Here is a 57,370-nt window from a genome sequence, read left to right on the forward strand (position 1 = left end):
CGCCATCGAAACCGAGCAGGCGCTCGGGCCTGTCGATCTCCTTGTCAACAATGCCGGCATTGCCGGGCCGGCCGCGACCGTGGTGGACTATGACCCCGCCGCCTGGCGGCAGATCATCGAAATCGACCTCAACGGCGTCTTTTACTGCTGCCGACGTCTGGTGCCCGGCATGATCGCGCGCAACTACGGCCGCATCGTCAATGTCGCTTCCGTGGCCGGCAAGGAAGGCAATCCCAACGCCGCCGCCTATTCGGCCGCCAAAGCCGGCGTGCTTGCGCTGACCAAGTCGCTCGGCAAGGAACTCGCCGGTCTCGACATCGCCGTCAACGCGTTGACCCCCTCGCCCGCCCGCACCCGTATCCTCGAACAGCTCACCGAGGCCCAGGTGACCTATATGCTCAGCAAGGTGCCTCGCGGTCGATTCGTCGAGGTGGAGGAGGCTGCGGCCATGGTCGCCTTCATGCTGTCGGACGAGAATTCCTTCACCACTGGCGCCACCTTCGATCTGTCCGGCGGGCGCGCGACCTACTGAGCGAGGATCGCGACAGCGCGCCCACGCCGCCATTCCACATGACCCGAGGTGGCGGCCAACCCCGCGACGCGCATCAAAAGGGATTGTACGCCGATACTGTCGGATTGGTTCCAGCGCGAGATCTGCTCGCGTCCGCGGAAGGAACGGCCCCAATCGGTGAGCAAGGCATCGGCGGTGAGGGTTCGAGAAAGGCCCCGGGTCGCCGGCATTGGTGGCTTCGACAAGCGACGGATCGGGTCGGGCGCGGTCATCAGTCGATCCTGTGCATCAGGTCGTCATCGAGCCAGCGGCCAAAGAAATAGACGAGTTGCTTGTGCCACCACGGCCAGTCGTGGCTGACGTCGCCGCCCCAATAGTCGACCCAGGCCCCAATGGATTTCTCGCGCAGCACCTGCTCCAGTTCGCGCGTTTCGACGAGCATTCGTTCTTCCCAGGCGCCCTGCCCGCAGCAGAAGATCAGCCTCAGCGCCCTCAGCCGCCCGAGCAGCTTCTGGTCGACGATGCCCGGCAGATAGTCGAGCGGCGAATTGTAGAAGATGCTGCCCTCGAGCGCCCGACCGAAAAAGTCGCGGGTCGAATAGACGCCGGATAGCGAGATCACGCCGCTCGCCAGCTCCGGAAAGCGGAACACGAAATTCGACGAGTGGTAGCCGCCCATCGAGCAGCCGCAGAACAGCGGCTTGAGGGCGCGTCCGCCATTGGCCTTGGCGGCAACCGCCTGCAGCTCCGGCAGCGCCTCCTCGCGCACATAGCGGAAATAGGCTTCGTGGCGGGCGATGCGACTGATGGGATCGCCATGCTTGTCGAAGAAGGATTCCGAATCGATGCCGTCGAGCGTGAACAGCTGGATGCGGCCGGTGTCGACGAATTCGGCGAGTGCTGCGACGCCTCCCGAATCCTCGAACTGGTAAAAACGCCCCTGCGAGGTGGGAAACACCACCACCGGCCGCCCGGCATGGCCGTAGCGCTTGTATTCCATGTCGCGGCCGAGATTGCGGGCATGGGCCTTGTGATAGGAGACGTCCATCGGCTCACGCCTTTTCCGCGTGGATATAGTCGACCGCCTGACGCAGCGCCTTCTGGTCCTTCGAGCGCATCTGGTAGGCGTAGTTCCCCATGGCGCGGCTGAAAACCTCTTCGATGGCCTGATGGTGGACGATCTTGTCGCCGTGGGCGGCTAGCACGTCCTCATGGCTGTGCAAATAGTCGAGGTGTCGCTTGCGGCTGGCATAGGCCGTGAAATACTTGCCCTTGTAGGGCCCGCCGGCCGCGTCCTTCACCACCATGTTGGCCCATTCGGCATAGACGTCGATGTCGAAAGTGTAGTTGATCGCATCCGTCATCCAGGCGCCTGGCGGCCGCATGTTGACCTCCAGCGCAATGATGCGCTTGTTCCTGGTCTCGAACAGTTCGATGTGGAAGAAGCGCTCGCGTACGTCGAACGCCTTCAGGATCTTGCGGCCTGCCTCCTCGACCGCGGGCGTAATCTCGGGGAAGCAGGTGTAGCTCATATGGCGGTCGCGGTTGACCACCTCCATGACGCTCTGGTCGTAGCGGTGGCTCGCCGCCAGCACCACCTCGCCGTCGCGGTTGACCAGCCCGTCGAAGGTCACCACCAGCCCCTCGATGAACTGCTCCATGACGAAGGTCACGCCTTCGGGCTTGTCCTTGAAGAACTGATCGAGCTCCTTCGCGTTGGAGATCTTGAACGTGTTCGAGGCGCCGGAGCCCGAATCCGGTTTCACCACCACCGGATAACCGACCCGGCGGATGAAGGTCATGGCGCCGGCCCGATCGGAGCATTTGCGTTGCGGGATTGTCTCGACGCCGCTCTTGCGGAAGAAGGCCCGCATGCGGCTCTTGCGCTTCAAATTCTTCACGAAGTCGAGCTTGGTGCCGAAGATGTTGAAGTCGGTGCGGATATTGGCCTCGAGCTCCAGCCAGTGCTCGTTCAACGACTCGAAGCGGTCGATGCGGCCCCATTTGTGGATGAAATGGCCCATCGCCCGGAATACGGCATCGTAGTTCTCCATGTCCGCGACCCGATAATATTCCGAAAGCGCCGCCTTGAGCTTGCTGCTCAGCGTCTCATAGGGCGCGTCGCCGATGCCGAGCACGGTAGCGCCGGCCTTCTTCAGCCGGTCGCAGAAATCGGCGCCGTTGCCCGGAAAATGCGGCGAGAAGAACACGAAATTCATGCACGACCTCCCCCTCGGATCAGGTCCTCCGGAGGCGAGTGTGGCGCATTTGGCTGATGCGGGGAAGAGCCGCGCCAAAGCATGTCGACCAAAACTGTGCAGCGGTTTTGGGAAGACGATATGCATGAAACCAAAGACTTAAAGCCGGGCCGGCACTTGCCTCCGGATGGCCGCTCCTGTAAGAGAGCCGGCATGACCACGCGCACCCGCTCCGTCGCTTCTTCTCGCCCCGGCTTTGCCCGCGAGACCGTGCGCGCGCTTGCTTCGACCCTGCTCCTTCTCGGCCTTATCGGCGATCGCCGGGTTCGCTGAAGGAGCGCCCGGCGGTCGAAAACCGCCGCTTTGGGCGCCTGCTCCTTGGCTAGATTGGCAAGTCACATCAAGCGAACGAAATTCTTTGGTAAAGGCGCCGCTCGGCACCGATCCGCCTGAAGGCGGTCCCACGAGCCGCCGGGAGAAAGACGATGAATAGAAGAGAAGCAATCCGCGCCGGCGAGGCCGAAACGGGCGCGCAAGCGCCCGGCCACATGGCCGATGCCGCCCGCAAATATCAGCCCTACCCGACCGTCAACCTCGCCGATCGCACCTGGCCGTCCAAGGTGATCGACAAGGCGCCGATCTGGTGCTCGGTCGACCTGCGCGACGGCAACCAGGCGCTGATCGACCCGATGGGCCATGAGCGCAAGGCGCGCATGTTCGCGCTGCTGCTCGACATGGGCTTCAAGGAGATCGAGATCGGCTTCCCGTCGGCCTCGCAGACCGACTTCGACTTCGCCCGCTGGTGCGTCGAGGAGGGCGGCGTGCCCAAGGACGTGTCGCTGCAGGTTCTGGTGCAGTGCCGGCCCGAGCTGATCACGCGGACCTTCGAGGCGCTCGAGGGCGCCCACCGCCCGATCGTGCATTTCTACAACTCGACCAGCGAGCTGCAGCGCCGCGTCGTCTTCGAAAAGGACGTCGCCGGCATCAAGCGCATCGCCACGGATGCCGCCAAGATGATCACCGACATGGCCGCCAAGGCCGGCGGCGGCTTCCGTTTCGAATATTCGCCGGAGAGCTTCACCGGTACCGAGCTCGAGGTCGCGCTGGAGATCTGCAACGCCGTCACCGAGATCGTGAAGCCGACGGCCGACAACAAGCTGATCGTCAACCTGCCATCGACGGTCGAGATGTCGACGCCCAACATCTATGCCGACCGCATCGAGTGGATGTGCCGCAATCTCGACAACCGCGACAAGCTGATCATCTCGCTGCATCCGCACAACGACCGCGGCACCGGCATCGCCACCACCGAGCTCGGCCTGATGGCCGGCGCCGACCGCGTCGAGGGCACGCTGTTCGGCAATGGCGAGCGGACCGGCAATGTCGACATCGTGACGCTGGCGCTCAACATGTACACGCAAGGCGTCGATCCCGAGCTGGACTGCTCCGACATCAACCGGATGAAGGACGTCTATGAATATTCGAACCAGCTGAAGATCCCGGAACGCCACCCCTATGTCGGCGAGCTCGTCTACACCGCTTTCTCCGGCTCGCACCAGGATGCCATCAACAAGGGCATGAAGGCGCTGCGCAAAGCCAACACGCCGGTTTGGGAAGTGCCCTACCTGCCGATCGACCCCGCTGATGTCGGCCGCACCTATGAGGCGATCATCCGCATCAACTCGCAGTCGGGCAAGGGCGGCATCGCCTACGTGCTGCAGGCCGACTACGGCCTCAATCTGCCGCGCAACCTGCAGATCGAGTTCAGCCAGGACATCCAGGCGATCACCGACGCCGAAGGCAAGGAAGTGCCGGCCAAGCGCATCCACGAGCGCTTCCTCGAAGCCTATGTCGACCAGCCCGGCGCCAGGCTGAAATTCCTCGACCATCGCACCTATCCGGACACTGCGGTAAAGGGCCGTCGCGTGGTCGAGGCGGAGATCCTCGACAACGGCAAGGAAGTCACCATCACCGGCACCGGTACCGGCCCGATCGACGGCTTCGTCGATGCGCTTTCGCGCCATATCCGCGTCGACATGTCGGTGCTCGACTATTCCGAACATTCCTTGCAGCGCGGCTCGAACGCCTCGGCCATTTCCTATGTCGAGATGGAATATCCCGGCGGCAAGCTGTTCGGCGCAGGCATAAACACCAACATCGTCGCCGCCTCGCTGGAGGCCGTGGTCTCGGCCGCCAACCGCATCCTGGGCCGCAAGCCCGCCTGATTGTTCGATTGATAAAGCGTGGCCCGTTCATCGGACGTGCCACGCTTCATGGCAGGCGCGAGCCGCGTTCAAATTCGTTAACCGGCCGGTAAATTTACCGTGGCTTACGCGATCACATAACAGAAGGTTCCTTGTGCGCTGGAGCGCGCGCTATATTATCGCGCCCTAACCTGTGCCGACTCTGAAAGGTCCGACACTTGGAGCCTGCCACGCCTGCCGCCCCCGCAGTGCGCGAGACATTGGAGCGACTGCTTGCCAGCGAAACGTTCGGACGATCCGAGCGGGCCCGCAGGCTGTTACGCTATCTGGTCGAACGCGAGCAGGCAGGCGAAGCCGACCGGCTGAAGGGTGTGTCCATTGCCATGGATGTCTTCGGCAAGGACGGCGATTTCGACGGATCGACCGACGCGGTCGTCAGGGTCCAGGCGGGGCGGCTGCGCGAGCTTTTGGATCAATATTTCGCCAGCGAAGGCATTGGCGAGCCGGTACGCATCGCCATTCCGCGCGGCGGCTATGTGCCTTCTTACGAGTTGAACGCCATACGGCTCCCAGCCGACGCCAAACCCGCGGATGACCCGATCGCCCGGCCTTCCAAGCATTTCGAGAAGCCCGAGGCCGCCGCCGCACCGGTCGACGCCGTGCCGCTGACGACGACCCCGGCACCGACCGAATCCGCGTCATCGCTGACGCGCCAGTTGCGGTTCTTCTGGGCCGCCATGGTGCTGGTCATCGCCATGCTGGGTATCCTTGTCGTCCGCCAGGGTAACGCCTTTCTTCATGGTGACGACGCGGCCGCGCCGGTCGAAGTCGAAACGGCAGGCGCGACCAGCAGCGTCGCCTCCCAAACGTTCGACGGGCTGCCTTTGATCTACTTGGCCATCAAAGCCGACGGACCCGAGGCGGCCCGTGTTGCTTCCTCGCTGCGCGCCGGTCTGGCCGGCTTCGATACGATAGACTTCATCGGACGCGACGCCGACGCTACGCGCAATCGTTCCGCCGATCCGATCAGCTTCGTTTTCGATCTTATTCCCGGGACTAACGCCGGCGACGTCATGATCGAGCTGCAGAGCGTCGCGACGGGACGGGTTCTCCTGTCACGCAACCTGACATCGGCCGAAAGCGCGCCTGGTGCTGTCGAGAGCAACATCGCCAATCTCCTGAGCTCTACCGTCCCCGCTTCGGGCGCGATCTACAGCTATATCGACCAGAGCGATATCCGGACCAGCCAGATAGGATGTCTGGTGCTCGACGACCTCTACTATCTCGACCAGAGCGCCAAGGCGCACGAAGCTGCGTATCGCTGTCTGGAGAAGCTGGTCAGAGAAAGCACCAAATCATCGCTCATCTACTCGGAACTGGCTTCCCTGCATCTGGAAGCCGTCAACAACCGCTACGCCTATCCGCCCGGCGCAACGGTCGAGCAGGCCATGTCGTTTGCCCACCGCGCCATTCAGATGGCACCGATGAGCCCGCACGCGCATCGCGCCTACGGCTACCTCAACTCGCGCCTCGGCAACACCGACGAAGCGATCCGCTGGATGCGCAAGGCTTATGAGCTCAACCCCTACGATCTCGGCATGGCCGCCGCTTATGGCTACGGCCTGATCTTCGCTGGCAGATACCAGGAAGGGACGCCGATCCTGGGCCATGCCGTCGAGGCCTTCAGCGGTCATCCGACCTGGTGGGACTATGGCCTGTTTGTCGGAGCCTTCATGCAAGGCGACACCCAGAGGGCAGCGATTGCCAGCGAGTCGCTGCGGACCACCGCGTCCAAATCGCATTACCTGGCGGCGCGCCTGATCGGCGCCAAGATCTCAGGCCGCGACAAGCTCGCAAACGAATTGGCGAACGAGCTCACGGCCGAATTCCCGAAATTCGCCGCCAATCCGCGCGCCACTTTTGTTGACAGGAAGTACCCCGCCGATCTCATCGACCGGCTGGTGCAATCCTTGCGCTCTGCGGGGATTGGCAATCCGAGCTGAGCGAACGTGGAGCATTCGCTGACGTGCGGACTGATTGGAATATTAAATTCGCACGCCGGATCTGCTCGGCACAGCGGGCGTCGACACTCAACGAGTCTTAGGCCTGCTTACGCGTTCGATTGGGGCGCGCACGGCGAATTCGCGAAGATTTTACTGGCTATCGACCTGCTCAGGGAGCAATTCAGCCACAATCTTGAATTGCCCCTCATACTGCTTCACAGCCAACAATCTCGATGTTTAACTCTCTTCACGTCGCCGAAAGCGGTGCTGGCTCGAAGACGATCGTCTTCCTGCACGGCTTCGGCGCTTGCCATTCGATCTGGCGCGACGTGATTGCGGGATTGACGCCCGATGTGAGGACACTTGCCTACGACCTGCCGGGCCACGGAAACTCCCTGGAGTGCCAGGCGGCAGGAGTCAAGCAGGCCGCTGGGGTTATCCTGGCCGATCTGGGCAAGCGCCGCCTGGGCAAAGTTCACGTCGTCGGCCATTCCATGGGCGGCGCGATCGCGACATTGATGGCATCTGCCGATCCCGAAAGGGTGGCCTCGCTGACCTTGCTGGCGCCCGGCGGCTTCGGCCCCGAGATCAACGGTCCGTTGCTGCGGCGCTATGCGGCCGCGGCCGATCGAGATGAGATCCGCGCCTGTCTTGCCGCCATGTCGGGGCCGCAAAGTTCTCCTCCTCAACACGTGGTGGAGGCGCTGTGCGGCATGCGCAAACGGCCGGGCCAGTTGCGGACCCTCGTCGGTGCTGCAGCCGTGATCACCAGGGAAGACCGGCAAGGTGTCATCCCGAGCGAACGGCTGGAAACCCTGAGCATGCCGGTGATGGTGCTTTGGGGAACGGACGATCCCGTCCTGCCCGTCGCCCAGGCCGAGGACTTGCCGCCGCATTTCCACCTGCACCACGTGCTGGAGGCGGGCCACATGCTGGTCGAGGAGGCGCCTGACCTGATTGCAGAGGCCGTGCGCCGCAACACGCGTCGCCGCGGCAGAATCCAGAGACCGGTGTTCAGCGCAGCCGCAAGCTGAGCCCATCTCGCAGTGCATTTTGCCGGCGACTGTGTTAACTCGCTGTTTACCAACAGCGAGGCAGCGCCATGAAGGATGCAGGCGACAAAATCACCCCGATCGAGCCATCGCGAAAGCTCGCGGACGCGATCCGCGACGTCAAGAACGCCTTCGCCGACCGCGATGATGTGGTGGTCGACATGCGCGAGGCGCACCGCATGCGGCTCGAGTTGCTGGCCGCGGAGCTCGCCCCCGTTTTCGCCGACGTGCCGACGGATATCGACAATTTCGACTTCGCCGTCTCCTCCGGCCTGCAGCCGCGGCTGTGGGTCGATGCCGTCAGCCATGTCGCCATGGGGCGGGATCGCCGCACCTTCCGCTTCCTTAAGGACACGCGCATCGGCCGCGTGGTGCTGGCCGAATCGACCGACATGAAGCCCGTCGCCGATGCCGTTACGCGATACGTGGCCGAGCGTGTCGTCGAGCGGCAGCGGATGATGGAAGGCGCGGTCGAGAGCGCGGTGACTGGCCTGCATCGAGCCGAGGTCCGGGAAGCCGAGCCGCCCTTGCAGGCTGCAACGCGCCGCAACGGCTGGACGACCTTCTTCGCCGGCCTCGGCTTGATCGCCGCCGGCGCCCTGGTCGGCCTGGCGGTATCGCTGGTGCTGTTCTGGGACCGCATCGCCCAGATGAAGATCAGCTTCTGACGACGGGCTCGCGCACCACCGGCATATCGGCACCGAGCTCGATCACCTGAATGTCCGACGGCGGCAGTGCCGGACCGGTCAGGCCGCGCCGTGTCAGGCGGATGGTCCAACCACCTTTTTTTCCGCCGATCTCGAACAGATTGTACTGAGCGGCGGGATGATCGCCGCCCGGCGCCTGGCCGGCGGCGGCCACGCCGACCACCGGCACCTTGACGCCGCGCGGACCGATGGTGAACAGCGAAGGCAAGTGCGAGTGGCCGTGCAGCACAAGCTCGGCGCCATACCGGCGAATGACTTTGTGGAAGCGCGCGATACCGAACAGCCGCTTATGCTGCGAGACCGCGCCACGCACCGGCGGATGATGGATCATGATGGCGCGAAACAGCCCCTGTCTGGCCGTCGCGTCGAGGATGTTGCCGAGCCGCTCCGCCTGGCCCTCCATGAAGAAGCCGTTGGCCATGAAGGGCGCCGTGGCCCGCGCCGTCGTGACGCCGATCAGAGCGACATCACCGCGAACCCGCAAATAGGGAAAGGAATTGCGGTCGATCGGGCTGTTGATGCCGTCGCCCGTCATCCACGGCGCCCATGACCGGCAAACCTTGTCGAAGGCGCCCGGCACATAGGCATCGTGATTGCCCGGCACCACGGATACGTCATTCGCAGAGCCCAGCGTCTCCAGCCAATGTTTCGCCATCTCGATCTCGCCATCGAGCGCCAGGTTGACGAGATCGCCGGTGACCGCGAGGTGGTCGGGGGCGTTGGCTTTGATATCGCCGACAATCGTGTCGATCACCGCATCGTGCATATGACGGCGGCGGTTGCGCTGCCAGTTGACGTAACCCAGCACGCGCTTGGACGCGAGATCGCGATAGGTTACATCGGGCAGCGGCCCCAGATGGACATCGGAAATATGTGCAAGCCTGAGCATAGCCCCTTCTTAAGCGACCCGGTCCGGGCTTTCTACTCAACGTTTCCTGTCCGCTCGCGGTTTCGTGGATGACTGGCGCCGATCCGGAACAGGCGTTCCGCCAGACCGGCTGGGCGGGACTGCGGGCAAGGCTGTTCCATCTCTATTTCCTGCTGCGGCGCCCGATGACGCTTGGCGTGCGCGGCTTGATCTACGACCGCGCATCCAACTCCATCTTCCTCATCCGCCACACCTATGTTCCGGGCTGGCAGTTGCCTGGCGGCGGCGTCGAGGTCGGCGAGACGCTTGTCGAGGCGCTGGCGCGCGAGCTCGCCGAGGAGGGCAACATCGCGTTGACGGCTCCGCCGGTGCTGAGATCGATGCACTTCAACCGTCGCGCCAGCACACGCGACCACGTCGGCCTCTATCTGGTCGAAGCCTTCAACCAGACGGCGCCGAAATCGGCGGACCATGAGATCGCCGAGGCGGCGTTCTTTCCGCTCGACCGTTTGCCGGCAGATGCGACGCCGGCGACGCGACGTCGGATTGCCGAAATTTTCGGCGGCGTGCAGGTCTCGGCCTACTGGTAACTCATGCCGCCTTCCTGAACCGGCCGCGATCATGTGGTGCGGCATAGTCGAGTTCAGGTCCCGCCGGGATTATCCCCGTCGGATTGATCGATTTGTGGCTGCCGTAGTAGTGCGACTTGATGTGATGCAGGCTGACCGTGCCTGACACGCCGGGCACCTGGTAGAGGTCGCGCAGATAGTTCGACAGGTTCGGATAGTCGGCGATCCGGCGCAGATTGCATCTGAAGTGGCCGACATAGACCGGATCGAAGCGCACCAGCGTGGTGAATAGACGCCAGTCAGCTTCGGTGATCCGGTCGCCGACAAGATAGCGCTGCTTTGACAGCCGCTCTTCCAACGTGTCGAGTGCTGCGAAGAGCTCGCCGAACGCTTCCTCATAGGCTTCTTGCGAGGTGGCGAAGCCGGCGCGATAGACGCCGTTGTTGATCGCCGGATAGACCAGCGCATTGATCCTGTCGATCTCGGAACGCAACGCCGGCGGATAGAAGTCCAGGCTCGCATCACCCCATTCGTCGAAGCCGGAATTGAGCATGCGGATGATTTCTGACGACTCGTTGCTGACGATGGTTTCCTGTCTTTTGTCCCACAGCACCGGTACGGACGCGCGGCCCGAATAGCCGCGATCGGCCTTGGCATAGATCTGGTGCAGGAAGTCGAGGCCGTAGAGCGTGTCGCCGGTTGCGCCGTCCTCGGCTGTGAAGGTCCAGCCGTTCTCGCCCATGAAATGGTGCACCACGGAGACGGAGATGATGTCTTCCAGCTTCTTCAAGACACGGAAGATCAAGGTCCGGTGCGCCCAGGGGCAGGCGAGCGAGACGTAAAGGTGATAGCGCCCGGGCTCCGCCTTGAAACCGCGTTTGCGCCCTTGCGCCGGCGCACCGTCGCGCGCCACCCAGTCGCGCCATTGCGCTTCGGCACGCACGAACCTGCCGCTGCTGTCGGCAACGGTCGAGCGGTCCTGCCATTTGCCTTCAACCAGCAATCCCATGCGAAATCTCCCTGCGGTTCCAACAGACATCTAGGCGCTTACCCGAAATGTCGAAGCCCCCAGGCGCTGAACAGTTCGTCAAACGGCGAAAAGAAAGGTGAAAAGCGCCGATTGCAGCCGGGAACAATTGATGCTAGCGGAAGCGCCCATGTTTGACTTTGCCACGATCCGGTTCGACCGACGACGAAAGGACGCCCGCGCTTGATGAAGCGCTGACTGGCGAACGCTGCCGCTTGCAGCAAACCTTTCCTCGCATACCGGAACGCAAAGACCATGAGCCTTGCCGACGTGAAATATCTGCCGGAGACCCCGGCGCACGATCCTGAAATCGAAGCCATCAACGACGAGGCCTTCGGGCCGGGCCGTTTCGTGCTGGCCGCCTATAAGATCCGCGAGGCCGGCGGGCACGACCGCTCGATGTCCTTTGTCGCCGTCGAGGACGAGACGGTGATCGCCTCGGTGCGCATGACGCGCGTGGCGGCAGGCGCCGGACGCGCCATGATGCTCGGCCCGCTTGCCGTGCGGCCCGCCTTCAAGAATCTCGGCATAGGCCGCAGGCTGGTCGCGATCGCGCTCGAAGCCGCCGCGAAGGCCGGCGCGCCGGCCGTCATGCTGGTCGGTGATGAGCCCTACTACGGGCCGCTCGGCTTCAAGCGCTTCCCGCGCGGGCAGATCACCATGCCGCGTCCGGTCGATCTCGACCGGCTGCTCCATCACGAAATCAGGCCTGGCGCGGTGGCCCGGTTCGTCGGTGAGGTCTGTCATGCTGATACGGCGCGGGTTGCCGACCTGGCCCAGGTCGCGGTCCGCGCCTCGGCCAATCCGCAGTCCTCGATCGATCCGGTCATTCAGGTTGCGCCGCAGCAGCGCGCTTCGTAGCATGATCCGAAATTCTGGGAGGACGCCACCATGACCCCGAACGGCCAGATCGCGATCGTCACTGGCGGTGGCTCCGGCCTTGGCGAAGCGACGGCGCGCGCCCTTGCCACCAAGGGCGCCAAGATAGCGATACTCGATATCGGTATCGATCGCGCGGCCAAGGTTGCCGCCGATATCGGCGGCATCGCGGTTCAATGCGATGTCAGCAGCGCAGACAGTGGCAGCGCGGCGATCGCCGAAGTGGCGGCAAAGCTCGGCGAACCGCGCATCCTGGTCAATTGCGCCGGCATTGCCATTGGAGTGAAGACGGTCGGCAAGGATGGCCCGCACCCGCTGGATCAATACCGCAAGGTGATCGAGATCAACCTGATCGGCACCTTCAACATGATCCGCCTGGTCGCCGACCGGGCGGCGAAACTCGACCCGCTCGCCGGCGGCGAACGCGGCGTCATCGTCAACACGGCGTCGGTCGCCGCCTATGACGGCCAGATCGGCCAGGCTGCCTATTCGGCGTCCAAGGGCGGCGTCGTCGGCATGACATTGCCGGTGGCGCGCGACCTGGCGCGCTCAGGCATTCGCGTGTGCACCATCGCCCCAGGGATCTTCAAGACCCCGATGATGGCCGGCATGCCGCAAGAGGTGCAGGATTCGCTCGGCGCTTCGGTGCCCTTCCCGCCTCGCCTCGGCGAGCCCTCGGAATATGCAGCACTCGCGCTCCACATCATCGAGAACCAGATGCTGAACGGCGAGACCATCCGCCTCGACGGCGCGATCCGCATGGCGCCCAAATAAAAGCGAAATGAGCACGCCGCCGACAGCCGCCGACAAGACAGGGCCGTTGGCTGGCCTCAGGCTGATCGAGATGGCGGGCCTCGGCCCGGTGCCGCTCGCCGCCTTGATGCTATCGGAGATGGGCGCAGACGTCCTGCGCATCGAGCGGGCGGACGCCAAAGAGCCGCTTCTATCCTTGCCCGAGGCCCACGACCTCGACCGCCACGGCCGCTCCATCCTCAGGCTCGACCTGAAGCGGCCGGACGGCGCGGAGCTTCTGCTGCGCCTTGCGGAAAAGGCCGACGTTCTCATCGAAGGTTTTCGCCCAGGCGTCATGGAGCGGCTGGGCCTCGGGCCTGATGTCGTGCTGGAAGGCAATCCTGCGCTGATCTACGGCCGCCTCACGGGTTTCGGCCAGGACGGGCCGCTATCGCGCCGCGCCGGTCATGACATCACCTACCTCGCCTATGCCGGCCTGCTGCATGCCGTCGGCCGGCAGGGAGCGCCGCCCGTGCCGCCGCTCAACCTTGTCGCCGACCAGGGCGGCGGCGCCATGATGCTGATCGCCGGCGTGCTGGCGGCCCTGTTCCAGCGCTCGCGCACCGGCAAAGGTCAGGTGATCGATGCCGCCATGGTCGAGGGTGCATCGATGCTCGCGGCTCCGATCCATGCCTTCATGGCGGCCGGCCTCTGGAGCGAGCGACGCGGTGAGAACCTGCTCGATTCCGGGGCCCCCTTCTACGACGTTTACGAGGCGGCGGACGGACGGCATGTCGCCATCGGCTGCCTCGAACCGCAATTCTTTGCCGAGTTCGCCCGATTGTTGCCGCTCGACCGGCGTTTTGTCGGCAGCCAATATGACAGGACATCGTGGCCTGACATGCGCGCTGCCATTGCCGCGAGGATCAGAGAGAAGACACGCGACGAGTGGGCCGAGGTGTTTGGACCGACCGACGCCTGCGTCGCTCCGGTCCTGTCGCTGACCGAAGCCAGGGATCATCCGCAGAGCCGTGCCCGGCAAAATTTTGCAAGATCGCGCGAGCTCGAACGTCCGACGCCGGCGCCGCGCTTCTCCAGCGCCGCCTCGACGCTTGCCGCGGCGCCGACCGTCGCCGACCGCCGGCCTTCGGCTGTGCTGGCACGCTTCGGCATCGACGAGACTGAAATTGAAGTCCTTGTCAGGTCCGGCCTGTTTGGCAGATAGCCGGAGAGTAGAAATCAACTTATCGCGGTGGGCGCTGTGACCGAGACCAGGAAGGATGTCATCCGCGAGACCGACACCGAGGCCGTCAGGCTGGCGAAGACTCTGGTCCGCTCGGCCCGCTTCGGCGCGCTTGCGGCAATCGAGCCCGGCACCGGGGCGCCGCTGGCAAGCCGGGTCGGCGTGGCGACCGACATCGACGGCGCGCCGCTGATCCTGGTCTCGATGCTGTCGGCGCATACCGGCGCGCTTCTCGCCGACCCGCGCTGCTCGCTGCTCGTCGGCGAACCCGGCAAGGGCGATCCGCTCGCGCATCCCCGCATCTCGCTTGTATGCCAGGCGCTGCGGTTGGAGCGCGGATCGGCGGGTCACGCCCGCGCCGAACGGCGCTATCTCAACCGCAATCCGAAGGCGAAACTCTATGCCGGGCTCGGCGACTTCTCGATATTCCGGCTTGAGCCTGAACGCGCCAGTCTCAATGGCGGCTTCGGCAAAGCCTATCTTCTGGATCGCGCCGACCTGATCGCCGGCGGCACGATCGTCGAGGAGCTGGGGGCCAGCGAACAGTCGGCGCTGGACCACATGAATGCCGACCATCGCGATGCGCTTTGCATTTATGCGCGCCATTTCGGCCGGGCCGAAGGCGATGGCTGGATCGCTACGGGTTTCGATGCGGACGGCATGGATCTGGCTTCTCCGGATGCCACCTGCAGGGTCTTCTTCCCTCGGCCTCTCGGCACTGCCAGCGAGTTGCGGTCCGTGCTGGTCGAGATGGCCAAGGCCGGGCGCGCCGCAGGGCGGGCACAGTAGCGAAAGTTAATCGTCCCGGATCGAAAGCAACTCTTGAGATTTAGGTAAAATGATCTACCTTTTGTTGCAGCGCCGATTCAGCGGCGCTCCCTGACCTGAATATCGTGGAAATCAGCCGCCATTGCCCCCATGGCAGCTGGATGAGCCAGAAAACATGGGGGATCCATGATCTCAAGCAAGCTAGTCGCCAACGCCGAATCGGCTGCCGCGTTTCTGACGCTCATGGGCAATGAAAAGCGGCTGCTGATCGTCAGCTATCTGATCGAGGGCGAAATGTCCGTCGGCGCCATCGCCGAGAAAGTCCAGTTGAGCCAGTCCGCTCTGTCGCAGCATTTGGCCAAGCTGAGAGCGCTTGATATCGTCGAGACGCGTCGCGATCGCCAGATGATCTATTATTCCTGCAACTCCGACGCGGTGCGCGAGCTGCTTCGCACGCTGGAAGGCATTTTCGGCGACGGCGACCTGTCTCAGATGGCCTACAGGATGCGTCGCGCCGGGACTTGACCCGGGCTCTGCAAAGCCCCTTACCTTGCTGACGACCGTTCGCCGGCGAGATTTCTATGAACCTCATCCCTGTCTACGACCCGCGGGATCCGCGTGTCGCCGCCTATCTCGATATCCGCGAGCGCGATCTCGTCGGACGACATGGGCGCTTCGTCGCCGAAGGCAAGGTCGTGCTGGATCTTCTGCTGTCGGCCGGACGCTTCGCGGCGGAATCGGCCCTCATTCTGGAGAACAGGCGGGCAGGCCTTGAAGGTGTCTTGCGCAAGGCGCCAGCCGACTTCCCGATCTATGTCGTCAACGGCGACGTCATGGACCGGATCGCCGGCTTCCACATGCATCGCGGCGTATTGGCGATTGGCGTTCGGGGCTCTCCTCGACCGGCCGAGGTGCTGCTCGAAACCTTGCCGGCAAGCGCGTTGGTCGTGGTTCTGGTCGGCATATCCAATCACGACAATATGGGCTCGATCTTCCGCAACGCCGCAGCCTTCGGCGCGGACGCCGTGCTTCTCGATCCCACCTGCTGTGATCCGCTTTACCGCAAGGCGATCCGCGTTTCGGTCGGCGCGGCGCTGAAGGTGCCCTTCGGCTCCTTCGACGATGCGATGAGCGTGACCGCAACGCTTGACCGGATGGGCTTCGCCCAGTTCGCGCTCTCGCCGCGCGGCGAAACGGACATCCGCGCTGCGGAAAGAACGTCTCGGTTGGCCCTCTTTCTCGGCACGGAAGGCGAAGGCCTGCCCGAGACCCTGCTCAGTCGCCTGCGGACCGTACGGATCGGCATGGCGGAGGGATTCGACAGCCTGAACGTTGCAGCCGCATCGGCCATCGCCCTGCATCACTTCTCGAAACGATAGCGGAGCAGCGACCAGACGCTCCGCTCGCCACGTCATTCGGATCAGTTGCTTGCGTTAGCCTTCTGCAAGGCCCTGACACGGTCCGCGAGGCTGATGCCGCGCTCGCCAATATCTTGCCGCTCGTCGCGAGGGGTCGCCAAGGCCTTGGCGATCGGAGAATCCGGCCCTTCCAGCCTCATCGTCAGGTTGACGACCTCGGCGGCCAGTTCGTTCATTTGTTCGCGAAGCGCCGCACCGGCGCGCGGTGCCTCGCCTGCCTGTTCGGGCTGTGCCGTTTCGAGCGCGGCAAGATCGGTCTTGAGCCGCTTGTTCTCCCGCGCAAGCGCCGTCAGCCGCGCCTCTAGCCGCTCGCGATCGCCTTCGAGCTTGGCGATGGCATTGTCGATCCCTTGGACTTCGTCGGCCTTATGCGTTCCGCCATTTACCGCATGATCTTTGCTTGGGCGTTCGCGCATCCGCGCCAGCTCCTTTTCGCGCCTGTCCAGCTTTTCCTCGCGGTCGGCAAGGGTTGCAAGCAGCCGTTCGACCTTCTTGTCCAGCTCGGCCGTCCGCTTCTTCTCCGCCTTGAGCGCGTCCCTGGCGGCTTTGCTTTCCGCTGCCAGTTCCTGATTGCGCCGGTCCGCTTCCTTGCGCTGGCTGCGCAGCACCGCAATGTCATTGGCAAGCTTGTCCAGTTCCGATTCGCGGGCGACGAGCTCGATCTGGCGGTTTGAGGAAGAAAAGCTGGCTTCGTCATACATCTGCTCGAGCTTTTGCAGCTCCAGCGCGCGCTTCTCCAGCGAGCGCTCCGCCTGCGCCAGCTTTTCCGTAATCTTGTGCAACTCTTCCTCGCGCAGCCTGAGCTCCGCGTTCTTGGCCTGCAGATCGGAAAGCGCCTGAGTCTTGTCCTTCTTCTCGACCGCCAGTCCCTTCAGGGCCTCCTGGGCGCGGCCGATCTCGACCAGTTGCTCGGCCACCTTTTCCTTCAGATTTTTGATGTTCATCTCGAGTCGGCGCGTGTTCATGGCGAACTCGGCGCGGATACGGTCCTTCTCGGCCAGCATCTCGGCAGGCGTCAGCGGCATCGAGGCCTCAAGGCGCCGGCGTGTCAACACGACGGCCCGCCGCCAGACGGCCGGCGCGATCAGCGACACCAGAAAGGCCGCGCAGAGGAAGCCGAGTGCGAAGAACAGGATCGACTGGACCAAGGTGGACTATCCGTATGCGAGGCGGCAACCCGCCATGCCGACTGTGCCACCTTGGCATGGCGGAAATCCAGCGCCGCGGCAAGAGCACGCCGCGGCACGATCAGTCTTATCCGAGCGGCTGTGGCAATCCTGTCCGGTCAGAACGGATTCCACGTCGCCCGCTCGGTCAGCTTCAGATAGCCGAGATTGACGCCGAGCCGGGCACCGACCCCGGTGCGGATCGGAACGAGCAGCACTCTGTTGCTTTGCAGCACGTTGAAGCCGACGCCCGCCACGACATAAGCCGATCCGGCGACGCCGCCGAAGCGGTTGTAGAGGCTGCTGATATCGTCGAGATTGTAGACCAGCATCATCACGCGCGAGCCTTCGCCGCCGAAATCCCAGCCGAGCGATGGGCCTTGCCAGAACACCTTATGGTCGCCGGCGTTCTTGGTGTACAGCGTGCCCTCGCCATAGGTCAGGCCGCCGATCAGCGCGCCGGATCCCTCCTCGCCGAGCAGATAACCGTTTGGCAGGCCGTAGGACGCGAACACCTTTTCGACCACGGTGGCGAGGCCTCCCGACGTCGCGCCGAAGAACTTGTGGCCGGAATCGACAATCTCTTGCGCGGTGTATTCCTGGGCCCGCGACGCCGAGGTTGAGAGGATGAGAGCACCCGAGAGGGCGATCGTCATGGTGAGGACGCGGACGAACATCCGGTCAAAGAATCGGGAAAACATGCTTCCAATCTCCGTCAGGGAGCACTTTCGCCGACGCCTCGTATCCCTACGGCTCTTGGCGGCCGTTTCGAGATGACTGTTACGGGCAAACTATGCCGTAATCCTTTTTCAACCATTAAGCTGGCGCAGGAAGATGGCGGTTCGAGGGCTGAAGAGCCTGACACGATCTCTATCAGCCTCAATTTCGCGGCATCACGCACCATTTTCGCTGTCCGCAGCTGTGGATTTGTTGATGCATGGACGGACGCTGTGTATTCAGAAGGCCTTGGAAAAGAGCGTGATTCGCGTAGCGGGCGCGACAACGTTCGGCCATGACATGTGAACCAGCAGGGATTTCTCCGATGGCCGAGCTCTTCACCCTCTCCGCCCCCGATCTGGCTGCGCTTTTGTGCAGCCGCGTATGCCACGACATCATTTCCCCGGTCGGCGCCATAAACAACGGCCTCGAACTGCTCGATGAAGGCGGCGCCGACGAAGACGCCATGAAGCTGATTCGCCAGAGCGCCAGGAACGCCTCGGCGCGGCTGCAGTTTGCCCGCATCGCCTTCGGCGCCGCGGGCTCCGCCGGCATGATGATCGATACCGGCGACGCCGAGGCCGTGGCCATTGCCTTCCTGAAGAACGAGAAGCCGGAACTTGTCTGGAACGGCGCCCGCGCGCTGCTGCCCAAGAACAAGGTCAAGCTTCTGCTCAATCTCATTCTTGTCGCCAATGCCGCCATACCGCGTGGCGGCAGGCTGGTTGTCACGTTGGAGAACCTCGAGACCGAACCGCGTTTCTCGCTGTCGGCGAGCGGCCCCATGCTGCGGGTGCCGCCGAAATTCCTCGAGCTGCATTCGGGCCACAAGCCCGAGGAGCCAATCGACGCCCACTCGGTCCAGCCTTATTACACGCTGCTTCTGGCGCGCGAGGCGAACATGACGATCTCGATCCATGCGACGGCCGATGAGATCGTGTTGTCGGCGGCCTGAGGCGACAGCCAAGAATAGGTCAAGTATCCATTGTCACTGATCTTGCATCTGGCAGTGCGATCGAAGCATTGCCTGCCGCTTGGCACTGCAATGCATCGCAGGGCAAAAACGCGCAAAGCGGTTCTTTGGAAAAACTTTACCTAACCGCTTTTCGGCTTCTTTACCAGATTGTTCTAGGGTGCCTCCCGGTTACCGGATTGCCGGTTCGGCAGATGGCAAAGAGGACCCGGAAATGAAACGCTGCCTGTTCGTGGACGACTCGAGCGTCATCAGGAAGGTCGCGAAGCGTATCCTTGGCGGCTCGGACATCGTGGTCTTCGAGGCGGCCAGCGGGCTTGATGCGATCGAGATCTGCTCCGGCGACATGCCCGATGTCATTGTTGTCGACGGCGGCCTGCCGGATATGCAGGCGGTCGACCTCATTCGCCGCATCCGTGCCATCGAAAGCCCCGTCAAGCCGCAGATCCTGGTCTCGCTCGTCGAAGTCGATGTCGGCTCGATCATGCGAGCGAAACGTGCCGGCGCCCAGGGTTACCTGCTGAAGCCCTTCAACCGCGCGCAGTTGCTCGAGAGCTTCCGCTTCCTGAAGATCGCGGCCTGAGCTTTTCGACACCCCAAACAAAAACCCGGCCTGAGCCGGGTTTTGTGTGAATTGGCAGAGGATCAGGCGCTGACGCGGATGTCTTCCGGCTCACGCAGCACATAGCCGCGGCCCCACACCGTCTCGATGTAATTCTGGCCGCCGGACGCTGCGTCGAGCTTCTTGCGCAGCTTGCAGATGAAGACGTCGATGATCTTCAGTTCCGGCTCGTCCATGCCGCCATAGAGGTGGTTGAGGAACATTTCCTTGGTAAGGGTCGTGCCCTTGCGCAGCGAGAGCAGCTCAAGCATCTGATATTCCTTGCCGGTCAGGTGCACGCGCTGGCCGCCCACCTCGACCGTCTTGGCGTCGAGATTGACCACCAGGTCGCCGGTGGTGATGACCGACTGGGCGTGGCCCTTGGAGCGGCGCACGATGGCGTGGATGCGCGCCACCAGCTCGTCCTTGTGGAAAGGCTTGGTCATATAGTCGTCGGCGCCGAAGCCGAGGCCGCGCACCTTATCCTCGATGCCGGCCATGCCGGAGAGGATCAGGATCGGCGTCTTGACCTTGGAGAGGCGAAGCGTGCGCAGCACCTCGTAGCCCGACATGTCGGGAAGGTTAAGATCGAGGAGGATGATGTCGTAATCGTAGAGCTTGCCGAGATCGACCCCTTCTTCGCCAAGGTCGGTCGTATAGACGTTGAAGCTTTCCGATTTCAGCATCAACTCGATGCTCTGTGCGGTTGCACTGTCGTCTTCAATCAGCAGAACACGCATTTCATTCCCCTTTTCTGCCGCCGGGCCGCGTCACGACCCGTCCCGAACCCGGAGCAGTGATTGCCTGAACAGAAGGTGCCACCGACTGGTTAACAAATCCTAATTTCGTGTCGGTCACGATATCAGATTTTTTAACCCCTTTCTACACCCACTTGAATTTAATAACGAATCGTAGACCCAAATCGCTCATGCACCACATTAATAAGCAAGCCTAAGTGACTCCAGAGACTCGCAGGCCGCGCTTCCTGCCGCTGTCCGGAATTTTTACCCGGCCTTAAGTCCTCGCCCGTATGATTAACAATGCCCGTAAACGAATGGTTACCGCCGGCAAAAATCTTTAGGGCTTTGTTTCCCATAGAGCGGGGAAAGCCGGTGGAAACGGGCGACGCGTAGGCCTTTCGAGGTCGATGGGACGATATGCAGGTGTGCGTTTTGCGGAGTACCGAGTCATGAAGTCACGTGAAAACCTCGTTCGGCTGAAGCAGTTTCAGGTGAATGAGAAGCGGCGCCAGCTGTTGCAGCTGGACATGATGATCGCCGAATTCGAACGCATGGCCGTCGAGTTGGAGGCGCAAATCGTCGCTGAAGAGAAAAAAGCCGGCATCACCGACATCAATCATTTTGCCTATCCGACCTTCGCCAAGGCGGCACGCCTGCGCCGCGACAACCTCAGGAACTCGCAGAACGATCTCGCCCAGCAGCGAACCATGGCCGAATCATTACTCGGCGAAGCTGAAGCGGAGCTTTCCAAGGCGGAGATGCTGGAATCGCGCGACAGCAAGATCCGCGACGCGGAAGTGGGCGGCCGCAGCGCCATGATCGGCTGACCGCCGAGCGCAATTGATCCCTCGGAGCGCTGCCTGATCGCCGTTTCGAACCACGAGCCGAAAAAGCCCGGCCTCCGGCTTAGGGCAGCATCGCCGTTTCATCATCCTGATGGTCCACCGATGCCCGCGCTCGGGCTTCCTTGATGTCGGGGGCATGCTCTTCCGCCCAGGACCTGATCTGGCTGAGCAGTCCCGCAAGGTTCTGGCCGAGCTCCGTCAATTCATACTCGACCCTCGGCGGTATGACCGGATAGACCTCGCGCCGGACGAGCCCGTCGCGCTCCAGCACGCGCAGCGTCTGCGTCAGCATTTTCGGCGTGATGCCTTCCAGCTTGCGGGCGAGCTCGCCATTGCGCAGGCGGCCGCGCCGCAACGCGCAAACCGTCAGATAGACCCATTTGCTGGCCAGCATTTCGAGCACCGTATGCGACGGGCAGGTGCGCCGGAATGCATCGTAGCCAAAGGAACCGCTGTCTTCACTATCCATGAGATACCTATATATCCGAAAGGTGCATACTAGACAAGCGATTGTTACTATCCAAATGATAGCGGCAGCAATCAAGCAGGAGAGCATCCAATGCGTGCCGTTACCCAGAATTCCGTTGGCGAACCCGACGTCCTTTTCGTCGCCGAACAGCCGGCCCCCTCGCCCAAGGCCAGCGAAGTTCTGGTCCGCGTCAAGGCCGCGGGCATCAACCCGGTCGATGGCGCGGTGCGCGCCGGCTACTTCCCTCTCATCGGCGAACCACCTTTCATTCTCGGCTGGGATATCTCGGGCACCGTCGAGGCGCTGGGCACCGGCGTGACCGCCTTCAAGGTCGGCGATGCGGTCTTCGGCATGCCGCGCTTCCCCAAGCAGGCCGCCGCCTATGCCGAGTTCGTCGCCACGCCGGTGGACGAGATCGCAGCCAAGCCTGCCGCCATCGACCATGCCCAAGCCGCGGCGCTGCCGCTGGCCGGGCTGACCGCCTGGCAGGGTCTCGTCCGCCACGGCGGTTTGCAATCCGGCCAGCGCGTCCTGATCCACGCCGGCGCCGGCGGCGTCGGCCATCTTGCCGTGCAGATAGCCAAGGCGCGCGGCGCCTGGGTCATCGCCACTGCGAGCCCGGACAAGCTTGATTACGTCCGCTCGATCGGCGCCGATGAGGTCGTCGACTACACCAAAGGCGATTTCACCGAACAGGTCCGCGATATCGATCTGGTGCTGGACGCCATGGGCGGCGACCATGCCGACCGGTCGCTGAAAGTGCTGCGCGAAGGCGGCGTGCTGGTGTCGCTGCTCAACGTCCACGATGCGACAAGGGTCAAGGCCGGGGAGCGCAACATCCGCGTCGAGCGCATGTCGGTGGTGCCGGATCGCGAGGGGCTGGTGGAACTCGCCAGGCTAGTCGATGCCAGGAAGCTCGCCGTGCACGTGGCGAAGGCTTTTCCGCTGAACCAGGCGGGTGCCGCCCATGCCTTCCTCGCCACCCGACCGATCGGCAAGGTTGTGCTGACGGTTTGATCAGCGCAGATCCCGGAAGCAAAAGGGCGCGGAGTTCCGCGCCCTTCTTTGGTTTCCGGCAGTCGGAGCCTAGTGCCGGTACTGCTGGATCCGCGTCGTGCGCAGCCCGGCAAGGCCATATTCGTCGATCGATGCCTGCCAGGAGAGAAACTCCTCGGTGGTCAGCTTGTAGCGCTGGCAGGCCTCTTCCAGGCTGAGTAGTCCGCCGCGGACCGCCGCGACGACTTCCGCCTTGCGCCGGATAACCCAGCGCCGTGTATTCGTCGGCGGTAGATCGGCTATCGTGAGAGGGCTGCCGTCGGGCCCGATAACATATTTGACTCTAGGTCTAACCAGATCGGTCATCGTACTCTCTACTAAAAACTCAAAGACCCAATCCCCGCCACCGTACCGCCACAGCTTTAAAAATTGCCTAAGCGAAGCCTAATGACTAGGTAAGGATCGTGAACGTCGCGTTAGGTTTTCGTTCGGCATTTGAGATAATCGGGGTCCGGCCCTGATTTTGCCCGATAAAATCGCTTGAGGAGCCAAGCTGGCGCCGCCGGGATGCTTGACCTATATTCCGGCCATTGGCAGCCAGCGCCACGCAGATTGAAAGAACCATGAACAGCCTCGATCTTCCCCGACGCCCAGAAGACACCCGCGTCGTCGTCGCGATGTCGGGCGGCGTCGATTCATCGGTCGTTGCCGGCATCCTGAAGCGCGACGGCTATGATGTTGTCGGCGTCACCCTGCAGCTTTACGACCACGGCGCGGCAACGCACCGCGCCGGTTCCTGCTGCGCCGGCCAGGACATCGACGATGCCCGCCGCGTTTCCGAGACGCTCGGCATCCCGCATTACGTGCTCGACTATGAAGAGCGCTTCCGCAAGGCGGTCATCGATCCCTTCGCCGAGAGCTACGTCGCCGGCGAGACGCCTATCCCCTGCGTGTCCTGCAACCAGACGGTCAAGTTCGCGGACCTTTTGGCCACCGCCCAGGATCTCGGCGCCGATGCTTTGGCCACGGGCCATTACATCCGCTCGCGCGCCAATGGCGCGCATCGCGCGCTCTACAGGCCGGTCGATGCAGACCGCGACCAGAGCTATTTCCTGTTCGCCACGACCCAGGCGCAGATCGACTATCTGCGCTTCCCGCTCGGCGGACTTCCCAAGCCGCAGGTGCGGGCGATCGCCGAGGAGATGGGGCTGACGGTCGCCGCCAAGCAGGACAGCCAGGACATCTGCTTCGTGCCGCAGGGCAAGTACTCCGACATTATCGCCAAGCTGAAGCCGGCGGCCGCCAATCCGGGCGATATTGTCCATATCGACGGTCGCGTGCTCGGGCGTCACGAAGGCATCTTGCGCTTCACGATCGGCCAGCGCCGCGGCATCGGCATCGCTTCGGGCGAGCCGCTCTATGTCGTCCATCTCGACGCCGACCGCGCCCGCGTCATTGTCGGCCCGCGCGAGGCGCTGGAGACGCACAGGATCTACCTGCGCGCCATGAACTGGCTCGGCGACGGCCCGCTCTCCGACGTTCCGGCCGGCGGGATCGAGCTTTTCGCAAAAGTCCGTTCGACCCGGCCGCCGCGCCCGGCCGTGCTGCATCACCGCGACGGCGTGACCTCGGTCGAGCTGGTCGACGGCGAATCCGGCATCGCGCCCGGACAGGCCTGCGTGCTCTATTCCGATGACGGCGATGAGGCGCGAGTCTATGGCGGCGGCTTTATCGAGCGCTCCGAGCGCGGCGCCGAGGCCGAGGCGATGCTGTCCAGGCTTGCGCAGCAGCCCGCGCACGTCCCCGCCGAGTAACCCACGCCTTCAATCGGGCGCTTTGCCTCAGGATTCCTTTTGTGGTCGCGCCTTAAGCGGGCGACCCGCTATGCGCCACCGTCCCAGCCGTCAGGATGCGCAGCACCCGGATCGCTTCCTCGCCGTCGGTGCGGGGTTCGGCGCGCGTCTCGATGCACTGCATGAAGTGGGCGAGCTCGCGCGTCAGCGGCATGCCTTCGCCGACCGCAACGTAGGAAGGCTCGTTGGCGGTGAACGCCCACTGGCCGCTGTCCTGCCAGACAGCGTGCCTGTAGACGGCAAGCTTGCGCTCCCACGGCTCGACATCGTCGAACACCGCCATCGCCTTGGTTCCGACCACGGTCAGCCGGCGCTCGCGATAGGGATTGAGACGAGAAGCGAAGAGATGGCTGCGCACGCCGTTCGGAAAGCGCATGTGCAGATGCGCGAAGTCGCTGAGGTTGTCGAGCAGTGCCGCGCCCTCGCCCCTGACCTCGATCGGCTCGGTGCCGGTGATGGCGAGGATCATCGAGAGGTCATGCGGCGCAAGGTCCCAGAGCGCGTCGTTCTCGGTGTGGAACTTGCCAAGGCCGAGCCGGTGCGAGTGGATGTAGCGCACCTCACCAAGCTCGCCATTGTCGATCAGCGCCTTCAGCGTCTCGAAGGCGGGGTGGAAGCGCAGCACGTGACCCACCATGAAGACGCAGCCATTGTTCCTGGCGGCCTGCACCGAACGCTCGGCGTCCGCGACCGTCAGCGCGATCGGCTTCTCCACCAGCACGTCCTTGCCGCCCTCGATGGCGCGCAGCGCCATGTCGGCATGGAACTGCGGCGGCAGCGCCATGACAATGGCGTCGACATCGGCGCGCTCGAACAACTGGTCCGGCCCGATCGCCAGGCAGTCCTGCTCGCTGGCAAAGCCTTCGGCGCGGGCACGGTTGACGTCGGAAACGGCATGGAGCGCGCCAAGCGCCTTGAGGGTGCGGATGTGGTTGCTGCCCCAGTATCCGCAACCGAGGACGGCGATGCGCGGCTTCATTCGCTCAAACTCTAGAATTTCGTGGCCGAGACATAGCGACGTGCCCCGTCGAACTCAACCCCGATGCATGCACTTCAGCGTCTGCCCGGCGCGGCTTTTCCGGGATGAGATTATGCTGATGCGTGCGGCTTGACAGCTTTACCCTGCCAACCTTATATCCGCGCGACCTTGGCGAACGCCTCGAATTGCCCACGACCGGTGTGGTTCTTCGAGCCTCTTCGCCGCTCCTGGCGGAGTAGCTCAGTTGGTTAGAGCACGGGAATCATAATCCTGGGGTCGGGGGTTCAAGTCCCTCCTCCGCTACCACCTCAACCCATGTCCGGCCCGGATACGTAGTCGTGACTTGCTCGGACGCGGCTTCGGTGATTTGCCGGCAGGCGCGGCGCCCAACTCCTACTGCCCGGGCTTGTGGGAAAGCCGGTCCAGCGCGTCTCGAAGCGCAGTGGCGGCACCGCCACGCTCATCGGCGGACATCAGCCCCGGTTCAAGTTCCAGCCTGAAGTGCGGCAGCTCGGTTCGAACAACGCGACAGGCGCCCGCTAGATTGGCCTTGATGACGCGGTAGGTAGCGACCGGATAGGCGATGCCCTTGACCTGGACGTGCCCCATCTCCTCACAATCGATCGTGTCCTTCACTTGCGCAAACGTCTCGTAGGAAATGAGGATGGTCCCCGGAGCCGCCTCTTGTTCCAGGCGCGAGGCGAGATTCACGGCGCCGCCGATTATCGTGTAATCCATTCGGTCCTCGCTGCCGAAGTTACCGACGGTGCAGTAGTCGGTATGGATGCCGATGCGGCAGCGCAGCGGTGTTTCGATCCCCATGTCCCGCCAGACCTCCGTAAGCTCGCTGATCCGCTTTTGCATGGCAAGCGCCATCTGCACGCAAGCCAGCGCGTCCTGCTTGACGCCGCGCGTCTCAGGGTCGCCGAAAAACATCAGGATCGCGTCGCCGACGTACTTGTCGATCGTGGCACCATGATCCAACGCGATTTTCGACATTTCCGTCAGGTAGTGATTGAGGAGCTGGGTGAGATCCTCGGATTCCATCTTGTCGGTGGTCTCGGTAAAGCCGGCGATATCGGAGAAGCATATGGTCAGCTTCTTACGCTGGCTGGCGATTCTAACGTCTTGGCGGCCGGTGAATATCGAGCTGTACACTTGGGGCGCCAGATATTTGGCCAGCTTGCTGGAAAGCGCTTCCAGGGCAGCGGACTTCTCGGCGAGGTTCTCCTCCCTTTGCTTCAGCTCGGTGATGTCCGAATAGACGGCGACCGTGCCGCCGGCGCTGATCCGCCGCTCGCTAATCATGATCCATCGTCCGTCGCCCCGCCGCTGCACCCACGGTTCGCCGGGGTTACGGTGCCGCCATAGGCGCTCCGCGACCCACTCATCGACCCGACCCTCGGCATCCCTGATGTAGCCACGCTCCGCGGATCGGCGAATGATCTCCTCGAATGCCATGCCGGGGGTTAGCTCTGCCTCCAGACCGGCGTATAGCAGTTCGCGGTAGCGGCTGTTGCTAAGGACAAGCCAGTCCTCTTTGTCATAGAGAGCGAAACCTTCGGAAATGCTTTCGATGGCATCGACCAGCCGCTGACGCGCTTCTGCAACGTCGCGCAGGTTCTTTTCCTCGACCTCGACAGCGGTATCCCGGAAGAGGCTCAGCGCCTCGGCCATGCGCCCGATTTCGTCGCTGCCCGCCGCCGGCAGCGGCGCACGAAGGTCGCCGCCCGCGATCGCGAGCATGCCCTGACTCACCGCTCCCAGACGGGCGAGAAGGCTGCGGTCGACATAGAGCCAGACGACCAGAACCGAGCTCAACAGGCTGAGAAAGGCAGAGCCGAGGACAACTCCGGTGCCGTAGCGCTGGACGAGCGCGGCTTCGCGACCGGAGGCAGCGATCTCGCGGTCCGCTGCGGCGACAAGACGGTCGACGGCTGCGGTCAGACTGCGCGACAGCCGATTGTTTTCGGCCAGAAGTTTTTCGCCCTGCGCGAGGACCGCAAGCTCCTCCTCCCGTGCCTTCGGGATGCTGCTCTCACCATCGGTGAGTGCCTCGAACTCGTCCACCCGCAGCCGAAAACGGGTTTGCAGCTTTTCGTCGATCTCCGAGGAAGCCGTTTCCAGAGCGGCAAGCGAGCGGTGCAGCGGAAACAGGATCAACGCCAGGTCGCCTCGCGTCGGCGCGGTCGCGGCCTTCACCAGCGCGTCGTTGACCGCCGAGATCTCCAGCAGCGCCTTCTGCTGGGGGATGTAAGCCGCAATCGCGTGGACCATGTCGGCCATTGTCGCTGCGCGTCGATCGGGCGACAGCGACGTATCGGCCGCGACCGCCCGCCATTGCGGGAGCCTGGAATCCATCACGACGATGCCGGTGGCCAGAAGGCGTTGGCTGCCGGTCGTCGTCGCGGCGAGGCGGTTCAGAAGCTCCTCCTTGCGGGCGACCACATCGAGGCGGGCGACAACAAGAGAGTCGAGCTCCTTCAGGTTGCGCCTCAGGACAACCGCAGCTTCCTCGATCTCAGCTAAAGGCACTGTGCCCAGCGTAGCATCTTTGAGATCCGTACGCAGGGCCTCGAGGCGGGACATCTCGAGCGCGACGGCCGCCGAGACCTTGCTGTGCTGAGCCTTGCTTGTCGCCGCCAGCACCGAGGGCGCGGCAGCGGCGACCCGTTCGGCCTGGCGCGACAGCTGGAGGGAGGCCAGCGCCGGCGGCACCCGATCCCTGGTAATTCGGTCGACGACGTCGCCGACATCGAGGAAGGCATAAAGCGCCGCGGCGGTAGCCAGCACCGCAAGGCCGCTGATCCCGAAAAAGGCGAGCAACAGCCGACCGCGTATGCCGAGGCGTTCAAGCATCGTGGGGAGTCGGAACAATCCAGCCACACTGGTCTGCATCAGACTAGACGTCTCAGCGTCACGCCGGCGTTCGGCGCACCCTATTCAACCGGCACGTACTCCCCGCCCCGCCAGACGTACCAAACCCAGCTCTGCCTCGTGAGGTCGCCCTTGGCGTCGAAATCGACCCTGCCAATGACGGTGTCGAATTGCTGTTCGCGCAGTGCCGCTATGACCGCCTTTGGCGCCAGCGAACCTGCCTTCGCCACCGCCTGGGCCCAGACCTGCACCGCGCAGTAGCTCAACAGCGTATAGCCCGCGGGCTCGAAGTTGTCCGCACGGAACTGCTCCACGATCGCGGCCGCGCCGGCATTTCGCCGCGGGTCCGCCGGGAAGGTGAACAGGGTCCCCTCCGCCGCTGAGCCTGCGATCAGGGCGAATTCCTCGGTAGCCAAAGCATCTCCGGATATGAGCTGAAGCGTGTAGTCCCGGTCGCCTGCAGCGCGAGCGATCAGCGCAACGTCGGCATGATACCCGCCCACATACAAGGCCGAAATGCCGGCGGTCTGCAACGCAGCGACCTCGGCTGAATAGTCGTCCTTCCCAGGCCTGTATGCGTCGTAAAAAACTTCAGTCACGCCCCGTTTGTTCAGCTGCTTCCTGGTCTCGTCGGCGAGACCCTTCCCATAGGTCGAATTGTCGTGAAGGATTGCGATCTTCTTGTCGCCCCAGTGATCGGCAAGGTAGTTGCCGGCGATGAAACCCTGCGCGTCGTCGCGGCCAATGGTGCGGAAGACATTGCCACGGCCCTGTTCGGTCAGCTGCGGATTGGTCGAGCCTGGGGATATTTGCACGACGCCCGCCGCCTCATACACTTTTGATGCGGGGATCGAGGCTCCAGAGCAATAATGCCCGACGACGAGCACCACCCCGTCAGCCACCAGCTTCTGGGCGGCCGCGACCGCCTGCTCGGGATCGCAGAAATCGTCGACCGAGATCAGCCTCACCTTCTGGCCGAGCACGCCGCCCGCCGCGTTGAGGTCGGCCACCGCCCTCTCCGCGCCGCGTTGCCCCTGCTCGCCGATCCAGGCAAGTCGCCCTGTCATCGCAGACGAGACCCCGATCAGCACTTCAGCCCTCGCGGAACTGAACACGGCCGCCAGAACTAGGATCGCTAGGGCGATGACACGGTGCATGTTTTGCACCCCCTGTGAACAGTAGCTTACGCTAATCCAGTCACACCCGACAGCCCCTTCGGTAAGCGCGAGTGCCTCGGATGTGACGCGAAAACACCGCCCCGGCGCACGGGCCTAATTCTAAACCGTCGGGCATGAGCGCTCTCCATTCAAGCCTGTTTTCAAGTCTTGTTTGCCTGCAGGAAATCGCGGGCTATGGTTTGGGACTTTTGTTCTACGTTCGAAGCAGGCGCGGGTAAGACGGCGTGGCGCATAATCCTCTGGTTTCAATCGTGGTTCCTGCGCACAACGCCGAGGCAACGCTGGCGCGCGCACTCGATTGCCTTCTCGATCAGGATATAGCGGATTGGGAGGCGATCATCGTCGATGACTCCTCCACGGATCGCACCCCCGCGATCATCGCCGGTTATGTTGAGCGCGATGCCCGATTTCGCACATTGAGCTCTTGCGCGCGCAGCGCCGCCGGCGCGCGCAACAGCGGGATTTCGACAGCGCGCGGCCAATGGCTCATGTTTCTGGATGCGGACGATTGGGTGGATGCCAGCTTCCTTGCAAAAATGCTGACCGCTCTGAAAACCGCTCCCGATGCGGTGGCCGCCTTTTGCGGTTCTCGGCGCGTGATGCCCGACGGCGAACTGACCCCGTCGAGCATCTCAACAGAGGTTGCGATCGAGCCCTTCGAAACTTTCGCGCGCCGGCGCGCCATTCGCACTCACGCGCTGCTGGTCGATCGGAAGACAATTGTCGAGTTGGGCGGTTTCGATGTGTCGCTGCGCACCTGCGAGGACTGGGACCTGTGGCAGCGTCTCGCACGTCTGGGCAAACGTTGGGTGATGGTCGACGAGCCTCTCGCTTTCCATCGGGTCAGCCCCAACTCGCTCTCCTGCAATTCGACGCAGATGCTGGCAGATGCGGCAATCGTGATCGTCCGCGGCTTTTCTCCTGATCCCAGGGTCGAACACCCGGCATCGGTTCACGCCAATGGAGCGATCGACGCGAACGGCTGCTCCGCTGCCGAAGCACTCGCGTGGTTCGCGCTGTGGAACGCCGCGTCGGATTGCGGCCGCGGCGCCTGCTCAATCGACGCGCAGTCCCTGCGCGCGGTCCCGGCAGCACGCAAATGGGCGCGTGAGATCGCCAGGGTGGTCTTCGATGGCCTTATGGTAGGAAGCCTGTCGGTGCCAGCGCAATTGGCTGCCAGGTGGGACAGGTTCGGTGGCCCCCTCACCGAGTTGATCGTCGAACTCGGCAGGGTCTGGGACGATCCCGCAGCGGGTCGCCGCGTCCAGTATCACCTTGAGCAAATGCTTCTCGACTCCGACGATCTCGCCGCGCCGCGCAGACTGACGCGGACACTCGGAATTCGCGTCGACGTTGGAAATCCGGCCTCCACCGACCTGCCGGAAGGAATCGATCGAATTTATGCGTATCTGATGATGGACGGCCGGATCGAGGCTCGCGTGCAGTTCGGCGCGCTCGGGAAAGTGACAAGGAGCCATTGGATTGAGTTGGCCTCGCAGAGCGGCGTCGCCGACAAGTCAAACATGTCTGAAGCCGAGGCATCGTTGTCCATGGCGGAGCCTCCGTCCGATCCGGATAGCCACTTCGGCAAGCTGGCGCGATTGGCCGCGAAAGCGCAGGAACTGGTTCGGTCGAGCGCCGAACCTGCAGAGCCATTTGCGGCACCGCGCCGTAAACCGGCCGCGGATGACAACGGTACTGATCGCACGTCGTTCTGGAATCGCCGTTTCGCGACCGAGGATCCCTGGAACTATCGTTCGCCCTATGAGCAGGAAAAGTATGAGCGGCAGCTCGAAATTCTGCCTGCCGGTCTCATCGGACGGGCGCTTGAACTGGCCTGCGCGGAGGGCCACTTCACGCGGCAGCTGGCGCCGCGAGTCGGCCATTTGACCGCAACTGACATCTCCAGCGTAGCCGTCGAGCGGGCGCGCGCGCGATGCAGCGGTCAGCCGAATGTCGACTTCGGCGTACTGGATTTCTCCGCGGAAACGCTTCCGGGCAAGATGGATCTGATCGTCTGTTCGGAAGTGCTCTACTACCTGGACGATCTCGCTGAGTTGCGGCGCATCGCCAAGAAATTTGTTGAGGCGTTGACGCCTGGCGGCAGTGTCGTCAGCGCACACGCATTCGTGCTCCGAGACAATGTTGAGAGGACGGGCTTCGACTGGAACACATTCGGCGCACAAGCGATCTCGGAGACGCTGGCGGCGACCGAAGGCCTCGTCCTCGAGCGGTCGATCCAGACCGAGCTCTATCGCATAGACCGCTTCCGCCGCCTGTCACCGGACGGCGTGGCGACGGACCCGGTGATTGATCATGTGCCAATCCACGCGCCCATCGGTGTTGGAGTCGCGCGAAATATCGTCTGGGGCGGGGCACGGGCCTTGCGCCGCGACGTCGCGCGCAGCGAGCGGCGGCAGCATGTCCCTGTCCTCATGTACCACGGCATCGCCGATGATGGTCCAGCCGCGCTCGCCCGTTTTCGGCTCACGCCCGCCGCATTCGACCGCCAGATGGCATGGCTGCGCGCCAATGGCTTTCACGCCATCACGTCCGAGCAACTGGGATGGTCCATCGCCAACCGTGAACCTTTCGTTGGCCGCCCGGTGCTCATCACCTTCGATGACGGCTTCCAGAATTTTGCCGACCATGCTTGGCCGATCTTGCGCGCGAACGACCTGACCGCGGAAGTGTTCCTGGTAACGGACTTGGTAGGGGAAAGTGCACGGTGGGACATCGACAGCGGTCCGCCGACGCAGCTTATGGACGCTGGGACGGTGCGACGTCTCGCCGGCGAAGGTGCGTTCTTCGGAAGCCATCTGGCGACGCATCGCGCGATCGATGGTCTGTCGAGTTCTGATTTGGCCGCCGAGCTCCTGCGCTCTCGCATGTTCGTCGAACGGTGGACCGGTCGGCCAACCACGGCGTTCGCGGCACCCTTCTCTGTCACCGACCGACGGCTTGGCCGGCTGGCCAGGGAATGCGGCTATCGGATCGGCTTCGGCGGCAAACACGGGCCGGCGGATCTCGATTGCGATCCCATCGACCTTCCGCGCATCGAGGTTCGCGGGGATCGCTCGCTCGAAGACTTTGTTGCGCGTGTCGAGGCCGTGCTCGGATGACCGGTCAACAAACCGGGTTCTGCTTTTTTATCGGTGTCCCGCCCGACTACCTTGTTCGCAAGTCTATTGAACGACCTGGGATACGGCTGACATCAGCTCCTGCGGGTTTGGCGCCCCAAACATGTATCGCCCACCCTCTGGAACCTCCGTGAAGCTCCAGCGGACCACCCCCTGCCGGTCCAGCAGGAATTGACCGATCAGTTGTCCGTGTCCCGTTGCCATCATCTGTTGGTCGGCCTCGGTCACTTCGTAATGGTCCTTCTTGTCGAGGAATTCGCTGGCCGCAAAAGGATCCATGGGAGCGGGCAACTCGCCTGGTATGTCGACCCGCATATCCTTTGCCGCTGCCATCGAGACCTTGTACGGCCAGTTCGTGTCGTCCTGGGTGAATTCAAGATTGGGCAGTCCAAAAGCACGATGCGAAGCGCGTTCAGGGTCGGAAGCCGCAAGCAGATTCGGCATCGGGTGGTAGCGGAAATAGAGACGCGCCCGTTCGATCGGCGTGTTGACCACCGTCAGGCTTTCCACCCCCTTTTCGCGCAGTTCCGGATCAAGCCGCGCCTGGGCGGCGATATGGCGTCGGCAAAACGCACAATGCAGACCTCGAAACAGGCCAACCAGCACCGGTTTTTGTCCGCGGAAGTCGTCAAGCGCGATCTTGCCTTCCTGGGTTATGGCGTCGAGCACCACGTTCGGCGCACGATCGCCTGGCTGAAGCGGTACCAAGTCAATACGCGCGGACATTGTTCAACCTCCCACCCGGCTAGTCGAGAAAAGGCAGCACCACAAGCGCTTCCGGGTCTAGCCCGTGCTGGGCGCATATACCCTGCGCCAGGGAAAAGTAGCGTTCGGCCTCGGCCAGATTGTCGAGGTCGAGATTAAGCGTTGCCAGACCATCATAGCACGGAAACAGCAGTTGGGGTTCACTCGTTTCGCGCGCTACGTCCAGTGCTTCGTGGAACAAGCCAACCGCCAGTTCCGGACGACCGTTGCACTGGTGGATCTGCGCAAGCACGATCAACGGCACCGGCAGGTGCTCGCGCTGGTCGAGTGCCCGGTCGATCTCGATGGCCTTCTCGGCAGCAGGCACGCCCTCCGTTGGGCAACGATCCGTGAAAGTACAACAAGCAACCGCCAGGTTCGCGAGGAGGCGCGCCTGAAAGCCCAAATCACCAATATGGCGCGCCACTTCAAGACCGCGCCGACAGACCTTTATCGCCTGTGCCGGATCGATGGTCGTGTAAAGCACGCCGAGATTGGTGTAGCCGCGGCAGGCCGTGCCCAGCAGGCCGGCGGCTTCGGCCAATTCAATGCTACGCTCGATCTGGCGTACCGCTTCAAGGTTTCGCCCAAGGCGAGCCAGCGCGACAGCCTTGGTGTTGAGTGCCTCGGCGGTCACAAGAGTGGCGTCACGCCCTTCCTCGGAGACATGCTCCGTTGTCAGAGTGCGTACGCCATCCAGCGCCGCGTCTGCCCATTTTGCTGCGCGAGCGTGATCTCCGCTACGGAACGCCTGTCGGCCACGTTCTTGCCACAGCTGCGCCTGCTCGATCGGGGCATCCGCTCCTTCGAGCAGCGCTGCGGCTTCCGCATAGCGGGATTCTGCGTTGTCCCGCTTGCCGACGTCCCAGAGCAGCCGACCGATCTTGCGCAAAACTCGTGCCGACGCGACACGATTGCCTGATTCCCGATATGCCTGCAGCACCGTTTCGTAGTGCTGGTGCGCGACCTCGCGGCGGCCTACCGGGCCGCTCAAATCGGCAATGCGCTCCGCGATTGCCAATTTGAGCGGCGTTTGCCCGATCGCGCCCAACGCAGTCAGCGCTCGCTCGTAGAAACGAAGGGCGTCGTCGTTGGCGTATATCATGCGAGCGCGATCGCCCGCCGCCTGCAAGTAATGCGCGCCTTTCTCCCGCTCCGCGCTCTGCGCGAAATGATGACCGAGCACGGTCAAATCCTCGAGCCGTTCCGGCTTCTCGCCACACAGCTGCTCCAAGGCGGCACCGACCCGCCCGTGGATATCGGTCCGGCGTTGCAACAGCAGATTCTGGTAGATCACGTCCTGCAGCAACGTTTGCGTAAAGCGGTAGCTTGGCGACGAGATCGAGCCTGATCCGGCGACCTCCTCGATGATTTCGGCATCGCAAAGCAGTTCGCAGCCGGCTTCCAAGCGGCCGGGTTCGGCTGTCACGGCTTTCAAAAGTGTGGCATCGAAGCGCGGGCCGATCACCGCGGCTTCCTGGGCCAACCGGCGCACCTCCTGGGGCAGCCGGTCGACCCGGGCAAGCAGCATTGCCTGGATAGTGGCGGGAATGCCGGTTGCGACTTCGCCTGCCGCAGTCCGCCATCGCTGGCCCTCGCGCATCAGCACACCGCGATCGATCAGGCCGCGAACGATCTCCTCTATAAAAAGCGGGTTGCCGCCGGCGCGCTCGAGGATCTGGTCGACAAGCCTGCCTGCGGACTTTACCCAGCTCTCACCGAACAGCGCCGCCAGCAGCCCGCGTCCGTCATCAGTGTTGAGCGGCGAAAGCCTGAGCGCTGTGTGACTGACCCGACTTGAGTCGAGCTGGTCGTTGTCCGGCGCCGGACGATGCGTGACCAGCAACATCAACCGCGTGCGTTCCAACCTGTCCATCACGAAACGCAGCGCCTCGAGCGACACGGCGTCGGCCCAGTGCAGATCTTCGACGACAATCAACAGCGGCGACAAGGCAAGCCGCCTTTCGATGATCGTGCGGACTGCGTAGAGGATTTGCCGCCGCAGCTGCTCGGGCTCGACATGCTGCAAGGTGGCATCGGGGTCGCCAAGGCCAAGCACATGGTAGAGCAAAGGCATCAGCCGCTTCGCCTCCTCGCCCTGCAGGCCGAGGTCGGTCAGCAAGCCTCCGAGCTTCGCCCGCATTTCATCCCCAGTATCGCTTTGCATCATCCCGGCAGCGCTGCGCACCACTGCGCCCAAGGCGCCAAAAGATTGTTCGCCCAGCGGTGAGCATGTGGCCTGCCGCACGGCGACGTTGCGAAAACGATCCTCGTCGCCGACGCGGGCGACGAATTCCTTCACCAGCCGCGATTTCCCAATACCGGCTTCTCCGACGAGGCGAACAAGTTGGGCCGAACCGCCGCACGCCTGGTCAAGGCTGGCCAGCATTCTATGGAGCTCCGCACCACGACCTATGATCGGCGCGCTGAGGCCGAGCGCCTCGAGCCCACGCGCTGCACGCGGCAACGCAAGCGGTGCGTCCAGTCGATGGACGAGCACACTGCCTGCTTTGCCGCGAAGCACAACATCGCCCAGCGGCTCGAAAGAGAAGGCATGCCGGGTCAGCCTGTGAGTGAGTTCGCCCACCAGAACCTCACCAGGTGCGGCCAGCGATTGCAAGCGTTGCGCCGTATTCACGGTATCGCCGGTGACCGAATAGGATTTGGCGGTGCCGATGCCCAATCCGCCGGTGACGACCGGACCAGTGTTTATGCCGATGTGGAGCAACAGAGGCGAGCCGGAGTGGGGAGCGCTTTCGCCGAGCCGCGTCGTCCGGGCCATCATGTCGAGAGCGGCGCGAAGCGCACGTTCCGGATCGTCCTCATGCGCGACCGGCGCACCGAACAAGGCAAGCAATGCATCGCCGATGAATTTGTCGACGAAACCGCCAAAGTTTCGCACGGCTGCCGTCAATTCCCTGAACAGTTGGTTCTGCAGCGCTTGCATCACCTCGGGGTCGAGCTGCTCGCTGAGTGTCGTGAAGCCGCAAAGGTCGGCGAACAGGACCGTCACCGTCCTGCGATCGGCTTCAGAGACGGGATGGAACCCATCATCTTCGCTTTCGATGTTCGCGGGCAGCGACGGAGTTCGAGAAGGCGGCACAATGGTCCGGCTCGGTGTCGGAGCAGGCCGTTCGACGGCTTTTGCCGTCGCACCGACGCTTGCCCCACATTTCGGACAGAACTCGAAATCAGGTGCGCACAGATAGCCGCAACTGGCGCATGGCACGGGCTGGCGCCTGCCACACTTCGGACAGAAGGCGAAACCGCCCTCAACCTCGAAACCGCAGCCCGAGCAGTCCATCGAGCAAGACCTCACTGGAGCCATGACGGCGTGATCTCGCCACGCACTTCACGGCCGGGGTATTCAAACAAGAATGAACCGTTAGTCGTCGGCCAGCAAGCGGCAGCGCAAATGGGGCATCGAGCGATCGGTCCAGGCCCGGTGGCAGAGCGCTGCCGACTCGCGCGTCTGCGTAGCCGTCGTCCACGAAAATTCCCTCTTAGCCTCCGCCTTCCTGCTATTATGGAGCCGAGGACACGTGCCCATGAGCGAAAACCGGAAGCTGGCCGCAATCCTGGCTGCAGATGTGGTTGGATACAGCCGGCTCGCGAGCGCGGACGAAGATCGTACTTTGGCGAGGTTGCGGGCACTGCGCAGCGACCTGATCGATCCGATCATCGCAGTCCACAACGGGCGGGTGATCAAGCGCACCGGGGATGGAGCGCTGGTCGAGTTCCGCAGCGTGGTGGATGCCGTGCGCTGCGCCGTTGAGGTTCAGAACGGCATGGTCGAGCGCAATGCCGGCGTGCCGCAGGACCGCCGCATCGAGTTCAGGATCGGCATCCATCTGGGCGATGTGGTCGAAGAGAGCGACGGCGACCTGATGGGCGACGGCGTCAACATCGCCTCGCGTTTGGAGGGCGTCGCGGCGCCCGGCGCCATCTGCCTGTCCGAGGATGCCTATCGCCAGGTCAAGGCGCGGCTCGACCTCTCGGTCAGCGATCTCGGCAGCACACAGCTCAAGAACATCGCCGAGCCGATCCGGGTCTATTCGCTGCAAGTCGGCAGCGCCGGGACCAAGCCGGCCGCGACCCCGGAAAGCGCGGCAAGCCGGCCCGCGACGGCAGCGCCGCCGAAACTGTCGATCGCCGTCCTGCCGTTCGCCAACATGAGCGGTGACGCCGAACAGGATTACTTCGCCGACGGCATTTCTGAGGACATCATCACGGCGCTGTCCAAACTGTCGCAGCTCTTCGTCATCGCACGCAATTCGTCGTTCACCTTCAAGGGGCAGAACGTCCATGTGCAGGAGGTGGGCTCGAAGCTCGGCGTGCGGCATGTACTTGAGGGCAGCGTACGCAAGTCGGGGAACAGGGTGCGCATCACCGCGCAGCTCATCGATGCAACCTCGGGCGGTCATCTTTGGGCAGAGCGGTTCGACCGCGATCTGACCGACATATTCGCCGTGCAGGACGACGTGACGCAGCAGATCGTCGGGGCGTTGGCGCTCAATCTGACCGAAGGCGACCGTCAGCGGCTGGCGCCCGAGTATGCGCGCAACACGCAGGCGTATGACTATTTCATGCGGGGCCGGGAGCTGTGGCACCGGCTGACGAATGAGACGAACGTCGCAGCCCGCGACCTCTTGCAACGTGCCATCGAACTGGACCCGAAGTTTGCCTCTGCCCACGCCTTCCTCGCCCTCACGCATGGACTCGATTACCTGAACAGGTGGAGTGCGTCGCCGCCGGAATCGATGGCGCAAGCGGAAGAGGCCGCAACGCGAGCGGTGACGCTGGATGACAGCGATCCCTGGGCGCACTGGGCGCTGGCTATCGTCAAGCTGTATACACGACGGCACGATGAGGCCATCAACGCGGCCGAGCACGCGATAGCCCTCAATCCGAACTTCGCCGAAGGGCACGTGATCCTCGGCGAGGCGCTGCACTATTCGGGCAGATCCGTAGAGGCGCTCGAGAGTTACGCCCGGGGCAAGACCTTGAATCCATACTTTCCGGATGTGCTTCTGCATTTCCAGGCTTTGGCATCGTTTCAACTCGGAAGGTACGAAGAGGCCGTTGACCTCTTGCTGCAGCGGCTGGCTCGCAACGCTGTCACCGATGTCTCGCGCGCGCTTCTGGCCGCCAGCTACGGCCATCTGGGCCGTTTCGCCGAGGCCCGCGAGGCATGGCAGGAGGTGCTTCGCGTCAATCCCGACTATTCGCTGGACTACCGACGCAAGGTCTTGCCCTACAAGAACCCTGCCGATTTCGAACTCATCGTGGACGGGCTCCGCAAGGCCGGTATCGTGCAATGACAGGTGAGGCCATGTCAGGTCAGGCCTTGAACTGCGTTCATTCGCGAATGGACTCTCCGCGAATAAAACCTGATGCGAAGCTCAGGTCGCCTTGATCTCTGCCTGGCCGATCTTGCGCCATCGGGCGTCTTCCCGAACCAGTTTCAGGTCGTCGGTCGTCTCGGCAAATGTTTGCAAGCGATACTGCCGGAGCAGAACCGCAAAGAGCGCCCCTTGCGGCAGGCCGGCAAGCTGCTCGCGGACCGAGATCTTTTCATCGATGACCCGCACGCCCCAGGCATTTTCCCGAACCTGCAGCTCCTGAGCCAGATCGCGCTCTTCCGGCGCGTTCTCGTCAAGCGCGACCAGCAGGATCGAGTGGAAAAGCGCCACATAGCCAATCTGTCTCAGGCCGCCCACAACCCGCACGCGCGGCAATATGGCGAGCACGAGGAACGTGAGGAACAAGTTCGGCAGCAGCACGCCTTCCAGTAGCGCCTGCTTGAGATGCGTTCGCTCGAACGGGATGGAAAGACCATGCCGCCTGTCGGGCTCGATCAGGTGGCCGTTCTCAAGGACGAGCTTGCGCACGCGCTCGTCGCGGATGCCCCAGAAATAGGCTGTGGCATTGGGCAGGAATCTGCCAAATGGTCTCGCTGCGGTCTCTTCCAAGGCACGTTCGAGACGCTGGCGCCTCGCGGGCTTAAACAGCAGCCTGGAAAGAAGGCTGCCGTCATATTCCAGATGCCGAGCCATGGCGGCCGCGGCCAGCCGATCATCGATGAAAACCGGCCAAGTCATGTCGGAACCATCCCAATTGGCGACCAGATCCTCGTTGAGGGCTGTGACCGCGTCGGCCGCGGTTGCAAACATCTTGTCCCGGCTGGCAAGCAGTGTGCCCAGCCAGCGGCTGGCATCCGTTTCATCACCAACCGCTTCGAGCGCGCGTTTGTTGAGGAAGACGGGACCGGCCGCGCAGGCGCTTTTGCGGCAAAGCTTGTGGCGCCCCATGCCAAACAGGTTGACCTTGTCGTCGCCGACATCGAGCCATCCGGGCCCCTCCCGGCCGATTGTCTCCATGGTCATCGTCGTTCCCATGAAGCAGAAGAAGGCCGAGAGCCCGCTTTCGACCGCGCCGAGCCAGGCAAGCAGCAGGGCGTCGAAGGTGATCCGGTCCATCAGAAGCAGACAGTGCAGGCCGGACTGAATGACCGGTCTGTGCTCGAACTCGTCGAGGGCCTTGCCGACCTCTTCAGGCTGCATGATCGCACCAAGACGCTGATGCAGCACGTCGCGCAGGATCGAGCGGGCAGCGATCGCCGGGTCCGATGCAGGCCTTGCCACCGGCCGCCACAGATGGCGGGCATAATCGGAAACCGGTGCGTTCCAGTTCTGCTCGATGTCACGCACGACCTCCGGGCAGAGCAGCGACAGCACAGCCAGAATTTCCACTGGAGGCGTGGGGATTGGGTCAGCCACGGCGGTCATCTGTCCCGTCTGGCGGCTCGCGGTGCAAACGCCAAGGGAGACCAGACTTTCTGGATGCCGGCCCACACATGGATCGTCAACTCGATCAGAACGGTGTGAGACGAAGTTATCCTACAGAGGTCTCCATCGGCAACCGCCAGTTCGCCGACTCGGCTTGGATTGCTAGATTGGACAAACAGTTAAGACCGAACAGCGGACCTCAGAATCGCAGCCGGGCCATGCTCAGGAGGTCGTGGTACTGGCCGTCGGTAAAGCCGGCCTTCACATGCCGACCTTCGACCTCGAAGCCATGGCTTTTGTAGAGGCGCATGGCCGGTTCGTTGTCGGCATAGACGGTCAATTCGACCCGCTTCAGAGCGCGCCAGTTGTCGGCCACGTCGAGCAGCGCGCCAAGTATGGCAGAGCCGATGCCTTTGCCGACAAAGGCATCGTCAAGACCGATATTGATCTCGCCGATATGCGAACGGCGCGGCGAACCCTGCACGACCAGGCTGCCATGGCCGACGACCCTGCCCTCCACCTCCGCAACGATCCAGGTGGTTTCCTGGCCGGACTTGGCGATGCGCCGCTCCACCTGCTCCACCATCTCGAAAGGCATCCTGAGCGTGCCCCAGCGGAAGCCCGGCATGTTGAAGATGGCGCAAAGCGCCTCCGCATCGCTTAGCCGAACGGATCGGAGCTGCGGCTGGATTTTCTCGGAGGATGGCGAGGTTGTGCTGGTCATAACGTTCCCGGCGATGGCAATCGGCACGGTACGATGCACCCTACGTCACCTGAAAATCCAGCCGTCTCTAGAACCTATGATGCCGATTGCGAGCTAAAATACCGAGTGGCGGCGAAGAGTTTGAAGACACCGCTGATGCCGATCCAGGCGAAAAGGGCAAGCCAGCACAATGTCCCGATCGCCGCCCAGTCGATCCGGTGCACGGCAGCGTCGGTGATGACGAGTCCAACAATGGCAAGCAGGCCAACCAGCAACTGCGCCAAGCCCAGCACCAGCAGTTCCTCGCGCGGCGCGCTTCTCCAGACGACATATATGCCACCCGCCCCCGCGAGGAAGATGGCGCTGTAGACCTGAGCGTGGAAGCCATCGACCGGCCATGGCCAGAAGCTGCCGAATGTCAGGGGGAACAGCAAAAGGCCGACGCCATAGAGCCCAAGGACTGCCAATTCCACCGGCATGTAGCCGCGCCATGCGGGCTGTAAGGTCACGCCTTTTGCAGAAGGACGGGCCCTGGCCCGCCACAAGAACAGCCCGGATGCCGCGACCGAACCAAGATAGACCAGAAACCAGAGCCAGGGCGCTTTGCGCCCGAAGTTGAAATAGCCGAGATTGATGAACGACGCCACCGACACGATGACGGTGAAGATGAGCGCCATGACGAGCACGAGCCTGCCGGGCGACCAGCGATTCCAGAACAGCAGCGCCGCCATCACGACCATTTCGGCGGTGTAGAAGCCACCAAGGAAGCGGGCATTGAACGGGGTGACGGCCCACGGCCAGCGCGGCTTGACCAGCACGGGCGCGAAGAACAGGCCGGCGCCTACGGTCAGGACGATAATGACCACCAAGGAAAAGAGGCGCAGGGTGCCGGGAAACGGCGGATTGTCGGATGTCGGCATCGGGTAGCCCGCATAGATAAATGCCCATGGATCATCATAGCGCCGGTTGCGGCCGGCGAAAATCCACCAAACGGACTTGAGGTATCGCCCGGCTTGTCTATTCGAATGGCCGTAGGGTCGGTTTCGAAGTAAAATGGCGCAGTCGGACCAGGACCGGTCCGGTCAACACGTTTCGGCGGCGCATTTCTTCCGGAGCCTGCACGATGAACGAAGCTCAGGATCTGTTCTCGCTTCTGCGGCAATCGACCGATGTCGATCCGCGGGCAATCGATGCGATCAAGCGAACCATCGCGGAGGGCAAGGACCGCGAGCTTTGCCGCATCAATGCTCTAGCCTTCGCCAGCAAGCATGGCCTCGATGTGGAACGCGCCATAGGCGCCTTTCTGCATGCGGCGCGCGTGGGCCTCTTCGACATTTCCTGGAATGTTCTATGCCCCGGCTGTGGCGGCGTGCTCGACAGCAACGCCACGCTCAAAACCGTGCAGAAGGAGGAATATACCTGCGCGCTGTGTTCCGAAGGCTATTCACCGACCCTCGACGAGATGGTCGAGGTGACATTCACGGTCAGTCCTCGCGTGCGCAAGATTGCCGCCCACAATCCACACGAACTGCCGTTGGTGGAATATTTCCGCCAGATCTACTGGGCGTCCGGCGTCGACCTGCCGGAAGAGGATTTCGCCAAGACGATGGAAGCGTTCTCGCTGGAGGATATCGAGCTTGCGCCAGGTGAAAAGGCTGTTCTGCCCGTACAGCTTCCGTCCGAATTCATCATCGTCTTCGAGCCGGTCACCCATTCAGTGCAGTTCATCGACGTCAAGGGCGAACCGACAAGAGAGCGACGAAGCCTCTCATTGGTCTTCGACCGCGAGCATGTCCAGAACCAGACGCTGGAGATGCAACCCGGCCCGTTGCGCATTTCGCTGGAAAACAGGACCGACACCCGCGTGCTGCCGACGGTCTTCATCGCCGGCCAGGGATTGCATGATCTGCTGGGCAAACGCCGGCCGTTCCTGACAGCCAAGCGCCTGCTCACCAACCAGACGTTCCGCGATCTTTATCGCACGGATACGCTCGACATCAACCAGCGCCTGAAGATCACTAGCCTCACCTTCCTGTTCACCGACCTGCGTGGATCGACCGAGCTTTACGAGCGGGTGGGCGATCTTTCAGCCTTCGATCTCGTGCGCGTGCATTTTCAGGTTCTGCACGAGATCGTCGCGTCCGAGGCAGGCGCGGTGGTGAAGACGATCGGCGATGCGGTGATGGCGACCTTCGCGACGCCGGATCGTGCGATTGCGGCGGCCCTGAGGATGCGCGATGCCATGCGTGCGCTCAATGAGAAGAGCGGGCGCGAGGATCTGCTGCTCAAGATCGGAGTCCATGCCGGCCCGTGCATTGCTGTGTCTATGAACGAGCGACAGGACTATTTCGGCCAGACGGTCAACATTGCTTCGCGGGTCCAGAACCTTGCCAACGCACAGGCGATCTTCGCCACGCGCGCGGTGGTCGACGACAATCTCACCGCCGATCTGTTGCACAGGAACGCGCTGACGCCCGTGCCACACGAGGTCTCGCTGCGCGGCATCGAGAGGGAGATAGCGGTATACACGATCCCCTGAAGACTTGGGCGTTGGGGACCTCAGACGCGCCTGCAGACAAAATAGCGATCGGCGGGTACCGAAGGCGGCAGTGGAAGGCTTTGCAACTGCGGGTGATCGAGCGGCGTGCCGCTGACCGCAATGCCTCCGACGCGAAGCAGGCGCGCGGTCAGTTCGGGGAGCCAGGTAGAGGTCACTGCATCGCGATCTTCATAGCCGGTGCCGATGTCGGCATGAACAAGAGCGGCCTCGATGCCGATGAACCTGCTCGCCGTCTCGCGGATTTCGCCGAGCACGAGGTTTTCAGCTTCGGGAATTGAGCTGGCGTGTGCGGCAAGTGCGCGGTCGAACGCCACGATCCGTCGGCCGGGCAGACGCTCGCGCAGATGGTGGAACGTCCGGCCATTGCCGAGGCCGAGCTCAAGGATGGGACCCTCGATCTTCGCCACCTCCGCGCAGACTTGATCGAGAATGTCGCGCTGTGCCGTCAGCCTGCGGATGAAACTTTCGAGGCGACTCATATGCGTCTGTGTGTCCTGAACCAGCTCAAGAGACCGGCAATGCCCGCGACCAGGATGAAACCCGAGCAACGTGTTAGCCCGATCCGGCGTCGCCGCATATAGAGGCGAACGTTCAACACAGCAACAACCGAACAGGCCGACGACGAACCGGGTGGAGTCTGCGGCTTGGCGGGCGGCGGACTGGCGATGTCACTTGTAGGGGTCTGCAGCGTCCCGCAAGCCGTCGCCGAGGAAGTTGAACGCCAGAATGACGAGAATGACGGGGAGGATCGGCAAAAGTAGCCATGGATAAAACGCGATCACGCTGACGCTGCGCGCCTCGGTGAGCAGGATGCCCCAACTGGTTATCGGTGCCCGCAGCCCGAGCCCGAGGAAGCTCAGCGCCGTCTCGCCCAGGATCATGCCGGGTATGGAGATCGTCGCCGTCGCGATCAGATGCGACATGAAGCCCGGAATGAGGTGCCGCCGGATAATGCGGCCGCTGCTGGCGCCCATCAATTGCGCGGCCAGAACGTAATCCTCCTCTCGCAACGCTAAAAGCTTTGAACGCACGGCCCGCGCCAATCCGGTCCAGTCGAGCAGCCCGAGGATGACGGTGATGCCGAAATAGATCAGGATCGGACTCCAGGTTATCGGCATGATCGCCGCCAGAGCCAGCCATAGCGGAATGCTGGGGATCGATTGCAGAACTTCGATTATCCGTTGAACGATCAGGTCGAAGATGCCGCCGTGATAGCCGGCCAGTCCGCCGATGACTATGCCGAGCAGGAAGCTGAAACTGATGCCGACGAGGCCGATCGTCAGTGAAATGCGTGCACCATAGATGATGCGCGAGAGCACATCGCGCCCCAGCCTGTCAGTGCCGGCCAGGAAGAGCTGGCCGTTTTCGGCAGGGCAGACAAAATGCCTGTCACCTTCGATCAGGCCCCAGAACCGGTAGCTGTCGCCCTTGCAGAAGAAACGGATCCGCTGAACATCATCCTGTTGGTCGATGTAGTTCCGCTTCAGCGTGTCCATATCCAGCGTCATTTGGCGGCCGTAGACGAACGGCCCGACGAACTGGCCGTTGTGGAACAGGTGCACCCGCTGCGGCGGCGCATAGATGTAGTCCATGTTGCGCGTGTGCAGATTGTAGGGCGCCAGGAACTCGCAGATCAGTATCGCGAAATAGAGCACCGCCAGGAATATGCCGGATACAAGAGCAAGCCGGTGCCGTCGAAATTTCCACCACATCAGCCGCAACTGCGACGCCTGAAAGACCTTCGACTGCTCCGGCGTCATTGCCTCGACCGACTGCAGGTCAAAGGGCGCGATGGAAACATAGTGTTGCAGCGGAGCACCCGGAGCGGGAAGTGGCGATTGCGTGTTCATTTGGTACTGCCGCCCTGCAAACGAATTCGTGGATCAAGCAGTGCCAGCGCCAGATCGGAAATCAGCACGCCGATGACCGTCAGGAAGGCGAGGAACATCAGGAACGACCCTGCCAGATACATGTCCTGGCTTTGCAGCGCCTTGATCAGCATCGGCCCGGTCGTTTCCAAAGACAGCACGATCGCCGTGATTTCGGCACCGGAAATGATGGCCGGCAGGATAGAGCCGATGTCCGAAATGAAGAAATTGAGCGCCATGCGCAGCGGGTATTTGACCAGGGTCCTGAAGGGATGAAGGCCCTTGGCGCGCGCCGTCACGACATATTGCTTGTGAAGCTCATCGAGCAGATTGGCGCGCAGCCGCCGGATCATGCTTGCCGTGCCCCCGGTGCCGATGATCAAGACCGGGATCCAGAGATGGGCGAGGATCGACTTCGCCTTGGCCCAGCTCATCGGCTCGCCGAGATATTGCTGGTCCATGAGATGGCCGACGGACGTGCCGAACCAGATATTGGCGAAATACATCAGGATCAGCGCCAGCATGAAGTTCGGGATGGCAAGGCCGAGAAGGCCGAAGAAAGTCAGGCCGTAGTCGCCCCAACTGTATTGATGCGTGGCCGAGTACATGCCGATCGGAAAGGCGATGAGCCAGGTGAAGAGGATCGTCACGAAGGAAACCAGCACGGTCAGCCACATTCGGTCCCCGATCACGTCGCGAACCGGCAGCTCATATTCGAAGGAATAGCCGAAATCGCCGTGCAGCATCCCGCCGACCCAGTAGAAGTAGCGAATGACCGGCGGCTTGTCGAAACCATAGTCCTTCCGCATCATCTCGATGCGGTCGGAATCCACCGCTTCGCCCTGGGCCCGAAGCTCGGCAACATAGCTGTCGAAATAGTCGCCTGGGGGAAGTTCGATGATCGTGAACACAAGCGCCGATATGATCAGCAGCGTTGGAACCATTACGGCGAGGCGCCAGACAATATATCGAAGCACGCTCAGGACTCTCCAAGCCAAAATGTATCGGGCATGTAGACACCGAAATAGGCGGTCGGGTCGTAGCCGTAGAGCGCCTTGTCAGGCAGATTGCGCAGCCGCGAGGAGGCCAGAACCGGCTGATATGTTCCGTTCACCGTGCCGATCGAAAACACCTGATCGGTGTAGATCGACAGCATTGAATTCCAGATTTCAGCGCGCTCCGTGGCTTCGGTCGATGCGTTCCAGCGCTTGAGTAAGGTCATCAACTCGACCACCGGCGGAAGATCGGGCGCCTCGCCGAGCCTGCCACGAGACAAGTAGTGAGCACCCCAGAGCGGCCATTGCAGTTGGTCGTCAATGGTGGGGGCCAGCTGGTACGGGTTCATGTCGGCGGTCGGCACGCCATTGTCGATGCCCGACCACATCGACATCATGATCTGGCCGCCAAGCGCGCGACTGCGAAAGATGTCGCGCTGCGAAGTCCGGATGAACAGGGCGATACCGATCTGGCGCCAGTGATCGCTGATGAGCTCGAGCGCATCGGTTTCCAGCGTGCTTTCGCCGGCCGTTTCCACGACGATCTGCGCCGGGCGTCCATCGGGAAGTATCCGCAGGCCGTCATCGTCACGCGCCTGAAGCCCGACCTCGTCGAGCAGGGCATTGGCCTGATCAGGATCGTAGGTGACCCATGCTTTCGCGAATTCGGGCCGGTAGAGCGGGCTCTCCGGCAGGACCGTATCGGCACTTTCCTGCGCCAATCCATAGAACACGGCCATATTGATCTCGCGTCTGTGCACAGCGAGCGAAAGTGCACGACGCACGCGCACGTCGCGAAAAAGGCCACGCCAGACCTGGTCGGCACAATTCAGATTGGGCAGCAGCGCCAGTCGCGAACCCTGTGTGCGTTTCCAGAGATGCATCTTGACCGGGTAGCGCTTCTCCGCGTCCTTCAGGAAGGAGTAATCGCTGAAATCAATTCCCATGCATTGCAGGTCGCTCTCGCCCGCGCCGGTCTTGGCGGAAATAATCGCCGACGAGCTCACATTCATGACAATCCGGTCAACATAGGGTAGTTGCCGGCCATTCTCGTCTATGCGGTGAAAGAACGGATTGCGCTCGAAGACGAACTGCTCAGCCGGCGGCTTGGTCCGGTTCCGCCAGGGATCGAGCGTCGGCAGTTCCGGGTTCTCCGGGCGATACTGCCGCGACATGCGGATATGCAGGAGCGTCCATTTCTTGGCCCTGTTCTCCTCCATCAGGCCGGCGAGCCGGAATGGATCCTGGTATTTCTTGTGGAACTGCTTGAGATAGGCGGCCGGCAGAACAAGCGATAACGGCGAAGCAGCCGCGAGCTTGGGCAGGAAGTCGGGATTTGGCGCATCCCAACTATAACGGACCGTCAACGCATCGACGATCTCGAAGCGTGGCGGCTTGCCGTCGGCCAGCAGGGCCGGGGCGAGCCCGCCTTGCGAAAGTTCGTCGTTCAGCCAGACATCTTCCCAGCAATAGCGAAAGTCCTCCGGCGTCAGCAGGCTACCGTCAGACCATTTATGTCCTTCCCGTATCTTGAAAGTGAAGACGCGATCGTCTGCTACCTCGAAACTTTCAAGAATGTCGGCTTGCAAGTTGAGCTTTTGGTCATAGCCGACCAGGCGAGCATATCCGTAGATCGTCATCATCCGGATATCTTTCTGACTGCCGATGATCGTGCGCAGCGTGCCGCCATACTGGCCGGGCTGCCGCCCCATCGCAGCGAGATTCAACACGCGCGGGTTCTTGGGCAAGCGCTCGGAGAGTGCCGGCAGCGCCAGGGCCTTCAGCAGCGGCTGAAGAAATTGCGGCTCCAGATCGCCTGCGTGCAATGTGCCCGGCAAAACCGCCGAAGCCATGAGTCCGAGGACGGTGCGCCGGCTGATCAATGGCGTAGCTCGCTGACATCGGCCGAACGTCGGGCCAACACGAGGTGGCCGCCACCAAGATCGAGCGGCGACAATACATCCTCGTCGCCCTCGTCGCGGAATTGCGGTCCCCATGCGCTGGTGTCGGAAGCGCCGCTGAGCTTCAGCGTCTTGAAATCCATCGGCCTGTCGAGGTCGGGGAAAGGTACTGCGGCGACGAGTGAGCGCGTGTAGGGGTGGATCGGTTTCCTCAGCAGAGTTTCGCGTGGCGCAAGCTCGACGATACGCCCGCCGCACATCACTGCGATTCGGTCTGCCATGTAGTCCACCACCGCCAGATTGTGCGATATGAACAGGTAGGTCAGGCCCAGTTCCTTCTGCAGGTCCTTCAGCAGGTTCAAGATCTGCGCCTGGACAGAGACGTCGAGCGCCGAAACCGGCTCGTCGCAGATCAGCAGTTCAGGGCCCAGCGCCAACGCGCGCGCGATGCCGATACGCTGACGCTGCCCGCCGGAGAAACTGTGGGGATAGCGCTTGATGAAGCGCGGATCGAGCCCGATCGCCTGCATCAGGCTTTTGACAGTGGCGAGTCGGGACGCGGCATCGCCACGTTGATGGATCTCCAGCGGCTCGCTCAGGATGTTCTCCACCGTCATGCGAGGTGACAGCGATGAAACCGGATCCTGGAAGACCATCTGGATTTTGGCGCGCAGCATGCGCAGGGCGTCTCCCTCGCCTTGCAAGACGTCGATCGCTCCATCGCGGCCGTTGAACGTCACAGAGCCGCCGCTAGGGGTGATAGCCCGCATAAGGATCTTGCTGACCGTGGTTTTGCCGGAGCCGCTTTCGCCGACCAGCCCCAGGCACTCGCCGCGCCTGATATCGAAGCTCACGCCGCCCACGGCGCGAACCGTGGTTTGATGATCCCCGCCAAACAATCCGGACTTGCGGATTGTGAAGGTCTTTTTCAGATCCCTGACCGACAACAGGATATCGTCTGGCCCCTTCGACGGCGGCGCCGTCTGCTTGCCGAGCAGGTTCTCGACATTCACCGGCACCTCGCGCAGCGCCTTTAGCCTTTCGCCAGGCTTCAGGTCGAAATGCGGAACGGCTGCCATCAGGCCCTTCAGGTAGGGGTGACCTGGTCGGCGGAATATCGCCTCGACAGGTCCCGCTTCCATGATCTCGCCATGGTACATGACCACGACCTCGTCGGCGACGTTGGCGACCACGCCGAGGTCGTGGGTGATCAGCAACATCGCCATGTTCAGCTTGGTCTGAAGGCCGCGCAGCAAATGTAGGATTTGCGCCTGGATGGTGACGTCCAACGCCGTCGTCGGCTCGTCGGCGATCAACAGGGCGGGCCGGCAGATAAGCGCCATGGCGATCATGGCGCGCTGACGCAATCCTCCTGAAAGCTCAAAGGGATACATATCATAGGCGCGTTTGGGACTCGGAAAGCCGACAAGACCGAGCATTTCCTCGGTCCGCGCCTTGCGCTCCGCCCGAGCCATGGGGGTATGAATCTGCAAGGATTCGCTGACCTGGTTGCCGATCGTGTGCAGCGGCGATAGCGATGTCATCGGCTCCTGAAAGATCTTGCCGATGCGGCTGCCTCTCAATGCCCGGATTTCGGGTCCGTCACGTGGCATCTTCAGGATATCTTGCGTGGTGCCGGGCCTTTCAGGATCGGAGAACAGGATACGGCCGCGAACATGGGCTGATCCCGGCAGAATGCCCATCACTGCCTGGCTGAGAACCGATTTTCCGGAGCCGGACTCGCCCACAAGCGCGGTAACCTTGCCGGGCAGGACGCGAAGATTTGCGCGCCTGACGGCATGCAACGGTCCGCCGATGATGGCAAAAGAGATGCCAACATCCTCGATCCGCAGCAGATCAACACCCGAATTCATTCCACACCAGCCCCAATCTGGCAGGTTCGGAAGCGAGACTAACCTATTGCCAGCTTAGAGCAACTTGGATTCGGAACGGTCGCCAGCGGCGGAACCGGCGAGCGGACTGTCTATCTGGGGCCCTTCGGATCAGCTCGTGGCGGTTACTGGAGCTTGCTCGGGTCGCCCGCCGACAGCCGCGCGGCATCGCGGTGAAGCAGCATGACCTGCTCGGCGTCCGATCTTCGGTCATAAACCGGCTCAAGCGCACCGTCTTCATCGACTGCGAGAGCACCCGACAGATCGGGTGAGAGCACCGTCAGTTTCTGCTTGATGCCAGCCAGTTCCTCGCTGCCGAGCGTCAGCCAGTTGCTGGCGCCGCAATAGCTGGCGAAGTCCTTGCTGGCGAGAATGCTGTGCGGATATTTCTTGGTCAGTACCTGGAGACGCTGGACCTCGTTTACAGCCGAGCCGAAGACAGAGAATGTGAGCCGGTCGGTAAGCCCGACATTGCCGAACATCACATTGCCGACATGTAGACCGATACCAAATTTTATGTCGGTTAGCCCCTTTTCCTTTCTGCGCAGATTGAGATCCGTCACGCGCGCTGTGGCGCTGCGCGCTGCCGCAAGAGCAGCCTGGCAGGCGATCTCGGACTGCGAGCGATGCCTTTCGCAAGGGTAAACGGCGATGAAGCCATCCCCGATGAAACTCATGATCTGCCCCCCTTTGCGATTGAAAGGTGCAGCAACGGCGTCGAAAAACTGGTTCAGCGTATCGATATAGATTTCACGGCCGGAGGTTTCGGCAAGCCTTGACGACCCGCGCATGTCGCCCATGACCAGCGCGGCCCGGATTGTATCGCCCTCGCCGCGCTTGATCTGACCGTCAAGCACGCGCCTGCCGGCGTCGCCGCCGAGATAAGTGGTCATCATGTTGTCGGCGAGCTTGGTGAGCACCGCCATCTTGGTTGCCATAGCGAGATGGTTCTGGATGCGCAGCAGCGCCGAAATCATGCTGTCGCTGAACCCTGCGGCACTGTCGGTGGACCAGGACCCCATCATGCCCTGACTGGCGTTGCCGTTGAAGGAATGCACGAAAGCCAAATAGTCGGTGACGCCTATAAGCCTGAGATCATCGAAAACAGGAAACTCTGAAGGCAGCGACGGGTCGAGCCGGCGTCGCAGGTGGTCGAGCTTATTGCTGAGCAGATGATAGTATGGGCTGGTCAGGAACCTGTCGGACGGCGCGCCGGGCTCATTGCGGAAGCTTTCGATTTCTAAGCCTCGGCCGCGAACCCAGGTGAAGCCAAGCGCATCATAAAGCGGATGAAGCATCGAAAAGCTCAAATGCACCCGCTTCAACGGCAGGCCGGCAGCAGCCAGCCGTTCGCAAAAGCCTTTTACCAATGTTTCCAGGTCGTTGCCGGCAAGTACCGATTGGTTCAGCCAATCGGCTACCTTATCCATGAGAATGGTGGAAATTTCTGCTTGCGTTGTGCTCATGCTATCTCGAAACTCCTCGAAGACGAGGCATTGTCCTTTGATCCGCCCACAACACAGTCCGCCAACGACTCCAAGAAGAGATCCCCGAAGTCAATGAAGCCAGCTTTGGCAGGAAAAGCCGGCGAAGAACTTCGCAACTGGCTGTCCGTGCGGGCGAGCGACAGGCTAACTGTATCTATTTACTCGCGGCATTATGTGTCGACGCTGCCGGCCGAGTGCAACCACGATCCTGACATCGAGCAAAGAATTCGCGGCTCAGACCGCCATCAGGCCTTTACCACCGTCTCTCGGGCTAGCCCGAGGCGGCCGAAAACATTGCGCGTGTCGACGATCAGAAGGGCGTGATCGGCGATCGCCTGATAGTCGATCGCGTCGTGGTCGGTTGCAACGACGACAGCATCGAAATCCTTCAAGGTCCCCTCGCTCAATTCGACAGACCGACGCCCCTTGATCGGCATATGCTCCCGTGTCGCCGGAATTTCTCTGACGTGCGGATCGTGGAATTCGGCCTTGCCGCCCCATTCCTCGATGAGTTCAATGAGCCGCAATGAAGGGCTCTCGCGGATGTCCGGCACATTCTTCTTATAGGCGAGCCCAATGATGAGAATGCGCGAGCGGCTGAGCGCCTTGCCGCAACGCCGGTCCAGCGCCCTGGCCAGTTCATCGACCACATGACGCGGCATAGCCGTGTTGATCTCTGCCGCCAGTTCGATGAAGCGGGTCGGCAGTTCGTATTCGCGCGCCTTCCACGTCAGGTAGAAAGGATCGATGGGGACGCAGTGCCCGCCAAGTCCGGGCCCAGGATAGAACGGCATGTATCCGAAGGGCTTGCTCTTTGCCGCCTCGATCACCTCCCAGATGTCGATGCCCATCGCACCGAGCACGACCTTCAACTCGTTGACCAGGGCTATGTTGACCGAGCGAAAGATGTTTTCCGTCAGCTTGACCGCCTCGGCGGTCGCGGTGGTGGAAACCGGAACGACGGTCTCGACCACACCCTGGTAGAAATCCTTCACGAGCGCCGCCGCTTCAATGCCGTCGCCTGCCACGACCTTGGGGATCGTCGCGACTTCAAAGCTGCGGTTGCCGGGATCCTCGCGTTCGGGCGAGAAGCCAAGGAAGAAGTCTATCTTCGACTGCAAGCCGGTTTGTTCCAGGATGGGCTTGATCACGTCGTCGGTGGTGCCGGGATAGGTGGTCGATTCCAGCACGACCAGCTGGCCGAGACGCAGATGCTTCGCGATGGTGCCTGCCGTGTTCCTGACAAAGGAGAGGTCTGGCTCGCGGTTTTTCGTCAGCGGCGTCGGAACGCAGATGACGATGACATCGCAGGCGGCCAGTTCGGTAAAATCCGCAGTGGCGCGAAACCGTCCGCTCGCCACCTCGACGGCAAGGGCAGTGGACGTCACCGCCTCGATGTAGGATTGCCCGCTGTTCAGATTCTCGACCTTCTGGGCTTCAATGTCGAAGCCGAAAACCGGGAAGCCGGCGCGTGCTACCGCGACCGCCAGCGGCAATCCGACATAACCCAGTCCGATCACCCCGACTTGCGAGGTGCGCGTCGAAATCCGGTTCAGCAGACTGTCATATGTCGATCGTGAGGCGTCCAAAAATCTGTTTTCCTCAATGTGGACAGACTGCCCGCTTCCACGGCGAGGCTCATGTGGGCCCAACAACCCCGAGGCATATTGCGGAAAATGGATCTCCGCAAGCCGTCGTCAGGCCGACACCTTCGCCTTCAGGCTTGCGGCAGCCATCGCATAACCGCCGGCGGCGCCGTCGATGAAATGAACATGATCGCGCTGCAGCGGCGAGGCGACGAGGCACGTCATCAACGCCGATTGCTGGCGGTGCAGGCCATAGGTGCAAATGCCCGCCTCTTCGGCCTGCTGCAGCCGGTGCTCGATCCGCTGCAACAAATCCGCATCTACATCGATGGTCATCTTCAAGCCGTCATCGAACTTCCGGAAATCCGAATTGCTGGCCACGTCGCGTTTGTAGATCTTCGGATCGAACCTCCCGATCGTCCAGCCATATCGATCGGTCACAGCCGCAAGCGACAACAGGAACACTATCCACAGCTTCGACAACCACCGCCTTCCCGCCGGCGCGACGGCCCGGGCCTCGAGATCGAGGCCGGCGCGCGAAAAACCGTAGGCCGGCCCGTTCACCGGCACCGGATGGCCATCACGTTCCTGTCGACCGACAAGGGCGATGATGTCGGAAGCCAGAACCTGAAAACCGCGCACATCGCGCGAGGCGCCCGGAACGGCTATGATCGAGACGATTTCGCCATGCCGGGCTTCGATCGGGCTCCAGCGGCAGGAGAGACCAGTCAGATCCGGCCGCGCGTTGGCCGGCGCAGGATCGATCAGGTAGCGCCCCGCTTTCATCTCGGCTTCCGCCCAACTGCCGCCGCCGCCGGCAAACATGGCATAGAACACCGCTTCGGAGGCCCGGAACCTCGCTACCCGAACGTCGAGGCCTTGCGCTCTTATATCCGCTATCGGCACGATTGCGGCACGCAAGGTCAGGGACAACTCGTCCGCCACCCATCGCTGTACGGCCGCCAGGGCGTTGCGCGTGATCTCCAGCGCCGAGCTCGGAAACGCCACGAGCGCGCCGTCGCCGCCGAAGACAAAGGGAAGATCTTGCCGACCCAGCGCATTGAGCAGCGCCGAAATGACGCTGGCGCCGGCCATATTCACGGTTTTATAGCGCCCGGCCCCGATCGCCTTGGTCGAGCCGACGATGTCGGCGGTGGCCAGCGCCCAGCCATCGGGGAGCGGCCGATAGTTGTCGATATCGGCAACGCTTTCGAACTTCGCGAACACCGGCAAGGAAGCGACGAACGGGTCGGACGCTGCGGCTGTTTCCATGAGCATGCAATAGCACATTCCACTGCTTGAAGGTGAAACTCGATCATGCTTCGAAATTGACTTGCGCAGGCTTTCGAATGATAGGCTCCGACGATGCGAATTGCCTTCTACGCGCCGCTGAAGTCGCCCAATCATGCCGTTGCCTCTGGCGACCGTCAGATGGCACGGATGTTGATCAAGGCGCTTGAGCATGGAGGGCATCGCGTCGATCTGGCATCCGAATTGCGCTTCTATCTACGCGAACCGGAGTCGAAAAGTTTCGATGCGCTCAAGGTCGAAGCCCGAGAGGAAGTCGCGCGGCTGACAGAGCTTTGGCAGCGTGACGGCAAGCCCGACCTCTGGTTCTCCTATCATCTCTATTACAAGGCGCCCGACCTGATCGGGCCCGAGCTGGCGTCGGCCTTTGCCATCCCCTATGTGACCGCGGAAGCCTCCTATTCGAAGCGGCGCAACGTCGGTTTTTGGGCCGATATGCAAGCCTTGGTGGCGCGAGCCGTCGAACAGGCGGCGCTGAACATCTGCTTCACGCAAAGGGATTGTCGGGGACTGACAGACGCTCTTCCAGACGCCGTTTTCGGCATGCTTTCGCCCTTCATCGACACATCGGTATTCCGGGAACTGCCGGCGCGTGGTTGTCCGACGCGTCTCGTTACCGTCGCCATGATGCGACCGGGCGACAAGGTCGATAGCTATCGCATGCTCGCGCACGCCCTCGCTCCGATCGGCCACCTGCCCTGGACCATGTCGGTCGTCGGGGACGGGCCTGCCCGTGACGAGGTCAAAGCGCAATTCGCCGGCCTGCCCGCCGACCGGATCGAATGGCTTGGCGCGATCGAGCCAGCCGCCGTGCCGGATGTCCTCTACAGTGGAGGGATTTACGTCTGGCCGGGTTGCGGCGAAGCTTATGGCGTTGCCTATCTTGAAGCACAAGCTGCCGGCCTTCCGGTGGTGGCGCAGGACATCGCCGGCGTGCCGGAGGTCGTGCGGGATGGCCAGACCGGATTTCTCACCCCGCCGGGCGATGTGGCGGCGTTCACGTCTGCCATTGAAAGGCTTCTGGTCCGTGACGACGAAAGAACCGCCATGGCCGGCAACGCCAGACGTTTCATCCTCGAAGAACGCTCTCTCGGTACTGCAGCGGCGCGTCTTTCCGAACTTCTTGCGAAGATCGCGGTTGCATGACAGTCGATCAGATCTGGCAGCCCTTGGTGGAAGAACTGGCGTGCTGGCGACGGGCGGACCGCAAGGCGGAGTTCTGGTTGCGCGACGACGACGCTGTGGATCCGACGGCTGCGCTTGATCGGCTTCTGGAACTCACCCGTGCATTCGAGGTGCCGCTCACTCTGGCCGTCATTCCGGCGCTGACCGACGAGAGGCTTGTCGTCCGGCTTGACGAGGCGCCGCATGCCTCGGTCGCCATCCATGGCTGGGCGCACCGAAACTATGCGCCGCAGGACCAGAAAAAGCAGGAACTCGGCGCCCATCGGCCACGCCAGGCGGTGCTCGATGAGATGGCCCGCGGGCTGTCGCGCCTAACCGGGTTGCACGGCGCGCGTGCCGTTCCGATGCTGGTGCCACCCTGGAACAGAATCGACGCCGGCTTGGTATCGGAGCTTGGATCGGTAGGATTTGCGGCATTGTCGGTCTTTGGGCCGCCGAAGCTGGCCCCAGTGCCGGTCATCAACAGCAATGTCGACATCGTCGATTGGCATGGCACGCGCGGCTGTCGCGATCATGGGTCCTTGGTTCAGGCCATCATTGCGCAATTGCGGCATGCATTCGACGGTGGCGAACCGGTCGGCCTGCTCACGCACCATCTCGTACACGATGAATCGGCCTGGCTTTTTCTCGAACGGCTGTTCACAGTCGCCGCACAGACTGAAGCCTGCGCATGGCTTCCGATCAGGACATTGATCGGGCGTAGCGGCGGTAGAGCAATTCCAGGAAAAGTGTGAGCGATTTTCCTCCGGAATTGCATCAAAACAATAAGATAGAGCAAAATAGCTCAGCGCTTTTTGTGCAATGAGACTGGAAATTTGAGCGTCTGGCCGTCCCGCGCGGCAAAAGCGCCGGCAAACCTGGCTTTGGCCAGTTTCTCGATCTCGTCCAATTGGTCGTCGGTGCGTGTCGGATCGTGGTGGAACAGCCCAAGCGCTCGGGCACCGGCTGCCTCACAGAGTTTGACGCCCTGCTGCCATGTCGAGTGCCCGTTGCCACGGCGGTCTTCCATTTCGTCCTCGGTGTAGGTGCAATCGTAGATGACGAGGTCGGCGTCTTCGATCAGGTCGAGCACCGCCTGATCGAGCTTACCCGGCTCGTGCTCAGTGTCTGTGATCACCGCCACGACGCGGCCGCCCCATTCGACGCGGTAGCCTATGCAGCCTCCGGGATGGTTGAGACTGCCGGTCCGGACGACCACTCCTTCGCGCGGCCTTAGAACGTCTCCGGATACGAAATCGCGGCAGTCGATGCTTGCCTTGCAGATGTCGAGCTTGGCCGGAAACCACGGCGGCCGCATGAATTCATCGACCATCTGACGGGTCGTCATGCGTCCTGCAAGATGGCCGGACCAAAGCCTGACCTTGACGCTCCGGTCATAGATCGGTTTGAAGGCCGGCAGCCCGATGATGTGATCGTAATGGCAATGGGTGAAAAAAAGCTCGAAATCGGTCACGCCCGAGGCCCGAAACGCTCTGCCGGCAAGCCCTAGGCCAGACCCGGCGTCGAACAGAAGCATATGCTTGCCGCATCGCATCTCAATGCAGCTCGTGTTGCCGCCATAACGAGAGAATTCTGGTCCCGATACCGAAATGCTGCCCCGCACGCCCCAAAACCTGACCAGGAAATCCATGCTGCTCCTT

49 protein-coding genes and 1 tRNA gene are annotated in these 57,370 nt (G+C 62.5%); 23 read left to right on the forward strand and 27 right to left on the reverse strand.

Annotated elements, in window-relative coordinates; all coding sequences use genetic code 11:
* Positions 1-532, forward strand: a 532-nt coding sequence (locus P9230_RS06960) for an SDR family oxidoreductase (protein ID WP_278118044.1), incomplete at its 5' end; no start/stop codon positions are given.
* Here the strand turns inward: P9230_RS06960 and P9230_RS06965 are convergent.
* From P9230_RS06965 to P9230_RS06975, 3 genes are read right to left on the reverse strand one after another with little or no spacing between them, the layout of a single operon-like run.
* Positions 526-783 (reverse strand): hypothetical protein, encoded by a 258-nt coding sequence (locus tag P9230_RS06965; RefSeq protein ID WP_067326429.1) that lies wholly within the window; start codon positions 781-783, stop codon positions 526-528. The two genes, P9230_RS06960 and P9230_RS06965, sit on opposite strands and share 7 nt — an antisense overlap.
* Complete coding sequence (locus P9230_RS06970) at positions 783-1,559, reverse strand: esterase family protein (RefSeq protein WP_067326426.1); 777 nt, start codon at positions 1,557-1,559, stop codon at positions 783-785. Before P9230_RS06970 ends, P9230_RS06965 begins: the two co-directional genes overlap by 1 nt.
* A gap of 4 nt (positions 1,560-1,563) precedes the next feature.
* Positions 1,564-2,730 (reverse strand): ATP-grasp domain-containing protein, encoded by a 1,167-nt coding sequence (locus tag P9230_RS06975; protein ID WP_278087205.1) that lies wholly within the window; start codon positions 2,728-2,730, stop codon positions 1,564-1,566.
* 527 nt (positions 2,731-3,257) lie between these two features.
* Here P9230_RS06975 and leuA point away from each other — a divergent pair.
* The 4 genes from leuA (at position 3,258) to P9230_RS06995 (ending at position 8,636) form a co-directional block, all read left to right on the forward strand.
* On the forward strand, positions 3,258-4,934 hold the full coding sequence (leuA, locus tag P9230_RS06980; RefSeq protein ID WP_278087401.1) for a 2-isopropylmalate synthase: 1,677 nt from the start codon (positions 3,258-3,260) through the stop codon (positions 4,932-4,934).
* Positions 4,935-5,131: 197 nt separating this feature from the next.
* Positions 5,132-6,916: a tetratricopeptide repeat protein gene (locus P9230_RS06985; protein ID WP_278118046.1), complete on the forward strand. Its 1,785-nt coding sequence runs from the start codon at positions 5,132-5,134 to the stop codon at positions 6,914-6,916.
* A 233-nt stretch (positions 6,917-7,149) separates the two neighbouring features.
* Positions 7,150-7,950 (forward strand): alpha/beta fold hydrolase, encoded by an 801-nt coding sequence (locus P9230_RS06990; RefSeq protein ID WP_278087203.1) that lies wholly within the window; start codon positions 7,150-7,152, stop codon positions 7,948-7,950.
* Between the two features lie 68 nt (positions 7,951-8,018).
* A complete protein-coding gene (locus tag P9230_RS06995; RefSeq protein WP_278087202.1) occupies positions 8,019-8,636 on the forward strand; it encodes a hypothetical protein in 618 nt (205 codons plus the stop codon).
* On the opposite strand, the gene P9230_RS07000 is transcribed toward P9230_RS06995, so the two are convergent.
* On the reverse strand, positions 8,626-9,564 hold the full coding sequence (locus tag P9230_RS07000) for a metallophosphoesterase (protein ID WP_066994187.1): 939 nt from the start codon (positions 9,562-9,564) through the stop codon (positions 8,626-8,628). The genes P9230_RS06995 and P9230_RS07000 overlap by 11 nt on opposite strands.
* A 68-nt stretch (positions 9,565-9,632) precedes the next feature.
* Here P9230_RS07000 and P9230_RS07005 point away from each other — a divergent pair, with 68 nt between their 5' ends.
* Positions 9,633-10,133 (forward strand): NUDIX domain-containing protein, encoded by a 501-nt coding sequence (locus tag P9230_RS07005; RefSeq protein ID WP_278053655.1) that lies wholly within the window; start codon positions 9,633-9,635, stop codon positions 10,131-10,133.
* Between the two features lies 1 nt (position 10,134).
* Here the strand turns inward: P9230_RS07005 and P9230_RS07010 are convergent, their stop codons facing one another.
* Positions 10,135-11,121, reverse strand: a complete 987-nt coding sequence (locus tag P9230_RS07010) for a glutathione S-transferase family protein (protein ID WP_278053657.1) — start codon at positions 11,119-11,121, stop codon at positions 10,135-10,137.
* 273 nt (positions 11,122-11,394) lie between these two features.
* On the opposite strand from P9230_RS07010, the gene P9230_RS07015 reads away from it, so the two are divergent.
* The 6 genes from P9230_RS07015 to P9230_RS07040 all read left to right on the forward strand — a co-directional run bounded on the left by P9230_RS07015 (position 11,395) and on the right by P9230_RS07040 (position 16,140).
* Entirely contained in the window at positions 11,395-12,000 is a 606-nt protein-coding gene (locus tag P9230_RS07015; protein WP_127216166.1) for an N-acetyltransferase, read from the forward strand.
* A gap of 30 nt (positions 12,001-12,030) precedes the next feature.
* Positions 12,031-12,792, forward strand: a complete 762-nt coding sequence (locus P9230_RS07020) for a 3-hydroxyacyl-CoA dehydrogenase (protein ID WP_067326396.1) — start codon at positions 12,031-12,033, stop codon at positions 12,790-12,792.
* Positions 12,793-12,799: 7 nt separating this feature from the next.
* Complete coding sequence (locus P9230_RS07025) at positions 12,800-13,975, forward strand: CaiB/BaiF CoA-transferase family protein (protein ID WP_278118050.1); 1,176 nt, start codon at positions 12,800-12,802, stop codon at positions 13,973-13,975.
* A 36-nt stretch (positions 13,976-14,011) separates the two neighbouring features.
* The gene (locus P9230_RS07030) at positions 14,012-14,782 is read left to right on the forward strand and encodes a HugZ family protein (protein WP_278118052.1); all 771 of its coding nucleotides are present in this window, start codon (positions 14,012-14,014) and stop codon (positions 14,780-14,782) included.
* Positions 14,783-14,947: 165 nt separating this feature from the next.
* Complete coding sequence (locus P9230_RS07035; protein ID WP_066994170.1) at positions 14,948-15,286, forward strand: metalloregulator ArsR/SmtB family transcription factor; 339 nt, start codon at positions 14,948-14,950, stop codon at positions 15,284-15,286.
* 56 nt (positions 15,287-15,342) lie between these two features.
* On the forward strand, positions 15,343-16,140 hold the full coding sequence (locus P9230_RS07040) for an RNA methyltransferase (RefSeq protein WP_278118054.1): 798 nt from the start codon (positions 15,343-15,345) through the stop codon (positions 16,138-16,140).
* A 41-nt stretch (positions 16,141-16,181) separates the two neighbouring features.
* Here the strand turns inward: P9230_RS07040 and P9230_RS07045 are convergent, their stop codons facing one another.
* Together P9230_RS07045 and P9230_RS07050 are read right to left on the reverse strand one after the other, a co-directional pair.
* Positions 16,182-17,327 carry a hypothetical protein gene (locus P9230_RS07045; RefSeq protein ID WP_278118056.1) on the reverse strand — a complete coding sequence of 382 codons (1,146 nt, stop codon included), beginning with the start codon at positions 17,325-17,327 and terminating at the stop codon, positions 16,182-16,184.
* 137 nt (positions 17,328-17,464) lie between these two features.
* Complete coding sequence (locus tag P9230_RS07050) at positions 17,465-18,001, reverse strand: EipA family protein (RefSeq protein WP_245299591.1); 537 nt, start codon at positions 17,999-18,001, stop codon at positions 17,465-17,467.
* Between the two features lie 386 nt (positions 18,002-18,387).
* On the opposite strand from P9230_RS07050, the gene P9230_RS07055 reads away from it, so the two are divergent.
* On the forward strand, positions 18,388-19,017 hold the full coding sequence (locus tag P9230_RS07055; protein ID WP_067326376.1) for a histidine phosphotransferase family protein: 630 nt from the start codon (positions 18,388-18,390) through the stop codon (positions 19,015-19,017).
* 232 nt (positions 19,018-19,249) lie between these two features.
* Positions 19,250-19,618 (forward strand): response regulator, encoded by a 369-nt coding sequence (locus P9230_RS07060; RefSeq protein ID WP_127217419.1) that lies wholly within the window; start codon positions 19,250-19,252, stop codon positions 19,616-19,618.
* A 62-nt stretch (positions 19,619-19,680) separates the two neighbouring features.
* Here P9230_RS07060 and ctrA read toward each other — a convergent pair whose 3' ends face one another.
* Positions 19,681-20,376 carry a cell cycle two-component system response regulator CtrA gene (gene ctrA, locus P9230_RS07065; protein ID WP_006203583.1) on the reverse strand — a complete coding sequence of 232 codons (696 nt, stop codon included), beginning with the start codon at positions 20,374-20,376 and terminating at the stop codon, positions 19,681-19,683.
* A 449-nt stretch (positions 20,377-20,825) separates the two neighbouring features.
* Here ctrA and P9230_RS07070 point away from each other — a divergent pair, with 449 nt between their 5' ends.
* Complete coding sequence (locus P9230_RS07070; RefSeq protein ID WP_095777257.1) at positions 20,826-21,203, forward strand: flagellar export protein FliJ; 378 nt, start codon at positions 20,826-20,828, stop codon at positions 21,201-21,203.
* Between the two features lie 79 nt (positions 21,204-21,282).
* Here P9230_RS07070 and P9230_RS07075 read toward each other — a convergent pair whose 3' ends face one another.
* Complete coding sequence (locus tag P9230_RS07075; protein WP_095777256.1) at positions 21,283-21,690, reverse strand: helix-turn-helix domain-containing protein; 408 nt, start codon at positions 21,688-21,690, stop codon at positions 21,283-21,285.
* Between the two features lie 90 nt (positions 21,691-21,780).
* On the opposite strand from P9230_RS07075, the gene P9230_RS07080 reads away from it, so the two are divergent.
* A complete protein-coding gene (locus P9230_RS07080) occupies positions 21,781-22,707 on the forward strand; it encodes an NADP-dependent oxidoreductase (RefSeq protein WP_127215048.1) in 927 nt (308 codons plus the stop codon).
* A gap of 69 nt (positions 22,708-22,776) precedes the next feature.
* Here P9230_RS07080 and P9230_RS07085 read toward each other — a convergent pair whose 3' ends face one another.
* Positions 22,777-23,052, reverse strand: coding sequence for a DUF1153 domain-containing protein (locus P9230_RS07085; protein WP_006203587.1), 276 nt, complete (start codon positions 23,050-23,052; stop codon positions 22,777-22,779).
* Between the two features lie 257 nt (positions 23,053-23,309).
* On the opposite strand from P9230_RS07085, the gene mnmA reads away from it, so the two are divergent.
* Positions 23,310-24,500: a tRNA 2-thiouridine(34) synthase MnmA gene (gene mnmA / locus P9230_RS07090; protein ID WP_278087197.1), complete on the forward strand. Its 1,191-nt coding sequence runs from the start codon at positions 23,310-23,312 to the stop codon at positions 24,498-24,500.
* Positions 24,501-24,552: 52 nt separating this feature from the next.
* Here mnmA and P9230_RS07095 read toward each other — a convergent pair whose 3' ends face one another.
* Positions 24,553-25,518 carry a Gfo/Idh/MocA family oxidoreductase gene (locus tag P9230_RS07095; RefSeq protein WP_066994138.1) on the reverse strand — a complete coding sequence of 322 codons (966 nt, stop codon included), beginning with the start codon at positions 25,516-25,518 and terminating at the stop codon, positions 24,553-24,555.
* A 229-nt stretch (positions 25,519-25,747) separates the two neighbouring features.
* Here P9230_RS07095 and P9230_RS07100 point away from each other — a divergent pair.
* Positions 25,748-25,824: transfer RNA gene (locus P9230_RS07100), tRNA-Met, on the forward strand.
* An 87-nt stretch (positions 25,825-25,911) separates the two neighbouring features.
* Here P9230_RS07100 and P9230_RS07105 read toward each other — a convergent pair.
* Positions 25,912-28,377, reverse strand: coding sequence for an adenylate/guanylate cyclase domain-containing protein (locus P9230_RS07105; RefSeq protein ID WP_278118059.1), 2,466 nt, complete (start codon positions 28,375-28,377; stop codon positions 25,912-25,914).
* Between the two features lie 80 nt (positions 28,378-28,457).
* A complete protein-coding gene (locus P9230_RS07110) occupies positions 28,458-29,552 on the reverse strand; it encodes a branched-chain amino acid ABC transporter substrate-binding protein (protein ID WP_278118061.1) in 1,095 nt (364 codons plus the stop codon).
* 245 nt (positions 29,553-29,797) lie between these two features.
* On the opposite strand from P9230_RS07110, the gene P9230_RS07115 reads away from it, so the two are divergent.
* The gene (locus tag P9230_RS07115; RefSeq protein WP_278118064.1) at positions 29,798-32,695 is read left to right on the forward strand and encodes a trifunctional glycosyltransferase/class I SAM-dependent methyltransferase/polysaccharide deacetylase; all 2,898 of its coding nucleotides are present in this window, start codon (positions 29,798-29,800) and stop codon (positions 32,693-32,695) included.
* A gap of 63 nt (positions 32,696-32,758) precedes the next feature.
* Here P9230_RS07115 and P9230_RS07120 read toward each other — a convergent pair whose 3' ends face one another.
* A complete protein-coding gene (locus P9230_RS07120) occupies positions 32,759-33,439 on the reverse strand; it encodes a redoxin domain-containing protein (RefSeq protein WP_066994127.1) in 681 nt (226 codons plus the stop codon).
* Between the two features lie 19 nt (positions 33,440-33,458).
* Positions 33,459-36,761 carry an adenylate/guanylate cyclase domain-containing protein gene (locus P9230_RS07125; protein WP_278118066.1) on the reverse strand — a complete coding sequence of 1,101 codons (3,303 nt, stop codon included), beginning with the start codon at positions 36,759-36,761 and terminating at the stop codon, positions 33,459-33,461.
* Between the two features lie 244 nt (positions 36,762-37,005).
* On the opposite strand from P9230_RS07125, the gene P9230_RS07130 reads away from it, so the two are divergent.
* Positions 37,006-38,778 carry an adenylate/guanylate cyclase domain-containing protein gene (locus P9230_RS07130; RefSeq protein WP_278118068.1) on the forward strand — a complete coding sequence of 591 codons (1,773 nt, stop codon included), beginning with the start codon at positions 37,006-37,008 and terminating at the stop codon, positions 38,776-38,778.
* An 81-nt stretch (positions 38,779-38,859) separates the two neighbouring features.
* Here the strand turns inward: P9230_RS07130 and P9230_RS07135 are convergent, their stop codons facing one another.
* The 3 genes from P9230_RS07135 to P9230_RS07145 all read right to left on the reverse strand — a co-directional run bounded on the left by P9230_RS07135 (position 38,860) and on the right by P9230_RS07145 (position 41,868).
* Positions 38,860-40,245 carry a hypothetical protein gene (locus P9230_RS07135; RefSeq protein WP_278118070.1) on the reverse strand — a complete coding sequence of 462 codons (1,386 nt, stop codon included), beginning with the start codon at positions 40,243-40,245 and terminating at the stop codon, positions 38,860-38,862.
* A 199-nt stretch (positions 40,246-40,444) separates the two neighbouring features.
* A complete protein-coding gene (locus P9230_RS07140) occupies positions 40,445-40,969 on the reverse strand; it encodes a GNAT family N-acetyltransferase (RefSeq protein WP_095823327.1) in 525 nt (174 codons plus the stop codon).
* A gap of 74 nt (positions 40,970-41,043) precedes the next feature.
* Positions 41,044-41,868 (reverse strand): hypothetical protein, encoded by an 825-nt coding sequence (locus P9230_RS07145; protein ID WP_278118072.1) that lies wholly within the window; start codon positions 41,866-41,868, stop codon positions 41,044-41,046.
* 203 nt (positions 41,869-42,071) lie between these two features.
* Between P9230_RS07145 and P9230_RS07150 the strand changes: the two genes are divergently transcribed.
* Positions 42,072-43,487, forward strand: a complete 1,416-nt coding sequence (locus P9230_RS07150; protein ID WP_278118073.1) for an adenylate/guanylate cyclase domain-containing protein — start codon at positions 42,072-42,074, stop codon at positions 43,485-43,487.
* 20 nt (positions 43,488-43,507) lie between these two features.
* Here the strand turns inward: P9230_RS07150 and P9230_RS07155 are convergent, their stop codons facing one another.
* The 8 genes from P9230_RS07155 to P9230_RS07190 all read right to left on the reverse strand — a co-directional run bounded on the left by P9230_RS07155 (position 43,508) and on the right by P9230_RS07190 (position 54,509).
* The gene (locus tag P9230_RS07155) at positions 43,508-43,987 is read right to left on the reverse strand and encodes a class I SAM-dependent methyltransferase (protein ID WP_066994102.1); all 480 of its coding nucleotides are present in this window, start codon (positions 43,985-43,987) and stop codon (positions 43,508-43,510) included.
* Between the two features lie 189 nt (positions 43,988-44,176).
* Positions 44,177-45,358 carry an ABC transporter permease gene (locus P9230_RS07160; RefSeq protein WP_066994099.1) on the reverse strand — a complete coding sequence of 394 codons (1,182 nt, stop codon included), beginning with the start codon at positions 45,356-45,358 and terminating at the stop codon, positions 44,177-44,179.
* On the reverse strand, positions 45,355-46,353 hold the full coding sequence (locus tag P9230_RS07165; protein WP_066994096.1) for an ABC transporter permease: 999 nt from the start codon (positions 46,351-46,353) through the stop codon (positions 45,355-45,357). The genes P9230_RS07160 and P9230_RS07165 overlap by 4 nt, the downstream gene beginning before the upstream one ends.
* 2 nt (positions 46,354-46,355) lie before the next feature.
* Complete coding sequence (locus P9230_RS07170; protein WP_067326326.1) at positions 46,356-48,254, reverse strand: ABC transporter substrate-binding protein; 1,899 nt, start codon at positions 48,252-48,254, stop codon at positions 46,356-46,358.
* Positions 48,251-50,146, reverse strand: a complete 1,896-nt coding sequence (locus tag P9230_RS07175; RefSeq protein WP_067326322.1) for an ABC transporter ATP-binding protein — start codon at positions 50,144-50,146, stop codon at positions 48,251-48,253. The genes P9230_RS07170 and P9230_RS07175 overlap by 4 nt, the downstream gene beginning before the upstream one ends.
* 143 nt (positions 50,147-50,289) lie before the next feature.
* Complete coding sequence (locus P9230_RS07180) at positions 50,290-51,630, reverse strand: adenylate/guanylate cyclase domain-containing protein (RefSeq protein WP_066994087.1); 1,341 nt, start codon at positions 51,628-51,630, stop codon at positions 50,290-50,292.
* A gap of 266 nt (positions 51,631-51,896) precedes the next feature.
* Positions 51,897-53,240: a nucleotide sugar dehydrogenase gene (locus P9230_RS07185; RefSeq protein WP_278118077.1), complete on the reverse strand. Its 1,344-nt coding sequence runs from the start codon at positions 53,238-53,240 to the stop codon at positions 51,897-51,899.
* A 108-nt stretch (positions 53,241-53,348) separates the two neighbouring features.
* The gene (locus tag P9230_RS07190; protein WP_278118356.1) at positions 53,349-54,509 is read right to left on the reverse strand and encodes a DUF3095 domain-containing protein; all 1,161 of its coding nucleotides are present in this window, start codon (positions 54,507-54,509) and stop codon (positions 53,349-53,351) included.
* A 93-nt stretch (positions 54,510-54,602) separates the two neighbouring features.
* Between P9230_RS07190 and P9230_RS07195 the strand changes: the two genes are divergently transcribed.
* Both P9230_RS07195 and P9230_RS07200 read left to right on the forward strand, forming a co-directional pair.
* Positions 54,603-55,691: a glycosyltransferase family 4 protein gene (locus P9230_RS07195; protein WP_278118079.1), complete on the forward strand. Its 1,089-nt coding sequence runs from the start codon at positions 54,603-54,605 to the stop codon at positions 55,689-55,691.
* Positions 55,688-56,464, forward strand: a complete 777-nt coding sequence (locus P9230_RS07200; protein ID WP_278118081.1) for a polysaccharide deacetylase family protein — start codon at positions 55,688-55,690, stop codon at positions 56,462-56,464. The genes P9230_RS07195 and P9230_RS07200 overlap by 4 nt, the downstream gene beginning before the upstream one ends.
* A 50-nt stretch (positions 56,465-56,514) precedes the next feature.
* Here the strand turns inward: P9230_RS07200 and P9230_RS07205 are convergent, their stop codons facing one another.
* Positions 56,515-57,360: an MBL fold metallo-hydrolase gene (locus tag P9230_RS07205; protein WP_278118083.1), complete on the reverse strand. Its 846-nt coding sequence runs from the start codon at positions 57,358-57,360 to the stop codon at positions 56,515-56,517.
* Positions 57,361-57,370 lie beyond the last annotated feature (10 nt).

It is taken from the genome of Mesorhizobium sp. WSM4887 (assembly GCF_029625865.1).
Lineage (GTDB): Bacteria > Pseudomonadota > Alphaproteobacteria > Rhizobiales > Rhizobiaceae > Mesorhizobium.

Excerpts from the sequence above, each read along its gene's own strand:
- P9230_RS06965 (WP_067326429.1), bottom strand. The coding sequence starts at position 783 with ATGACCGCGCCCGACCCGATCCGTCGCTTGTCGAAGCCACCAATGCCG.
- P9230_RS06970 (WP_067326426.1), bottom strand. The coding sequence starts at position 1,559 with ATGGACGTCTCCTATCACAAGGCCCATGCCCGCAATCTCGGCCGCGAC.
- P9230_RS06975 (WP_278087205.1), bottom strand. The coding sequence starts at position 2,730 with ATGAATTTCGTGTTCTTCTCGCCGCATTTTCCGGGCAACGGCGCCGAT.
- leuA (WP_278087401.1), top strand. The coding sequence starts at position 3,258 with ATGGCCGATGCCGCCCGCAAATATCAGCCCTACCCGACCGTCAACCTC.
- P9230_RS06990 (WP_278087203.1), top strand. The coding sequence starts at position 7,150 with ATGTTTAACTCTCTTCACGTCGCCGAAAGCGGTGCTGGCTCGAAGACG.
- P9230_RS06995 (WP_278087202.1), top strand. The coding sequence starts at position 8,019 with ATGAAGGATGCAGGCGACAAAATCACCCCGATCGAGCCATCGCGAAAG.
- P9230_RS07000 (WP_066994187.1), bottom strand. The coding sequence starts at position 9,564 with ATGCTCAGGCTTGCACATATTTCCGATGTCCATCTGGGGCCGCTGCCC.
- P9230_RS07005 (WP_278053655.1), top strand. The coding sequence starts at position 9,633 with ATGACTGGCGCCGATCCGGAACAGGCGTTCCGCCAGACCGGCTGGGCG.
- P9230_RS07010 (WP_278053657.1), bottom strand. The coding sequence starts at position 11,121 with ATGGGATTGCTGGTTGAAGGCAAATGGCAGGACCGCTCGACCGTTGCC.
- P9230_RS07015 (WP_127216166.1), top strand. The coding sequence starts at position 11,395 with ATGAGCCTTGCCGACGTGAAATATCTGCCGGAGACCCCGGCGCACGAT.
- P9230_RS07020 (WP_067326396.1), top strand. The coding sequence starts at position 12,031 with ATGACCCCGAACGGCCAGATCGCGATCGTCACTGGCGGTGGCTCCGGC.
- P9230_RS07025 (WP_278118050.1), top strand. The coding sequence starts at position 12,800 with ATGAGCACGCCGCCGACAGCCGCCGACAAGACAGGGCCGTTGGCTGGC.
- P9230_RS07035 (WP_066994170.1), top strand. The coding sequence starts at position 14,948 with ATGATCTCAAGCAAGCTAGTCGCCAACGCCGAATCGGCTGCCGCGTTT.
- P9230_RS07040 (WP_278118054.1), top strand. The coding sequence starts at position 15,343 with ATGAACCTCATCCCTGTCTACGACCCGCGGGATCCGCGTGTCGCCGCC.
- P9230_RS07050 (WP_245299591.1), bottom strand. The coding sequence starts at position 18,001 with ATGACGATCGCCCTCTCGGGTGCTCTCATCCTCTCAACCTCGGCGTCG.
- P9230_RS07055 (WP_067326376.1), top strand. The coding sequence starts at position 18,388 with ATGGCCGAGCTCTTCACCCTCTCCGCCCCCGATCTGGCTGCGCTTTTG.
- P9230_RS07060 (WP_127217419.1), top strand. The coding sequence starts at position 19,250 with ATGAAACGCTGCCTGTTCGTGGACGACTCGAGCGTCATCAGGAAGGTC.
- ctrA (WP_006203583.1), bottom strand. The coding sequence starts at position 20,376 with ATGCGTGTTCTGCTGATTGAAGACGACAGTGCAACCGCACAGAGCATC.
- P9230_RS07070 (WP_095777257.1), top strand. The coding sequence starts at position 20,826 with ATGAAGTCACGTGAAAACCTCGTTCGGCTGAAGCAGTTTCAGGTGAAT.
- P9230_RS07075 (WP_095777256.1), bottom strand. The coding sequence starts at position 21,690 with ATGGATAGTGAAGACAGCGGTTCCTTTGGCTACGATGCATTCCGGCGC.
- P9230_RS07080 (WP_127215048.1), top strand. The coding sequence starts at position 21,781 with ATGCGTGCCGTTACCCAGAATTCCGTTGGCGAACCCGACGTCCTTTTC.
- P9230_RS07085 (WP_006203587.1), bottom strand. The coding sequence starts at position 23,052 with ATGACCGATCTGGTTAGACCTAGAGTCAAATATGTTATCGGGCCCGAC.
- mnmA (WP_278087197.1), top strand. The coding sequence starts at position 23,310 with ATGAACAGCCTCGATCTTCCCCGACGCCCAGAAGACACCCGCGTCGTC.
- P9230_RS07095 (WP_066994138.1), bottom strand. The coding sequence starts at position 25,518 with ATGAAGCCGCGCATCGCCGTCCTCGGTTGCGGATACTGGGGCAGCAAC.
- P9230_RS07105 (WP_278118059.1), bottom strand. The coding sequence starts at position 28,377 with ATGCTTGAACGCCTCGGCATACGCGGTCGGCTGTTGCTCGCCTTTTTC.
- P9230_RS07110 (WP_278118061.1), bottom strand. The coding sequence starts at position 29,552 with ATGCACCGTGTCATCGCCCTAGCGATCCTAGTTCTGGCGGCCGTGTTC.
- P9230_RS07120 (WP_066994127.1), bottom strand. The coding sequence starts at position 33,439 with ATGTCCGCGCGTATTGACTTGGTACCGCTTCAGCCAGGCGATCGTGCG.
- P9230_RS07125 (WP_278118066.1), bottom strand. The coding sequence starts at position 36,761 with ATGGACTGCTCGGGCTGCGGTTTCGAGGTTGAGGGCGGTTTCGCCTTC.
- P9230_RS07130 (WP_278118068.1), top strand. The coding sequence starts at position 37,006 with ATGAGCGAAAACCGGAAGCTGGCCGCAATCCTGGCTGCAGATGTGGTT.
- P9230_RS07135 (WP_278118070.1), bottom strand. The coding sequence starts at position 40,245 with ATGACCGCCGTGGCTGACCCAATCCCCACGCCTCCAGTGGAAATTCTG.
- P9230_RS07140 (WP_095823327.1), bottom strand. The coding sequence starts at position 40,969 with ATGACCAGCACAACCTCGCCATCCTCCGAGAAAATCCAGCCGCAGCTC.
- P9230_RS07145 (WP_278118072.1), bottom strand. The coding sequence starts at position 41,868 with ATGCCGACATCCGACAATCCGCCGTTTCCCGGCACCCTGCGCCTCTTT.
- P9230_RS07150 (WP_278118073.1), top strand. The coding sequence starts at position 42,072 with ATGAACGAAGCTCAGGATCTGTTCTCGCTTCTGCGGCAATCGACCGAT.
- P9230_RS07155 (WP_066994102.1), bottom strand. The coding sequence starts at position 43,987 with ATGAGTCGCCTCGAAAGTTTCATCCGCAGGCTGACGGCACAGCGCGAC.
- P9230_RS07160 (WP_066994099.1), bottom strand. The coding sequence starts at position 45,358 with ATGAACACGCAATCGCCACTTCCCGCTCCGGGTGCTCCGCTGCAACAC.
- P9230_RS07175 (WP_067326322.1), bottom strand. The coding sequence starts at position 50,146 with ATGAATTCGGGTGTTGATCTGCTGCGGATCGAGGATGTTGGCATCTCT.
- P9230_RS07180 (WP_066994087.1), bottom strand. The coding sequence starts at position 51,630 with ATGAGCACAACGCAAGCAGAAATTTCCACCATTCTCATGGATAAGGTA.
- P9230_RS07190 (WP_278118356.1), bottom strand. The coding sequence starts at position 54,509 with ATGGAAACAGCCGCAGCGTCCGACCCGTTCGTCGCTTCCTTGCCGGTG.
- P9230_RS07195 (WP_278118079.1), top strand. The coding sequence starts at position 54,603 with ATGCGAATTGCCTTCTACGCGCCGCTGAAGTCGCCCAATCATGCCGTT.
- P9230_RS07200 (WP_278118081.1), top strand. The coding sequence starts at position 55,688 with ATGACAGTCGATCAGATCTGGCAGCCCTTGGTGGAAGAACTGGCGTGC.
- P9230_RS07205 (WP_278118083.1), bottom strand. The coding sequence starts at position 57,360 with ATGGATTTCCTGGTCAGGTTTTGGGGCGTGCGGGGCAGCATTTCGGTA.